We start from the raw sequence: 54,907 nt of genomic DNA on the forward strand, positions 1-54,907 counted from the left end.
ATCGAGGTCGACTACGACGGCCGTAAGCCGCTGCTGGTCGGCGTGCTCAAGGGCGCCGTTATGGTCATGGCGGATCTCGCCCGCGAGTTGAAGATCCACGCCGACATGGACTGGATGGCCGTCTCCTCCTACGGGGCCGGTACGAAATCGAGCGGCGTCGTGCGGATCCTCAAAGACCTCGACAGCGACCTGACGGGTCGCGACGTGCTCATCGTCGAGGACATCATCGACTCGGGTCTGACCCTCAGCTGGCTGCGCGAGAACCTCGAGTCGCGGGGGGCGGCATCCGTCGAGATCTGCGCGCTGCTGCGCAAGCCGGAAGCAGCCAAGGTGGACGTCGACGTGAAGTACGTGGGGTTCGAGATCCCGAACCAGTTCGTCGTGGGCTACGGGCTCGACTTCTCGGAGAAGTACCGCAACCTGCGCGGCGTGGGCATCCTCGCACCGCACGTGTACAGCTGACGCTTACCGCCGCCCGCGGGCTGCTCGAGCAGCGCGACGCGGCGTGACGCTCATGCCGCCGTCAGCGAACACGCAGCACGCACGCAGTTGACGGGCGATACCCTCATAGCACCATGAACGTGAAGAAGCTCCTGCGCGGCCCTTTCATCTACATCCTGCTTGCCATCGTTGCCGTGTGGATCGGGTCGAGCCTGATCACCATGTCCGGCTTCAAGGAGGTCTCGACCCAGCAGGGACTCGCGTTCCTCAAGGACGGCAAGGTCTCGTCGGCGAAGATCGTCGATGTCGAGCAGCGTGTGGACCTCACGCTCTCCAGCGCGGACCCGAAGTACGGCGAGCAGGTGCAGTTCTACTACGTCGCTCCTCGGGGCACCGAGGTCGTCACGGCGGTCACGGATGCCGCTCCGAAGGACGGCTACACCGATGAGGTGCCCCAGCCCAACTGGTTCCTCTCGGCGTTGAGCTTCCTGCTGCCGATCATCCTCATCGGACTGTTCTTCTGGCTGATGCTCTCGGGCATGCAGGGCGGGGGCAACAAGGTGATGCAGTTCGGCAAGTCGCGCGCCAAGCTCGTCACCAAGGAGAGTCCCAAGGTCACCTTCGACGACGTCGCCGGAGCGGACGAGGCGATCGAGGAACTGCAGGAGATCAAGGACTTCCTCAAGGAGCCCGCGAAGTTCCAGGCCGTCGGCGCCCGCATCCCCAAGGGCGTCCTGCTGTACGGCCCTCCCGGAACCGGTAAGACCCTGCTTGCCCGCGCCGTCGCGGGAGAGGCGGGCGTGCCGTTCTACTCGATCTCGGGATCGGACTTCGTCGAGATGTTCGTCGGCGTCGGCGCCAGCCGCGTCCGCGACCTGTTCGAGCAGGCCAAGCAGAACGCGCCCGCCATCATCTTCGTCGATGAGATCGACGCGGTCGGTCGTCACCGCGGAGCCGGACTAGGCGGCGGACACGACGAGCGCGAGCAGACGCTCAACCAGTTGCTCGTCGAGATGGACGGCTTCGACCCCAAGACCAACGTGATCCTGATCGCGGCGACCAACCGTCCCGACATCCTCGACCCTGCCCTGCTGCGTCCCGGCCGCTTCGACCGCCAGATCGGCGTCGACGCTCCCGACCTGCTCGGCCGAAAGAAGATCCTCGAGGTGCACGGACGCGGCAAGCCGCTCGCGAAGGGTGTCGACCTCGAGGTCGTCGCCCGCAAGACGCCGGGCTTCACCGGTGCCGACCTGGCCAACGTGCTCAACGAGGCCGCCCTTCTGACGGCTCGCTCGAACGCCCAGCTCATCGACAACCGTGCCCTGGACGAGGCGATCGACCGCGTCATCGCCGGCCCGCAGCGTCGCACCCGTGTGATGAAGGACAAGGAGAAGCTCATCACCGCGTACCACGAGGGTGGACACGCGCTAGCCGCCGCGGCGATGAACTACACCGACCCGGTGACGAAGATCACTATCCTTCCGCGTGGTCGCGCCCTCGGCTACACGATGGTGCTGCCGCTCGAGGACAAGTACTCGATCACCCGCAACGAGCTGCTCGACCAGTTGACGTATGCCATGGGCGGTCGCGTCGCGGAGGAGCTCATCTTCCACGACCCCACCACCGGCGCGTCCAACGACATCGAGAAGGCCACGGCGACCGCTCGCAAGATGGTGACCGAGTTCGGCATGAGTGCCACCGTAGGCTCCGTGAAGCTGGGCCAGTCGCAGGGCGAGGTCTTCCTCGGCCGCGACATGGGACACCAGCGCGACTACTCCGAGCGGCTCGCCGAGCGGGTCGACGCCGAGGTCCGCGCCCTCCTCGAGCAGGCGCACGATGAGGCCTGGCAGGTCATCAGCGACAACCGCGACATCCTCGACCGCCTCGCGGCCGAGCTGCTGGAGCACGAGACGCTGGACCACAACCAGATCGCGGAGATCTTCACGGACATCAACAAGCTCCCCGAGCGCCCGCAGTGGGTCTCGAGCGAGAAGCGTCCGCTGTCGGACCGCCCGCCCATCGCCTTCCCCAAGGCGAAGGCTCCGATCGACGAGGGAGCCGTCGACGGTGGCGTCGACTCGGGCGCAGCCGCCTCCGAGGAGGCCACCAAGCCCAGTCGAAAGCGCGCATCCAACCCCCGCCCGGCGACCGCCTAGCCCGGAGGCACCCATGACCGGTGTCGACCGGGCACGAATCGAAGCGGCCGTCACGGAGCTCCTCCTCGCCATCGGCGAGGATCCGGGTCGTCCCGGGCTCGTCAAGACCCCGCGACGCGTGGCCGAGTCGTACGACGAGTTCTTCGGCGGGCTCCACCGTGACCCGGTTGAGCACCTGAAGGATGCCGTTCCGCTGGGTTCCAGCGACGACGGCCTCCCGCAGACCGGCGACGCCGTGATGGTGCGCGGCATCGAGTTCCGCTCGATCTGCGAGCACCACCTGCTGCCCTTCGTCGGTGTCGTCCACGTCGCATACCAACCCGGAGAGCGAGTGGTCGGCCTCGGCAAGCTGTCGGACGTCGTGGAGACCCTGTCTGCCCGACCTCAGCTGCAGGAGCGGCTGACCGAGGAGATCGCCGACGCGCTGCAGGAGGGGCTGGAGGCGCGAGGGGTGCTCGTGGTGATGGATGCCGTCCACCGGTGCGTCGTGGCTCGTGGCTCGCGTCAGACCGGCAGCTCGACGGTCACCGTGGCGAGCCGAGGGCGCCTGACCGACCCGGTGCAACGCGCGGAGCTCATGACCCTGATCGGGTCCTCGACTCGTGGCTGAATCGGTCGCACTGGACCGCACCCTGGTCATGGGGGTGGTCAACGTGACTCCCGACTCGTTCAGTGATGGCGGACGGTGGCTCAACGCCGATGCGGCGATCGCTCATGGCCTCGAGCTCGCGGGGCAGGGTGCCGACCTCATCGATGTCGGCGGCGAGTCGACCAGGCCCGGGGCCGCGCGCGTCGATCCCGCAGCCGAGCAGCGCCGCGTCCTGCCCGTCATCGCGGCTCTTGCCGAGACGGGCGTGACGGTGAGCGTCGACACGATGAACGCGACGACGGCGGAGGCGGCCGTCGCCTCCGGCGCCCGCATCGTCAATGACGTCTCGGGCGGTCTCGCCGATCCCGAGATGGCCGCAGCGGTGGCCGACCTCGACATCGACTTCGTGGCCATGCACTGGCGGGGCCATTCGGAGCGCATGAACTCCCTCGCCGTCTACGCCGACGTGGTCGCCGAGGTCCGTGCCGAGCTGTCGGATCGGCTGAACGCGCTGACCGGCGCTGGCATCTCTGAGTCGCGCATCGTCCTCGATCCCGGGCTCGGCTTCGCGAAGGAGGCGCAGCACAACTGGGCGCTGCTCGCCGGGCTCGACGAGCTCGCGTCGCTCGGTCGCCCGCTGCTCGTCGGCGCATCCCGCAAGCGATTTCTCGGTGAGCTCCTGCCATCCGGTGCGCCTGTCGTCGAACGCGACCTGCCCACCGCGGTGATCAGCGCATTGGCTGCGCGTGCCGGCGTCTGGGCCGTGCGCGTGCACGACGTCATCGGTACGCGCCTCGCCCTGGATGTCGTGCAGGCATGGCAAGGTGGAGAGCGTGCATAGCGACGCCGACAGCATCAGCATCACGGGGCTGCGGGTGCAGGCGAACCACGGGGTGTTCGAGCACGAGCGCCGCGATGGCCAGGAGTTCGTCATCGACGTGACCGTCTGGCTCGACAGTGCGCGCGCGGCGAGGGCCGACGACCTGAACAGCACGGTCCACTACGGCGAGCTCGCGGTCGCGGTGGCCGATGCCGTGCGGCGCGACCCGGTCGACCTGATCGAGACCGTCGCCGATCGTATCGCCGGTGTCGCGCTCGGGTTCTCGGCGGTCCTGAGCACCCGCGTGACTGTCCACAAGCCGAACGCCCCCATTCCCGAGCGCTTCGACGACGTGAGCGTGACCATCACGAGGAGCCGCGCATGAGCGCTCTGCGCGCGGGCGAGAGGAAGGCGGTGCTTGCGTTGGGCAGCAACCTCGGCGACCGCGCCCGCGAGATCGACACGGCGGTCTCGGAGCTCTCGGGAACGGATGGCATCCGTCTGCTCGCCTTTTCGCCCATCGTCGAGACCCGGGCCGTGAAGGTGCACGGTGTCGACGAGTTCGCCCCCCGCTACCTCAACGCCGTGGCCGTCGTGGCGACCACATTGGCGCCCGAGCAGCTGCTGCACCAGGTCAACCGCATCGAGGCCGACCACGGACGCGTGCGCGACGAGCGCTGGGGTGATCGAACGCTCGACATCGACATCGTCTGTCACGGCGACATCGTCTCCGACGCACCGCAGCTGACGCTTCCCCACCCCCGCGCCGCCGGGCGCGACTTCGTGCTCGCCCCCTGGCTCGCGGCCGACCCCGACGCCGAGCTGCCCGGAATCGGGCGCGTTGACGAACTGCTCGCGGGCATCGAGGACACCACTCGGCCATGGACTCCCGGAGGGGCCCGATGAATCGAACGCACGCGTCCACTCTCATCGCACTCGGCCTGGTGGGAGCCGTCGCGACGTTCCTGCTCGAGCTGGCGACGGCGGCGTCGGGGCACGCGGTGTTCATCCCGCCACTCACCCTCGCGCTGACACTGGTGATCATCGCGGTCGCGGTCGTCGCGCTGGCGATCCCCATCCGGCGTGCGGTGCGCGGCAAGGCAACCGGACGCATCGACCCCTTCCGCGCGATGCGGACCGCGGCGCTCGCCAAGGCCTGTGCATTGGCGGCCGCGCTGCTGCTCGGCGGCGGAGTCGGCGTGCTGGTCTACCTGCTCAGCAGGACGGCGATCGCCTCGACCGGCCCCATCCTGTTGACCGTCGTGTCGAGCCTGGCGGCACTCGTGCTGCTGGTCGCCGGCCTGGTCGCCGAGTCCTTCTGCATCCTCCCTCCCGACGACGATGACGAGGGGCACGCGCATGCCTGATGACGAGACGATCCCCACCGTTGGGCCGGAGAGACGCCTGCAACTCGACGACGTCGAGTGGAGACGGGTGTCGCCGAAGTATCTCGTCGTGGCGATCGTCGGACGCATCGTCTCGGCGGTCGTGATCGGCGCCGCAGCCGTCTTCCTCTGGCTCGTGGCCGGATGGGGCTGGATCCCGTGGGTGCTGCCCGTCATCGGCGTCGGCTTCCTCATCGCGATCATCATCGAACCGCGGCGGGTGCGCTCGATCGGCTACGCCCTGCGAGCGGACGACCTGGTGTTCCGTCGCGGAATCATGTTCCAGCGGTTCGTCGCCGTCCCGTACGGGCGCATGCAGCTCGTCGACATCACACGCGGTCCGGTGTCGCGGGTGCTCGGGCTTGCCGACCTGCGACTCGTGACCGCCGCCGCGGCGTCGGGAGTCGCCATCCCCGGCCTGCCCGAAGCGGATGCCGAGGATCTGCGCGACCGACTGGTGTCGCTCGCGGAAACGCGACGGGCCGGGCTGTGAGGTTCGCGGACGGCGCCTGGCACCGGCTGCATCCGGCGACGCCTCTCCTGCGCGGCGGCCTCGCCTTCGTGGCGATAGCCGGATTCGTCATCGCGAACCTGCGCGAACGTCTGGTCGACTTCTTCTTCCGCGTTCCCCAGTTCGGCGACGACCCGATCGACGAGATCGTCAACCACGGCTTCGTCGGCTGGGCGCTGCTGGGCGTCCTCGGCGTGCTCCTGGCGATCATCGCCGTGTTCACCGTGTCGTGGCGGATGCACACCTTCCGCATCACGGACGACCTCGTCGAGGTGCGCTCCGGCATCCTGCTGCGAACCCACCGTCGTGCGCGGCTCGACCGCATCCAGGGCGTGAGCATCTCCCGCAACCTGCTCGCCCGCATCTTCGGTGCGGCCAAGCTGGACATCACCGTGGCGGGAAACGACGCCAACGTTCAGCTCGCCTACCTGGGTTCGGCCGCGACGGATGAGCTGCGCCGCGAGATCCTCACACTCGCCAGCGGGGCGCGCCGTGAGGCGACCGAGCCGGTCGCCCTCGATCAGGACGGCGCAGAGCATCCGGACGCATCGGCGTCGACAGGCGCGCGCCTCGGCGGCCTGGTGAACCGGCGGGTGGGGGAATTCCTGGCGCCGGAGCTGGATCCGGATGCGGCGCCGCCGGAGTCCGTCGTGCGCATCCCCCTCCTCCGCCTGATCGGCTCGGTCGTGCTGACCGGCTTCACCGTCGTGCTCGTCATGTTCATCATCGCGATCGCCATCGGACTCTCGCAGGGCGAGTTCTGGCCGGTCCTCGTCGTGCTGCCGGTCATCCTCGGTGGTGGCAGCTTCTACATCCGGCGGGTCAGCCGTCAGCTGCGCTACACGATCGCCGGCACACCGGACGGCGTGCGGGTCGGATACGGCCTCCTCTCCACCAACAACGACACCCTTCCGCCCGGTCGGATCCACGCGATCGGAGTCGACCAGCCGCTGCTGTGGCGTCCGTTCGGGTGGTGGCGGGTGCGTGTCAACACCGCCGGTCACGCGAGCCGTGACCGCCAGAACCGGGAGAACACGACCGTGCTGCCCGTCGGCAACGGCGCGGACGTGCGGGCCGTGCTCGGCCTCATCCTGCCCTCCTTCACCGATGCCGAGGCGCAGGGCATCATCGAGAGCGGAATGGTCTCGCGCGGAGGAGACGACGGGTTCACCAACGCTCCGCGGCGGGCGGCCTGGCTGCGTCCGTTCTCCTGGCGTCGCACGGGGTTCCGGGAGCACGGCAGCATCGTGCTGCTTCGCCGCGGCGTGCTCTCGCGCGACCTCGTCGTCGTGCCCCTCGCGCGCCTGCAGAGCGTGGCGCTCGAGCAGGGGCCGGTGCATCGGATGCTGCGGCTGGCGTCCGTGCGGATGCAGACGGTCTCCGGTCCCGTCGCCGCGGCACTCGAGGTCGTCCCCGCTGACACGGCGCTGGCGCTGTACCGGCGCACGGCGGCCGACGCCGTCGAGTGGGCGAGCGTGGACACCAGTCATCACTGGGGGGCCTCGTGAGTGATCCGGCGCAGCGCGCCGGACGGCTCGGGGTCGGCATCATCGGAGCGGGTCGGGTCGGCCCGGTCATCGGCGCCTCCCTCGGGGCAGCCGGACACGCCGTGGTGGGCATCGCCGCCGTGTCGGCGCCCAGCCGAGAGCGTGCGGAAGCGCTGCTGCCCGGTGTGCCGATCCTCACGGTTCCGGAGGTGGTCGAGCGCAGTGAACTCGTGGTGCTCGCCGTTCCGGATGCCGAACTGGAGCCGCTGATCGCCGGGCTCGCGGCCACCGGCACCTGGCAGGCGGGCCAACTCGTGCTGCACACCTCGGCGCGGTACGGCTGGTCGGTGCTGCAGCCCGCCCTCGGCGCAGGCGCCATCCCGCTCGCCGCGCATCCGGCCATGACGTTCACCGGGACGAGCATCGACATCGCCCGGCTCACGGGCACCTGGTTCGCGGTCTCGGCTCCGTCCCCCGTGCTGCCGATCGCCCAGGCGCTGGTGGTGGAGATGGGCGGTGAGCCACTCGTCGTCGCCGACGCCGACCGCCCGGCGTACGCCGAGGCGATCGAGACGGCGGTGTCGTTCTCGAGCGCCATCGTCGATCAGGCGACCGGGATCCTTCGCAGCATCGGCGTCGATGATGCGGGAGCCGTGCTCGCGCCACTCGTTCGCTCGTCGGTCGAGACAGCGCTGGCCCGCACCGGCTCGGCTAGCATCGACGTGGCCGACCTTCACACCGGCGACGACTTCGGCGCCCCTCCACCGGAAAGCCCATGACCCCCCAGATCATCTCCGATATCGCCACCCTGCGCGCCCTCGTCGGCTCCGCTCGATCGGCGGGAGAGCGGATCGCCCTCGTGCCGACCATGGGAGCGCTGCACGAGGGGCACCGGGCGCTCGTGGCCCACGCCGCGAGCGTGGCCGACGCCGTCATCGTGTCGATCTTCGTCAACCCGCTGCAGTTCTCCGAACAGGCCGACCTGACCCGCTACCCGCGCACCCTCGAGGCCGACGCCGTCTCGCTCGCCGACAGTGGTGTCCTGGCGATCTGGGCTCCGAGCGTCGAGACGATGTACCCCGACGGTGCCACCGAGACGCGGGTGAGTGCGGGACATGTCGGGACCCTGTACGAGGGCGCATCCCGACCCGGTCACTTCGACGGCATGCTCACCGTGGTCGCGAAGCTGTTCAATCTGGTGCAGCCCGATGTCGCCGTGTTCGGCCAGAAGGACGCTCAGCAAGCGCACATCGTGCGGCGCATGGTGGCCGACCTCAACCTGCCGATCGAGATCGACGTCGTGCCGACCGTGCGCGAGGCGGACGGACTGGCGCTCTCGAGCCGCAACCGGTTCCTCTCAGCCGACGAGCGTCGCGGAGCGTTGGCGCTGTCGGAGGCCCTCGGCGCGGTCGAGGCGTCCGCTGCGTCCGGGCTCGGCGAGGCGCTCGCGGAGGGTGCCGCCGCTTTCGGTGACCACGACGCCGTTAAGCTGGACTACCTCGTCGTGGTCGAACCGAAGACCTTCCTGCCCGTCTCCGACGGCTACCGCGGCGAGGCAGCCGTGCTCGTCGCCGCGCAAGTCGGCAGCACACGTCTCATCGACAACACCACCATCACGCTGTAGCAGCCCCGACCGGAAGACACCATGGCCGACGACCAGACGACGCCCGAGCCCACTGCCGAGGAGATCGCCGCGGATGTCTCCGAGCAGAAGGCCGTTCGACTGGCCAAGCGCGAGCGGCTGATAGCCACAGCCACGGATGCCGCCGGCGGCGCCTACCCCGTCTCCGTCCCCGTGACCGACACCATCCCCGGCGTGCGAGCGCGCTTCGGCGCGCTCGAGACGGATGTCGCGACCGGCGAGACCGTCGGCATCGCCGGCCGCGTCGTGCACCTGCGCAACACGGGCAAGCTGTGCTTCGCCGCCCTGCAGTCCGGAGACGGGTCGCGCATCCAGGCGATGGTCTCCCTCGGCGAGGTGGGGGAGGAGAGCCTCCTGCGGTGGAAGGAGCTCGTCGACCTCGGCGACCACGTGTTCGTAACGGGAGAGGTCATCACCAGTCGGCGCGGAGAGCTGTCGATTCTCGTGAATGACTGGACGATCGCGTCCAAGGCGATCCTGCCGCTGCCGAACCTGCACACCGAACTCTCCGAGGAGAACCGGGTCCGCAGCCGCTACCTCGACCTCATCGCCCGCGAGCAGGCCCGCACCAACGTGCGCGACCGGGCGAAGGCCGTGGCGAGCCTGCGCCGCACGTTCGACGACCTCGACTTCATCGAGGTGGAGACCCCGATGCTGCAGGTGATGCACGGCGGGGCATCCGCCCGTCCGTTCGTGACGCACTCCAACGCCTTCGATGCCGAGCTGTTCCTCCGCATAGCGCCGGAGCTCTACCTCAAGCGCGCCGTCGTCGGCGGGATGGAGCGCGTCTTCGAGATCAACCGGAACTTCCGCAACGAGGGCGCCGACTCGACGCATTCGCCCGAATTCGCCATGCTCGAGGCCTATCAGGCCTACGGCGACTACAGCACCATCGCCGACCTCACGCAGACCCTCATCCAGGACGCGGCGCAGGCCGTTTCAGGCAGTCACACCGTGACGTGGGCGGACGGCACCGAGTACGACCTCGGCGGCGACTGGAGCCGCATCTCCATGTTCGGCTCGCTCTCGGAGGCGCTGGGGCGCGAGATCACGCCCGAGACGCCGATCGCCGAGCTTCGGGCGATCGCGGACGGGGAGGGAATCGAGATCGACCACCCCCTGCATGGCAAGTACGTCGAGGAGCTCTGGGAGCACTTCGTCAAGAGCGGCCTCGAGCGTCCCACCTTCGTGATGGACTTCCCCCTCGACACCTCGCCGCTCGTGCGCGCGCACCGGTCGCTGGCGGGGGTCGTGGAGAAATGGGACCTGTACATCCGCGGGTTCGAGCTCGCCACCGGATACTCCGAGCTGGTGGACCCTGTCGTCCAGCGGGATCGTTTCGTCGAACAGGCACGCCTGGCCGCCGGCGGCGACCCCGAGGCGATGCGCCTCGATGAGGAGTTCCTGCGCGCACTCGAGTTCGGGATGCCGCCGACCGGCGGCATGGGCATGGGCATCGACCGTCTGCTCATGGCGCTGACGGGCCTCGGCATCCGCGAGACGATCCTCTTCCCGCTCGTCAAGTAGCGAGACGCTACGCAGCCCGACCGACCAGGTCGGGTTGATTCGTCGCGCCTAGGCGTCCACGTCGACATGTGGCTAATTCTGTGAATGTATTGCTTTGTGTTGGAATGTGTGGGAATCTGTCTGAACGTTCGAAGGTGAATGATCCTCGAACGGAGAGGATCGAGCATGTACGCAACGGAACGCCAGGATCGGATCAGCACCGCGATCGCCCGCGTCGGACGCGTCTCGGTGATGGAGCTCTCCCGTGAATTCGGCGTGGCGTCCGAGACCATCCGCCGCGACCTCGACCTGCTCGAGGAGCAGGGTCGTCTGCGCCGCGTGCACGGAGGCGCCGTCTCAGCACAGAGCACGACGATCGCCGAGACCAGCCTCGCCGATCGCAGCGATCAAGCCCGGGAGCAGAAGAGCGCGATAGCCCGGGCCGCGCTGCGTCAGGTGCCCGACACCTTCCGCGGTTCGCTCCTCATCGACGCTGGCAGCACGACCGCCCAGTTCGCCGAACTGCTCGCAGCTCGTCAGCCTGCCGCGCCCGATGCCCGCATCGACGTGTCGACCAACTCTCTGGCCATCGCCGCCACCCTCAACGCGAGCGCACACCTCGCTCTGCGCATCCTGGGCGGAAAGATCCGCGGCATCACCGGAGCCGCGGTGGGTCCGTCCACCATTGCGCAACTGACCGACCTGCGCCCCGACATCGCCTTCATCGGGGCCAACGGCGTCAGCGACGGGTTCGGTCTCAGCACGCCCGACGAGGCGGAGGCCGCGGTGAAGGCGGCTATGGTCCACGCCGCCCGCCGGGTGGTCGTCCTCGCTGACTCGTCCAAGCTCGAGGTCGAGACGCTCGTGCGGTTCGCGCGGCTCGATGAAGTCGACACCCTCATCACGGATGCGCCCCCGCCGGCGCTGCTCGCCTCGGCCCTGGCGGCCCACGGCGTCGAGGTGGTGCTCGCATGATCGTCACGCTCACCGTCAATCCGTCGCTCGACCGCACCGTACAACTCGACGGCGAACTCGCGCGCGGCGCGGTGCAACGCGCCCTCGAGACCCGCGAGGATCCGGGCGGCAAGGGCGTCAACGTTACCCGGGCGCTGCGTGCGTCAGGCGTCGACTCCCTCGCCGTACTGCCCGGCGCCACCTCGGATCCGTTCTTCTCCGCGCTCCGCGCCGAGGACGTTCCGTTCGGCGCTGTGCCGATCGAGGGTCGCATCCGGGCCAACCTGACCCTGACCGAACTGGACGGCACGACGACCAAGATCAACGAGCCCGGTCCGACTCTCGCCGAGAACGACCAGGATGCCCTCATCGCCCTCGTGGCCGAGGTGTCGGAGGGCGCCGACTGGCTGGTCCTCGCGGGGTCCCTTCCTCCCGGTGTGCCCGACGACTTCTACGCACGTGTCGTACGCGCCGTCCGGGAGGCGAACGCCCGCCCGCCTCGCATCGCGGTCGACAGCTCAGGCGCGCCGCTGCGCGCACTCGTCGCTGCGCGTGTGGCCGTCGACCTGATCAAGCCGAACGCCGAGGAGCTCGCTGAACTCGTGGGCGTGGAGGCGGGGGACGACCTCGAGGACGACCCGGAGGCAGCCCTCGCCCTCGCCCGATCGCTCGATCGCGATGGCGTGGTGGCGGCTCTCGTAACCCTCGGCGCCACGGGAGCGGTCCTCTCCACCGATGACGGCGCCTGGTTCGCCCCGGCTCCCCGCATCCTGCCCCGGAGCACGGTCGGCGCGGGTGACTGCTCGCTGGCCGGCTACCTCGTCGCCGCCGTCGAGGGTGAGCGCCCCGACCGGTGCCTCGCGCGAGCCGTCGCATCCGGTGCGGCAGCGGCATCCCTCCCCGGCAGCATCGTTCCCACCCGCGACCAGGTCGATGCGGCCGCCATCGAGCCGGTGGCGCTCGACCCGAACCCTCTCGAAGACCCCGAATCCATCCACCTCCGCGACGGCGCAGACGCCGCGCAGCACTGAAGGAGCAACCCCATGAGTGAACTCATCCAATCGAACCTCGTCGTGCTCGACGAGGACCTCGGTCCCGAACGATCGGACGTCATCCGCGCGCTCGCGCAGCGCATCGCGGATGCCGGACGCGCCGACGCGGCCGGCCTCGCCGCCGACGCCTGGGCGCGCGAGGAGAAGTCGGCTACCGGAATCCCCGGCGGCATCGCGATCCCGCACTGCCGGTCCACCTCCGTCTCCGTCGCGAGCCTGGCGATGGCTCGCCTCAAGCCGCCGGTCGACTTCGACGCCGGCGACGGCCCGGCCGACATCGTCTTCATGATCGCCGCGCCCGACGGCGCCGACCAGGCCCACCTCGTACTGCTCGCCCAACTGGCCCGCTCACTCATGAAGCCCGACTTCAACGACTCCCTCCGCAGCGCGGCCAGCGCCGACGAGGTCGTCGCGATAGTGCGGGGCGCGCTGGACGCTCCCGCCGAGGGCGCCCCGCAGAGCGCTGCTGCGGCAGCGACGGCGACGGCCGCGACGGATGGCGAATCCGCCGCACGCCCATCGCTCATCGCGATCACCGCGTGCCCCACGGGCATCGCACACACCTACATGGCGGCCGACGCCCTCGTGGCCGCCGCTGATCGTGCCGGTGTCGAGCTGCACGTCGAGACGCAGGGCTCCGCCGGCGCCACCCCCGTCGCTCCGGACGTGATCGCGCGCGCCGGCGCCGTCATCTTCGCGGTCGACGTCGACGTGCGCGACAAGGCGCGGTTCGCCGGGAAGCCCGTCATCCAGGCTCCCGTCAAGCGCGGCATCGACGAGCCGGACGAGATGATCGCCGAGGCCGTCGCCGCGGCGAACAACCCGTCCGCGCCTCGCGTCGCAGCCGGCGCCGGAGGTGCGGCCACCGCGGGAGCGACCACGGCGGCGAACGAATCCGTCGGTGCCCGCGTGAAGCGCTGGCTGCTCACCGGTGTCAGCTACATGATCCCGTTCGTCGCCGGTGGTGGTCTGCTGATCGCCCTCGGCTTCCTGCTCGGCGGTTACGACATCACCGACAACGCCAGCAAGATCGTGCTCAGCAACGCGCTGTGGAACCTGCCGTCCGGCGGCCTCGGCGAGTACCTCGGGGCGGTCGCCTTCGTCATCGGCGCGGCATCCATCGGGTTCCTCGTGCCGGCGCTCGCCGGTTACATCGCCTACGCGATCGCCGATCGTCCGGGCATCGCGCCCGGATTCACGGTCGGTGCCGTCGCGCTGATCATGAACGCCGGCTTCCTCGGCGGTCTCGTCGGAGGCCTCCTCGCCGGTGCGGCTGCGTACTGGATCGGACGCATCCCCGCCCCGCGCTGGCTGCGCGGCCTCATGCCCGTGGTCATCATCCCCCTGCTCGCGTCGATCTTCGCGTCGGGTCTCATGCTGGTGATCCTCGGCGGCCCGATCGCCGTGCTCATGACCGGCCTGACCGACTGGCTGAACTCCCTGTCGGGCGTCGGCATCGTACTGCTCGGACTCATCCTCGGGTTCATGATGGCCTTCGACCTCGGCGGCCCGGTCAACAAGGTGGCGTACTCGTTCGCTGTGGCGGGACTCGGAGCCGGCTCGATCAACGACCAGACTCCATGGATGATCATGGCCGCGGTCATGGGTGCCGGCATGGTGCCGCCCCTCGCTATGGCCCTGGCGTCGACCGTGCTCGGTCGCGGACTCTTCACCCAGGTGGAGCGCGAGAACGGCAACGCGGCCTGGCTGCTGGGCGCGTCCTTCATCAGCGAGGGAGCGATCCCGTTCGCGGCGGCCGACCCGCTGCGCGTGATCCCCGCGTCGATCCTCGGCGGAATGACGACGGGCGCGCTCTCGATGGCGACGGGCGCCACCTCGCAGGCGCCGCACGGTGGCATCTTCGTGTTCTTCGCGATCGGCAACCTCGGCATGTGGGTGCTCTCCATCCTCGCCGGAACCGTCGTGTCGGCACTCGCCGTGGTCGCGCTCAAGAAGTGGGCACGACGCCGACCGGTCGAGACGGTGTCGACGACGGATGCCGGAGCCGTCGCGCCGGCTGCCATGCCCGTGCCGGCCTGACCGTCTCACGCCGAGGGGGGTCGACCGAGCGATCGGTCGGCCCCTCGCTCGCTCCGTCCGGGCGGCTCCGCATCCGTCCCGTCCCCGTGGCAGCGGTTTCCAGCGCGATGGGTTAGCCTGATGCGGCCATGAACGACTATCTGCCCAAGAAAGAGCTCGAGCCGGAACCCGACAAGAGGCGCGTGTCGAACGGCCGACTCGCCATCTGGCTCATCGTCGGCGGCGTGGCGGTCTACATGATCGTCTCGGGCATCATCGGCATCGTGTCCAAGTAAGCTGATCCCACGATGGACGACTTCTGGCTCAACGCGCTCTGGTCGATCACCCCGACCGTGCTGGTCGGGCTGCTCTTCTGGTACATCATGCGCGCCCTCATCCGCTCCGATCGCACGGAGCGCAAGGTGTACAGCGAGATCGAAGCGGAGGAGCGAGCCAAGCTCGGCCACGAGCAGCCTGCCCGCGACAAGCCGGCGACCTAGGCAGCGGCCGTGGATCCGTCCGACGTCTCCCTCATCATCGTCGTCACGCTCTTCCTGATCGATCTCGGCGTGCGCATAGCGGCCATCATCATCATTCCGCGCAACCGTCGGCCCACCGCGGCGACGGCGTGGCTCCTGGCGATCTTCTTCCTGCCGTACGTCGGCGTGTTGCTGTTCCTCCTCATCGGCAACCCGAAACTGCCGCGCAAGCGCCGGCAGAAGCAGCTCGAGATGAACCAGTTCATCCGAGACAACTCCGACGTGCCGGAGGGGCGGCAGAGCAACGCGCAGTGGCCGCCGTGGTTCGCATCCGTCGTGGAGCTGACGACCAATCTGTCGGCGATGCCGATCATCGACGGCAACACCGCCAGTCTCATCCCGCACTACCAGGACTCGCTGGAAGCGATGGCCGCCGAGATCGGCAAGGCGACCAAGTACGTCCACGTCGAGTTCTACATCCTCAGTTGCGACCAGACCACGTACCCCTTCTTCGACGCACTCGAGGCCGCGGTCCGTCGCGGGGTGAAGGTGCGGGTGCTCCTCGACCACTGGGCGTCCTCGCGCACCCGCGAATACAAGGCCACGCTCAAGAGGCTCACGGCGATGGGAGCCGAGTGGCACCTCATGCTCCCGGTGCAGCCGCTGAAGGGAAACAACCAGCGCATCGACCTGCGCAACCACCGCAAGATCCTGGTGGTCGACGGACGTAGCGCCTTCATCGGATCGCAGAACGTCATCGACCGCAGCTACAACAAGCGCGTCAACATCAAGCGCGGCCTCAAGTGGCAGGAGCTCGTCACCCGCATCGAGGGCCCGGTGGTCGACGCCCTCAACCTCATCTTCATCACCGACTGGTTCATCGAGTCGGACGAGCTCCTCGAGAAGGAGGTGGAGACACTCGAGTCGGTGGAGGATCCGCGCCGGCTGGAATGCCAGGTGGTGCCGAGCGGGCCGGGCTACGTCAACGAGAACAACCTCAGGCTGTTCCTGGCGCTGCTCTACAACGCCCAGAAACGGGTCGTCATCACGAGCCCGTACTTCGTGCCGGACGAGGCGATGCTCTACGCCATCACCTCGACGGTGCAGCGCGGTGTGCCCGTCGACCTGTTCGTGTCGGAGATCGGCGACCAGGCGCTCGTCTGGCACGCCCAGCGCTCGTACTACGAGGCGTTGCTGCGTGCGGGCGTCCGCATCTGGATGTACAAGTCGCCGTACATCCTGCACGCAAAGCACTTCACCATCGACGACGACGTCGCGGTGATCGGGTCGAGCAACATGGACATGCGCTCGTTCGGCCTCAACATGGAGGTCTCCCTCCTGGTGCGCGGCAAGTCGTTCGTGCACGACATGCGACAGGTGGAGGACGGATACCGGGCCGTGAGCAAGGAGCTCACGCTCGATGCGTGGAAGAAGCAGCCGCTGCGGTCGACCGTTCTCGACAACCTCGCCCGGCTCACCAGCGCCCTGCAGTAGCCCTCGGAGGTTACCGACACTCGAATCGAGCCAGGCGGAGGAGCCCGAACTGGACATCGTCCCCGGTGACGGAGCATGTGTGCCCGTCGTCCGCGAGACGCGACTTCGCGATGTCACGGTCGCCGCGGGTGAAGACCATCCACATCGTCCCGTCTGCCGTTCTGCTGGCCCGCGTCGTCACGAAAGGGCGAACTGAGACGACCTCGCGGAGGTCAACCAGCGGCTGATTGCCCGTGAGCAATCGCTGTCGCGTCGTCCGCTGGAGGTCTCCATCTCCCGATTGGTTCGCGAAGCCCGCAGCCACCCCCGTTTCGCTCGGCGTCTGGACGATCGCAAGCAGATCTCCGGGCTCCACCCGCTCGGCCGCGAGGTGGGCGATTCCTGGAAAGTCATCTACCCACCAGTTGGCTCGAAGGAGATCGAACGTTGTCGCAGCGCCGATCGTGACGGGCACGATGAGCAGCAGCCATAGGGCGGCTCCAAATGCATATCTTATCCAGCTGTCGCGTCCGACCTTGAATCGACGGAAGGCATCGGCGCAGAAGCCGAATCCCAGGGCGAGACCTAAGACGGCCGGAAGAAGATAGGCCGTCCGCAAGTACGGTGTTGCGAGCAGCGAGTACACCAGCAGAAGTGCCCAAGGCACTACGAAAAGCCCGACCGCGAAACCATACCGAGCGATCGTGAGCGTTCGGGCCTGGCTCCGCGGCTGGCGCAAGAGCACGACGAGCCCGACGCCGAGTGCGACGACGCTTAGGCCCAGAGCGACAGCCTCTGGCAGCTTGAACAGCGAGTCTCCCCGGTTGACGATGGCACTGCCGAGAGCGCCGAGAGCACGACGGACGTCCGGGCGAGGAATCCACGACACCTGTCCTCGCTGGCCGTAGGCGACGACCGCTATCGGCGCGAGGGCAGCGACTGCGAGAACCGTTGACAGGAGCCAGGACAGGACTCTTCGACGCGACGCACCGAGCAGGAGGAACGCGAGGGGCACGATGCTCAGCAGAGAGAAGAGGTGCATGCCACCCGCCAGGCCGATCGAGACGGCATACGCGAGCCACCAGGCGAGCGACCGCTCGGCTCGGGTGGCGCGATCCATGGCGAATGCCGCGAGGGCGACGAAGAAGCATGCCAACGCATACGGTCGCGCGGTGGCTGCCATCTGCACCGCGAACGGATTCAGGGTGAGTACGAACCCCGTCACCAGTGACGCCAGCGTGCCCCACCACTTCCTCGCCAGGAGGCCTGCGATCACCACCGTCCCGACCGCTGCGATCACCGATGCCAAACGCAGGCCCAAGGGAGAGGGAATCCCGATGATGGCCAGATGTTCGAGCCAGTAATAGAGCCTGAACACAGCGTCGACGTGAGAGAGGGCTGCGGCTCGATCGCCGCCATCGAGTACCGCGAACGACTGAGTCGCAACCTCGTCGCGCCACAGTGGGATCCGGACAGCCGACCAGGTAGCCATGACCGCCATAACAGAGGCCGGAAGCGCGATGGCTGTGACCTCTGCCGCCCGCTGACGGGATCGCTCGTTGACAGCGGCCATGGCGCCCAACCTATCCCGCATGAGGCCGAACGCGGCGCCCGCGTTCGGGGGTCAGGAGCGCGGCTTGAGGCGCACCGTCGGCATCGGCGGGGCGGGCAGAGGGGAACCGTCGTAGTCGACCTCGCCGAAGGGGCCGTACGGGTCCGCGCCCGCGATAACGTCCCCCTGCCACTCGGATCGGAACGCCACGATCTCCTCGTGCGTGCGACCGATGAAGTTCCACCACATGATGAAGCGCTCCTCGAACGGCGCGCCCCCGAGCAGGAGTGCCCGCGCGCCCGACTCTCCGGCGGACAGGTGAACCGACACCCGACCGGGAGACAGGTAGGCGAGCTCGGTGACGGCCGCCTCGACGCCGTTGACGCGGAGCGGGCCGGCGTCCACGAGCAGTCCGTGCTCGAACGTCGGGTCGAGGCTCAGTTCGGTGGAACCGAACGGCGGCAGGTCGACCTGCGCGCCGACGAGGGGAGTGAAGACGGATGCGTCGGGCCCGACCCCGGCGAACGTGCCCGCGAAGACCTGAAGTGACGCGTCTCCGACCTGCACCGGAACGGCCCCCCGCCGCTCGAAGAACGGCTCGGAGTGGCGCGCGTCATCGGGAAGCACGATCCACAGCTGCACGCCGTGCGGGGTGCCGGAAGCGGCCTGCGACACCTCCGAGTGCGAGATGCCGCGGCCGGCGGTCATGAGGTTGAGCGCCCCGGGCTGCACCAGGCTGAGGCTTCCGACGCTGTCGCGGTGCTCGATCTCGCCGGAGAACAGCCAGCTCGCGGTCTGCAGACCGGTGTGCGGATGCGGGGGCACGACCATCGGCTGAGCGGCGCCGTCCCCGAGGCCGTAATGGTCGGCGAAGCACCACGCCCCGATGGTCGGTCGACCGCGCTGGGGGAGGGTGCGGTGGACGAGCATCGCGCGCGCCCCGCCGAGCGGAACCTCGCGCGCCGTGAGCACCTCGACCACGTCCGGCCGGTCGGACTCGGGCGTGGTTCCGAGCACGAGCTCCGCCGGATCCTTCTCGAGGTTGCTCATGAACCGCATCCTATTGCCGTCGGGAACGGGACGTTAGGGTGAGGTATGCCTCGCCGGAATGTTGTCGCCGCGTTCGCGCTGGCCGCATCCGTCGCCCTCGTCCTCTCCTCGTGCTCTTCGGGAAGCGGAGGCAACGCCCTCGAGGACTACGCCGGCCCACCCAAGGGCGTCACCGGGTTGCCGACAGCCGAGGAGCCCTTCGCCGCATGGCTCGGCGACGGCAAGCGCATCGCCATCACCCTCTTCGGCAGCAGCGGATGCCCGCCCATCGTCAGCCGAATGATCGTGGGTGCGTCCAACTCCCTGCAGGCGACCGTGGAGAAGATCCCCGACGACAAGGTGTGCACGGCCGACTACGTGCCGCACACCACGGTGTTCACGACGCCCGAGCAGGTGAGCACCACCTCGGACGTGAGCATCCGCTTCACCGGTAAGCCGACGATCACGCTGCCCGCCATCCGCCCCTGAGGGAGCGCTCACGGCGACGGTGCGCCGAGGGCGAACACGGGCGAAACGGTGGCGACCGCTCGTTACTCTCGATGTATCGGCGACGCATCCGCCCGCGGAGCCGAGAGGAGTAGAAGATGTTCGAAAGATTCACCGACCGAGCTCGTCGCGTCGTCGTCCTGGCCCAGGAAGAGGCCAAGATGCTCAACCACAACTACATCGGTACGGAGCACATCCTGCTCGGCCTCATCCACGAGGGCGAGGGAGTGGCAGCCAAGGCGCTCGAGTCGCTCGGCATCTCGCTCGACGCCGTGCGCGAGCAGGTGCAGGACATCATCGGTCAGGGCCAGCAGCAGCCGACCGGTCACATCCCCTTCACCCCGCGCGCCAAGAAGGTGCTCGAGCTCAGCCTCCGCGAGGCCCTGCAGCTCGGCCACAACTACATCGGCACCGAGCACATCCTGCTCGGCCTCATCCGCGAAGGCGAGGGCGTCGCCGCCCAGGTGCTCGTGAAGCTGGGCGCCGACCTCAACCGTGTGCGCCAGCAGGTCATCCAGCTGCTCTCGGGCTACCAGGGCAAGGAGCAGGTGCAGGTCGGCGGGGCCAACGAGCAGCAGCAGACCCAGGGTGGATCGCAGATCCTCGACCAGTTCGGCCGCAACCTCACGCAGGCCGCCCGCGAGGGCAAGCTCGACCCCGTGATCGGGCGCGAGAAGGAGATCGAGCGGGTCATGCAGATCCTCTCCCGTCGCTCCAAGAACAACCCGGTCCTCATCGGAGAGCCCGGCGTCGGTAAGACCGCTGTCGTCGAAGGTCTCGCGCAGGCCATCGTGAAGGGCGACGTTCCCGAGACGCTCAAGGACAAGCAGCTCTACTCGCTCGACCTCGGCTCGCTCATCGCCGGAAGCCGCTACCGCGGTGACTTCGAGGAGCGCCTGAAGAAGGTCACGAAGGAGATCCGCACCCGCGGCGACATCATCGTCTTCATCGACGAGATCCACACGCTCGTCGGCGCTGGAGCGGCCGAGGGCGCCATCGACGCCGCCAGCATCCTGAAGCCGCTGCTCGCCCGTGGTGAGCTGCAGACGATCGGTGCGACCACCATCGACGAGTACCGCAAGCACTTCGAGAAGGATGCCGCGCTCGAGCGCCGCTTCCAGCCCATCCAGGTGGCCGAGCCGAGCCTGCCCCACGCGATCAACATCCTCAAGGGGCTGCGCGACCGCTACGAGGCGCACCACAAGGTCTCCATCACGGATGGCGCCATCGTGGCCGCGGCCAACCTGGCCGACCGCTACGTGAGCGACCGTTTCCTGCCCGACAAGGCCATCGACCTGATCGACGAGGCCGGCGCACGCTTGCGCCTCTCGATCCTCTCGAGCCCGCCCGAGCTGCGCGAGTTCGACGACAAGATCTCCGTCGTGCGGGCCGCCAAGGAGACCGCCATCGAGGAGCAGGACTTCGAGAAGGCCGCCTCCCTCCGCGACGAGGAGAAGCAGCTGCTCGGCGAGCGACTGCGCCTCGAGAAGCAGTGGAAGTCGGGCGACGTCAAGACCACCGCCGTCGTCGACGAGGGTCTGATCGCCGAAGTGCTCGCCCAGGCCACCGGCATCCCGGTGTTCAAGCTCACCGAGGAGGAGTCCTCGCGACTCGTCTTCATGGAGAAGGCGCTGCACCAGCGGGTCATCGGTCAGGAGGAGGCCATCGCGGCTCTCTCCAAGACCATCCGCCGCACGCGCGCCGGCCTCAAGGACCCCAAGCGTCCCTCGGGATCGTTCATCTTCGCCGGCCCCACGGGCGTCGGCAAGACCGAGCTCGCCAAGGCGCTCGCCGAGTTCCTGTTCGATGACGAGGCGGCCATGATCGCCCTCGACATGAGCGAGTACGGCGAGAAGCACACCGTCTCACGGCTGTTCGGAGCCCCTCCCGGCTTCGTCGGCTTCGAGGAGGGCGGCCAGCTCACCGAGAAGGTGCGCCGCAAGCCGTTCAGCGTCGTGCTGTTCGACGAGATCGAGAAGGCTCACCCCGACATCTTCAACTCGCTCCTCCAGATCCTGGAGGAGGGACGACTGACGGATGGCCAGGGCCGCCTCATCGACTTCAAGAACACGGTCATCATCATGACCACCAACCTCGGCACGAAGGACATCTCGGGCGGCCCGGTCGGCTTCCAGATGGAGGGCGACACGCAGACCAGTTACGACCGCATGCGCGGAAAGGTCTACGAGGAGCTCAAGAAGAACTTCAAGCCCGAGTTCCTCAACCGTGTGGACGACATCATCGTGTTCCCGCAGCTGAGCAAGCCCGAGCTGCTGCAGATCGTCGACCTCTTCATCAAGCGACTCAGCGACCGCCTGCTCGACCGCGACATGACGATCGAGCTCACGGTCCCCGCGAAGGAGCGACTCATCGAGGTCGGCTTCGACCCGGCCCTCGGAGCCCGGCCACTGCGTCGTGCCGTCCAGCACGAGATCGAGGATCGCCTCAGCGAGAAGATCCTGCACGGCGAACTGGGTTCCGGTGACCACGTGCACGTCGACTTCGTCGACAGCGAGTTCGTGTTCACCACTTCTCGCCGCGAGCTGCCCGCCGGTGCGGGGGTCGCCGCCGGAGCCTCGGTCGGCGCGGGATCGGTGACGCCCGACCTGGCCATCACCAGCGACTGACGCGTGGAGACTGAGGGGCCGGATGCTGAGCGCATCCGGCCCCTTCTCCATGCACCTGCACGTTTCCGTTCGCTTTGCTCCCGTATGCTGCACATCATGCAGGAGCGCGAGAAGAAGACCGAAGAGCGGGCGATCAATGAGGTCGTCGACCGTCTCGCGGAGAAGTACCCCGGCGTCGAGCGCACCACGATCGAGAAGATCGTGACCGAGGAGCATCTCGAGTTCAACGGAAAGCCCGTGCGCGACTTCGTGCCGGTGCTGGTCGAGAAGAGCGCCAAGAAGCGCGTCAAGGCGCTCGCCAAGGCCTGAAGCACGCGCCCGGTGATGTTGCGGGCGCGATCAGCCCGTGAACGCGGGCGTCAGCCGCGTCCCAGTGCTTCGGCGAGAGCCGCCTTGTTCATGCGTGAATACCCCGGGACGCCTTCGGACTGCGCACGTCCGCGCAGCTCGCGGAAGCTAGGCTCCGGCGCTGCAGGCGCGTCGACAACAGACGGTCGGACCGCTCGCGGCTTCCGCGGGGCAACCTTCGGAGCGGGAGCGGGCGTGGTGGGCTCGGGCCGGCTGGCCGAATCGGCTCCACTGGGCTGCAGGGGCTCGATCGTGTCGGACTCTTGGCGGACCCGGGCGGCAGCGGCGCGCGCGGCGGACTGGGCCTCCGCGCGCTGGGCGGGGGCCTGCGCTTCAGCGCGACCACGCTTCTCCGAGCTGCGATGCGCCTTCGCCGCCCGCTCGGCCTCCTCGACCGCTGCGGCGCGGCGCTTCACGCGCTTCACGGTCTTGGCGGCGTCCTTCTTCAGCGTCGCGAGCTTGTTGTCGAGTGCATCAGCTTTCTTGCGGGCGGCCTTGTCGAGCTTGCGCACCGCCTTCTTGGCGTCGTTCACGGCATCCTTCGCCGCGGACAACGCCTTGTCGGCAGCCTTCTCCGCCTTCTTCGCAGCCATCGAAGCTCCTCTCATCGGCGCCCCGTGGACGTGACGCGCTGATTCAACGCTACCGCCGGGCTCGGTACCCTTGCCGGGTGTCTTCGTTTTCGATTCGGACTGCGCGCACCGCTGATGTGCCCGCCATCGCGGCGCTCATCGAGCCGCTCGTGCGTCGGCGCATCCTGCTCGGCAAGGAGCGCGTGGTGTTCTACGAGGCCGTACAGGAGTTCCGGGTGGCGGTCACCGAGGCGGGCGACCTCATCGGCGCCGGCGCGCTCCACGTGATGTGGGAGGACCTCGGCGAGGTCCGAACGCTCGCCGTCGCGGACGACTGGCTCGGGCGCGGGGTCGGTCACGCTCTGCTGGAGACCCTTGAGACGGATGCCCGTGCTCTGGGGCTGTCGCGGCTGTTCTGCCTGACCTTCGAGGTGCCCTTCTTCGAGCGTCACGGATTCGTCGACATGGGCGAGGAGACCGTCGATCCCGCCGTCTACGCCGAGCTCGTCCGCTCGCACGACGACGGCGTCGCCGAGTTCCTCGACCTGGCCAGGGTCAAGCAGAACACCCTCGGCAACACGCGGATGCTCAAGCGGTTCTGAGCGCGGTAGGCAGTCGCACGAACCGCCGGTGACTTCAGCGGCACCGTCGGCATCCGCACCTACCCTGTGGGTATGTCGACGCTCAAGCATCCCGTCGGCCCTCAGTCCGAAAAGGTCTACTGGCGCCGGCGCCTCATCGTCGGTCTCGGCATCGCGGCCGTGATCGTCGTCATCTTCCTCATCATCGTGCGACCCGGTTCCAGCTCCGGCGAGCCGAATCCGACTGCATCGTCCGTGACGAGTTCGTCGTCCACGGCTTCGCCGAAGGCGACCACGGCTGCGACAACCATCCCCACGGAGAAGACGGATGCCGCCGGTGCGGCGTGCAAACCGTCGAACGTGCAGGTGACCGCCATCACAGACCACGACCATTACGCCGCCGGGGAGAACCCGCAACTCTCCCTGAGCATCGTCAACAACGGGACGAAGGCGTGCGTCTTCAACGCGGGCACCTCGAAGCAGGTGTTCACCATCACGAGTGGAACCGAGAAGTACTGGGTGTCCACCGACTGCCAGACCGGCGCCGTCGACGCTGAGGTCACTCTCAAGCCGGGAGTGCCGATCAGCTCGGCAGCACCCATCGCGTGGGACCGCACCCGGTCGGCCGCCGACACCTGCGACACCGCTCGCGACGCGGTGACGGCCGCAGGGGCGTCCTACCACCTGACGGTCTCCGTCGACGGTGTGAAGAGCGCGTCCGCGCAGTTCATCCTCGACTGAGGTCTCTCCCGCGCATTCGGCCGGACGCGAACGGCGACGGATGCCCCATGCCCGCCGGATACGCTGGGGTCATGGCATCCGCGTCGGGTAGGAGATCGGGCTCGACCGGGCGAGGTGCGAGCGGTGGAGTGGCCGCGCGGTTCCGGTCGCAGGCGCTCGCGGAGGCGCTGGAGCACCAGGACATGGCGGCGGTCGCCCTCGCGCTCCGCAACGGCAACACGGTCGTCCCGTTGGTCAAGCCGGGCCCCCGCGACAACCCCCTCGACGCCGGTGAGGTGTGGACCTACCGCTCGCCCGAGACCGGCGAGCTCGCGCTGCTCCTGTTCAGCGACGCCCGCAATAAGCCCGCCAACCTCCCGCCATCCGTCGGGCTGCAGTCGCCGTCCTGGCTGCGCGCGTTCCTGGGAGCCAACGCCGAGATCATCACGACGGTGTTCCTCGACATCGCCGGCCCGCACCCAATGCAGGCGACACCTGCGGAGATCCTCCGAGCGCTCGACGCCTGACGGCGTCTCTCATGTGGCACGATCGACGCGTGCCCCATCCTGTGCAGTTGATCCACGCGACGAGTCCGTCGGCGTCGACCGAGTACGCGAGCGCGGCCGTCGTGGCAGCCGGAACGCGCCTGATCTTCTTGGCGGGAGCCTGTCCTCTGAACGTCGATGGAACGACCGCGGCGCCGGGGGACTACGCCGGTCAGGCAGCCGCCTGCCTGCGGACCATGGCGCAGGCTCTCTCCGACTCGGGCGCGGGCATCCGGGATGTCGTCAGCACGCGGATCCTGGTGGCCTCGGATGAGCGAGCGGACTTGTCGACCGTATGGCAGGTGGTGCGTGAGGCGTTCGGAGACCATGACGTCCCCAGCACACTGCTGGGCGTCACGGTCCTGGGCTACGACGGCCAGCTGGTCGAGATCGAGGCGATCGCCGCACTCGCCGACTGAGTCGGGGTGGCGTCACGCGTCCGCAGGGACAGGCTCGCGCCAACCTTCACCGGCGCGTCGGATCAGCGCTCGCCGATGCTCAGCCACCCGTCGGGCGAGCTGCCAGAGCGTGCTCGGCCGGGCGCCTCGCCGCTGTCCTTCATGGCCTGCAGCTGGCGGTCGACGTTCGCCGATGTCGCCAGGGCGGACAGCTGACGTTCGATGTCGGCATCCGGCGCTGCGGTGAGGTCCTTGAGCGCGCCGCTGGCCAGCAGTTCGTCGGTGGCCGCTGCCCGCGCCTGCATCTGGGTGACGCGGTCGCGTGCCCGGTCGAGACTGCCGCCGATGTCGTGCATCTGGTTGCCGATGCCTGCGACGGCCTCATTCGCCCGCACCTGCGCTGCGGAGGCCGAGTAGGTGGCCTTGATGGTCTCCTTCTCGATGCGGAAAGCTGCGACCTGTTCGGTGAGGCGCCGCTCACGCTCCTGCAACTGGGCGGTCTGGTTCTGCAGCGACGCGTACTGATCCTTGAGCTTCGCGACCTGGCCCTCGAGCAGTGAGCGACGTTCCAGCGCCGCCCGCGCGAGATCCTCGCGACCCTGGCGCATCGCCTCCTGGGCCTGATCGGCCAACCACTGGTAGCGCGAACCCATCTCCTGACCCTGCAGCTCTATCCGCTTCTTGGCGGTCGCGACCTCTGCGACGGCCTTGCGCACATGCTGCAGCAGCTTCACCTGCTGGTCGTAGCTGTCGTCGAGCGTGTCGCGCGGGTCCTCCATGCGGTCCAGCGCTTGGGTGGTCTTGCTGCGGAAGATGGTGCGCATTCGTGACGTGTTGGTGCTCATGAGATGGTCCCCCCTATCTGGACGGAGTGATGCTGTCGGTTGACGGCGGTCGGATCGGGTCTGCATACGTGTCGAAGCGGCGGAGCGTCCTCATCTCCTGCACCCCGGCGTGGAGTGCTGTGACCTCACGATCGACTTCGGTGCGCAGGGTGCTGAGGCTGTCATCCGCGAGGCCCGTGAGGCCTGCGGTCACGGCGCCGCGGAGACGCCCCACCAGCTCGGTGACATGCGCGACACGACGTGTGGCCTCAGGCAGTTGCTGCGCGAGCTCCGACGCGTCGGTCTCCGTCTCCATCAATCGCAGGTGGGCGTCCAGCACGTCGCTCTCGGCCTGGATGCGGCGGTAGAGCCGCGGAAGCTCACCGCTCAGGCCGTCTCGCCTGCCCGCGAGGTCGAGAGCGGCTCGCCCGCTATCGAGAGAGTCGGCGAGTCTCACCCGCAGCGCGAGGACCCTGCGCTGCGGACCCCAGCTGAGTCCGGCCCGCGTCCGGAGCGCGACACCATTCAGGGTGCGACTGCGACGGATGCGCCGGTAGATCGTCCTCACGACGAGCAGGACCGTGACGACCGAGATCGTGCAGATGGCGGCCAACGAGACGAGTATCCAGAGGAGGGTGGTCATCTCGACCACCCCGAGAGACCCGGCCGGCGGGGTGCAGCGCCCGCCCGTGTCGTGCCGGCGGCCGGGCCGAGAAGACCCGCGCGAAGCCTGATGGAGTCGACCATTGCCGCTTCCCCACTCTCTCGATGAAACGCGATATAACGCAATCTACGCCCACCGAGCGGTCGCCGTCATCCTTCCCGCCGAATTCGGAGATTCAGGCGCCGCGCCCCTCAGAATGATCGGTCGAAGTCCCGATCCCACTCCTCGCGTTGCGCAGCCCGGCGCTTCGCGGCCGCGGCAAGGTCGACGACGGGCGCGCCGGCGGCCATCCGCAGGCGATCGAGAGCCGCGCGCACGCTGCCGACCTCGGCATCGAGCACCTGCGCGAAACCGAGACGGCGGGCTTCGGATGCGCGCTGGCGGGCGGCCGACACCGGACGGATCTCGCCGGCCAGGCTGATTTCGCCGAAGGCGGTCAACTCATGCGACACGGGACGGTCGCTGATGGCGGATGCGATAGCCACCGCGATGGCGAGGTCGGCTCCCGGCTCGGTCAGGCGCACGCCGCCGACCGTGGAGATGTAGACGTCGTGCGCCGTGACGCCCTTCAGTCCGGCGCGCCGTTCGAGCACGGCGAGGATCATGGCGACCCGCGACGGGTCGACGCCGTTGACCACCCGGCGCGGCTGCGGACCCGTCGACTCGACGACCAGCGCCTGCACCTCGACGGGAATCGCACGGCGTCCTTCGAGGGCGACGGTCACACACGTTCCGGAGACTGGCGTGGCCGAGCGACTGAGGAACAGGCCGCTCGGGTCGGGCACCTCCACGATGCCGTCGCCGGTCATCTCGAAGCAACCCACCTCATCCGTCGGGCCGAACCGGTTCTTCAGCGCCCGCACGAAGCGTAGCGCCGTCTGCCGGTCGCCCTCGAAGTGGCAGACCACGTCGACGAGGTGCTCGAGCAGTCGCGGGCCGGCGATGGAGCCGTCCTTGGTGACGTGTCCGACGAGCAGCACGGGCAGTTCGCGGTCCTTCGCCAGTCGCACGAGCGCTGCGGCCACCTCGCGGACCTGCCCCGGCTGGCCGGCGAGGCCGTCGGAGAGCGCACTCGACACGGTCTGCACCGAGTCGACGATGAGCAACCGGGGCTCGATCGCCTCGACCTGTCCGAGGATGGTGCCGAGATCGGTCTCGGCCGCGATGAAGAGGTCGGGCACGAGAGCACCCGTGCGGCCCGCACGCATGCGCACCTGGCTGACGGACTCCTCGGCACTCACATAGAGCACGCGCTGGCCGGTGGATGCCGCACGCGCGGCGACCTCGAGCAGGAGCGTGGACTTGCCGACGCCCGGCTCACCGCTGAGCAGGATCGCGGCGCCCGGAACGACTCCGCCGCCGAGCACGCGATCGAACTCGCCGATGCCACTGGGCCAGCGGGTCACGCTCTCGGTCGTCACGTCGGTGATGGCACGTGCGGTGCGGCCGGCCGACACGAGCACCGGCTTCACCGCGCGGGCGTTGGCGCCGGGCTGCTCAGCGGCATCCGTCACCGTGCCCCACTGCTGGCACTCGCCGCAGCGACCCACCCATTTGGCGGTGGTCCACCCGCATTCGACGCAGCGATACGCGTTGACGGTTCGAGCCATGCTGCGAGCCTAACCGCGGCCGCCGACACCGCCGGGCGGCGCTCCGCCGCCATCCGGATGGGCCGCCGTCAGCCACGATGAGGAGGAGCCCGGGCTCAACCGAGTTTCGGATAGGGGTAGTCGTGAGAGCGGTTCTGGAACTGGAGGATCGCCTCGTTGCGCACACGCCCCTCCTCGATCTCGATCGCGCGGCGGATGGTCTCGGACCCGGCCCACGCCTCCGGACCCTCCATGACGGTACGGAGGAACGGCATGAGCGCTTCGCTGATCTCCCAGGTCGCCGAGTTCCACAGGTACGAGGGGCTGTGGTCGACGGCGTAGTAATTCGTCGATCGCCCGACCGTGAACATCGGGCCGGTGAACGTGGTCGCCCGCGCCCACTCGAAGCCCATGCCCTCGTCGATCGAGACATCGACGATGAGACTGCCGGGCCGGAAGGCGTCGAGGTCGGCGGTGCGGAGGTAGGTGAGCGGCGCATTCGGATCCTGCAGCGTGCAGTTGACGACGATGTCGTGACGGGCGAGAAACGGCGCGAGGGCCACCGGGCCCTCCTCGGTGTTCACGATGCTCTCGTCGGGGCTGTCGGGATCGGTCTCGATCTGGATGATGTCGATCGACGGGATGGGCGAGCCGACGGCCGCGGTGTCGCGGTTGGTCAGCACACGCACATCGTGGATGCCGTGGGCGTTCAGCACGGTCACCGCACCCCGGGCGGTCGCGCCGAACCCGATGACGGCCGCATTCAGCCGCCTCCCGTAGTCGCCGGTCGATCCGCACAGCTCCAGCGCCTGCAGAACGGAGCAGTATCCGGCCATCTCGTTGTTCTTGTGGAACACATGCAGCCCGAACCCGCCATCCGCCTGCCAGTGGTTCATCGCCTCCCACGCGATGAGCGTGAGCCGCTTGTCGATGGCCAGCTGGGTGATCTCCGGATCCTGCACGCAGTGCGGCCAGCCCCACAGCACCTGTCCGTCGCGCAGCTCCTCGAGGTCGGATGCGAGCGGCTTGGGCAACGCGATCACGTCGGCTTCCGCGATGATCGTCGCGCGGTCGGCCACAGCGCCGACGAGGGACGCGAGTTCGTCATCCGTCACGCTGTAGCGCTCGCCATAGCCCGTCTCGAGCATCATGCGGGCGCGGATGTCCTCATCGATCCGCTCGAGATGCGACGGATGCAGCGGAAGCCGCCTCTCATCGGGCTTGCGTGACGTGGCCAGCACGCCGAGGCGCAGTAGAGGATCGGTGCTCATGCTGCCGACGTTACGCCACCGCTGCTCGCCCGGGTCGGTCGGGACGATTCGCGAAGTCCTGCGCGCTCAACTAAACTCCCTCTCGGTACCGTGTCCGAGCGGCCGAAGGTGCAACTCTCGAAAAGTTGTGTGGGTGAAAGTCCACCGTGGGTTCAAATCCCACCGGTACCGCCACGAAAACGCCCCGCGATTCCTTGTAAACACTCGGGATGCGGGGCGTTTGTTAGTCAGGCAGATGCCCGTCTGACTACATTTTGACTACATTTGAGTTGCTCCGAGCCTCGTCAAGGGCGATGGCAACGGCGTCGAGGTCGTCGTCGAACAGGTCCGCGTAGGTGTCCAGCGTCATCGCCGCGGACGAGTGGCCGAGCATTCGATGCACGGCTTTGACGTTCGCGCCGGCGCTGATGGCGAGGCTGGCGGCCGTGTGTCGGAGGTCGTGAATCGTGACTCGGGGAAACTCCGTGTCGGACGTCTGCGATCGTGCGACGGCGGAGACGTACCAACCGCGTCGCCGGTCCGGCTGGTGAAGGTAGGTGGTCCCGTCTCCGAAGAGAAGGTCCGCGGGCGTCTTCGTCTCCGTGAGAGGTGTGAGCAGTGGGGTGAGAAACGGCGGGAACGGCACGCTACGTGACTCCCCGGTCTTGGGGGTTCCAACGTGGATGGTGCCGGCGACTTCCACCGCGTTCTCGTGCACGTACACGCGTCGCCGGTCCAGGTCGACGTCGCCGACGTGGAGGGCGACCGCCTCGCCCCAGCGCAGTCCGGTGTACGCGAGCAACAGGACCAGAGTGCTGTGCTTCTTGGCGTTCTGGGCCAGAACGCCGACCTGACTATGGCTGAGGTACTTGTGCTTGTTCCGGACTCGGCGAGGCAGGTTCACGCCGCGGGCGGGATTGGAGGGGATGCGGCGGTCCTTGACCGCGACGTCCAGGATGCTGGCGAGAACTCCGTAGGCGCGAAGCACAGTAGTTGCCGACCGGGTCTTGCCATCGCCGCGCGTGAACGCCGTGACCCAGCTCTGCACCTCCGAGTGTCGGATCTCGCCGACGCGACGATCGCCCCACTTCGGCTCAACATGTAGTCGCCATGCGACTTGGACAGGTCGCAATGATGAGGGCTTCAGGTGGTGTTGGTTGACAAGCCATTCAGCGCCGAGAGCTGTGATCGTCATGCGCGACGCGCGAGCATCCATGAACTCGCCTCTGGCCTGGGCCACGTCGACGGATGCCAGGAACAGTTCCGCGTCGCGCTTGGTGCGAAAGCCGCGCTTGCCGGTCTGGTCGCGCTCGGGCGTTCGGTACTGAACCCGGTATCGCTTCCCGGAAGCCGTCTCGTAAGCATGAATGCTTCCCATGACGTGACCCTAGTTCTGACCATCAACATTGCGGCGGCGCTTCAGGAGCGCCTGTCGACTGAGTCCACTGAGGTAAGCAAGCGAACTCCAGCTTTCTCCGGCGGCACGGAGCGAGTCGACGAGATCGTCTCGCTGGGACCGCAGCTCGTCCACTTCACGCTGGAGACGTCGGAGGGACCTTCCGGCCTCGCTCAGCGTCTTCAGGGCGCTGGCGCGGCTGCCCCAATCTTTTTCGAGAGCCGCGACCGCGTCGGCGGCGCGCCGCTCGGCGGCTCGAGCCTGGTTGCGTACTGCGAGGGCAATGGCGCCTCGTTCGCGTTGAAGACGCTGCCGTTCATAGGAAACTCGCTTATCGATGTTCGGTCTCATGCAACCAAGTTCCGGATCGGCGCTCGCTTTCGCGCGCGACTGGCCGATCGTCGATGCTGCCCGCGTGCGACGAGTCACTTTCTACTGGACACCACGCCCATACGACACTTCGAACAATGCCGGGCAAAATGCTGGACGGTATCAGCATGCGAGTCGCCACCCGGATGATTTGTCCAAGGACGGCGCGGTCGAGCGAGCCCACACTGTCGCCGCAGCGCTATCCCGGCCGACGACCGGTTGGACGGGTGCCGGCTGGCTTAGGCGATGCGTGCGATTTCGACGGTGATCGTGGCGTCGGGGTGACCGGTGTCGCGGGCGAGGGTGAGGAGGGTGTCGGCGACGTCGGTCGCGGTTTGGGATGCATGGCCGTCGCGGTCGATGGCGATCTGGGTGGTGATGGTGGGGTGGCCGCCAGCCGTGTTGATGGCGACGACGCTGGGCGGGGCGGTTTGGATGGTGTCGGTGATGATGTTGATCACGGCACCGGGTAGGGCGATGATCGGTTTCAGGACGGCGGGGAGGGCAGCAGGGGTGGCGGGCCGGTAGGCGTCCATGACGCCGGGGGTCGCTCTGATGCGGGCTGTGAGAGCGATCTCGTCCAGGACGTGGGATGGTTCATCGCCGGTGAGCATGCCGCTGGTGGGTGGAGTGGGGTTGGTCATGAGATCTCCTGTGCCCGCAGGGGGATGTCGTGGATGTTCTCGATGGTGATGTCGATGCCGGCGATGTTCAGGTCGGTGTGTTGCCGGAGCGCGGCGTACAACCGGGTGCGGACGAGGTCGGCCCGTTCGGGGCCGCTGTTGCCCCAGGCGATGCTCGCCGACACTGTTAGGTGGATGGGGGCGCCGGGGGTTTCCACGTCGCCATCGAGGATGCACCGTCCGATGAGGATCCCGTCGATGCTGTCACCGGTTGCGCGGACGAGGGAGCGGATGGCTCCCTCGGTGATACTCAACTGCACCTGCGGATCGGGGTGAGCTAGCGGCAGGGACCGGCCGGCGCGCATCTCTTGGCTGATGCTGGTCATGATGGTTTGAATCCACGCCTCGGATACGGGCGGGAGTTGTTCGGCTTCGTGTTCGAGCAGGTCGCGGGAGAGTTGCCCGAGACGCTCAAGCGCTTCGAGGGCGTTGAGGCACTCCGGGCAGGTTTCGATGGACGCGTCGAACGGGGTGCGGTCGGCGGCGAGGTAGTCGCTGAGTTCGTCGAGAGTTTTGCCGCAATCCAGGACGGTGGGTGTGATCTCGGTCATCGCCACTCCTCCATCTCGATCGCGACGCTAGCGCGGGCCCGGGCGAGTTTGCCGCGGACCGCTCCGGGGGTCAGGTGCAGTTCTTGCGCTATCTCGGTGTAGCTCAAGCTGACCAGTTCCCGCAACAGCCAGCACTGCTTCTGATCCTCGGGAAGTCTGTCAAGCGCGCCTGAGAGAGCATCCAGTTGCGCGTTCCGGATCGCCGCGGTTTCAGGATCCGGCGTGGTCGCGACCGCCAGGTGGAGCAGCGTGTCGGTCTCGGTGGCGGGCCGGCGGCGGAGGTGAGTGAACGCGGTGCGGCTGACGATCCGCATCAGCCAGGACCGTACCGCGGCCGGGTCGCGGATCTCGGAGAGCTGCCGCCACGCGGTGTAGAACGCGTCCTGAACAACGTCATCGGCATCCGCTTCCGACCGCAAGATGCGGTACGCGTAGGAGCGCATCAGGGGCCCGTGGCGGCGGATGATCACCTCGAACGCGGCGGTGTCGCCGTCGGTGGCACGTTCGACCAGGACGGCGTCGTCAACGGCGTTCAGATCGGCGTTCAGATCGACGCTCATCGGAGCCTGAGCGAATGGGGCACTGTCATCGGTTCACTTCGTCTGAATCTTTTTTGTGACGGATCCATGCTCGGAGGCGTCCTATCTGTAGAGCGACATCTTCGCTCCGATGCGAAACGGCCGGCTTGGCCCCTCGTATCACCATGAACATGTACGAGGAGTCAACATGGCTGACACAGAGTTCTCAACCCCTTCCACCCCCGCCCCGGTACCGACCGGTCTGAGCACCTCCCGGGTGGACCGGTCCTCCCGGCCAGCGCCCGCACCGAGTGAGGGCAGCAGCAGCGGCGGCAAGACCACCATCGCCGATGGTGTCGTTGCCAAGGTCGCCGGAATCGCGGCCCGCGAGGTCCGTGGGGTGTACGCCCTCGGCGGCGGCGGCGCCCGCGCTCTCGGCGCGATCCGCAACGTGATCAACGCCGACGACCTCTCCCAGGGCGTCAAGGTCGAGGTCGGCGACACGCAGGCCGCCGCGGACATCACCATCGTGGTCGAGTACCCGATGCCGATCCAGGAAGTAGCCTCCGGCGTGCGCTCCGCGGTCAGCTCCGCCATCAGCACCCTGGTGGGCTTGCAGGTCGTCGAGGTAAACGTGGCCGTCAACGACGTGCACCTGCCCAGCGACGATGACGACAAGGACACAGAATCGCGCGTGTCATGACCAGCACCGTCGTAGGCATCCTCGTCGGCGCCATCCTGGCCGTGAGCGCGTTGGTGTTCGGCTTCTGGGGATTCCTGCTCGTAGCCCTGTTCATGCTGATCGGGGCCTTGGTGGGACGATTCGCGGAAGGCCGGCTGGACATCCGCGGCGTCGCCAATGCGTTCAGCGGCAAGCGGACCTCCTAATGGACGCACCCACCGACGGCACGTCCGAGGCGGCGACGGGGGGCGGCAACACCGCCGCCCCCGGGCAGCCGCTGCACCCCGGCCGGATCACCGTCGCCGAACGGGCGCTGGGCCGGGTCGCGGAAGTCGTCACCGCCGAAACCCTGGGCGTGTCCCGTGACAAGCTCAGCGTCACCGTCGCCGCCGGCGGCGGTGGGCTTGCCCTCCAGGTCCGCTCCCCGCTTCCGGTGCCGGACCTGGACGATGACGCCGCCATCCACGCCGGCGGGTCCGTCATCGACCGCCTCACCGCCGCACAGGCCACCATCCGCGACCGCGCCACCCAGATCATGGGACGGCCGGTGGTGCGGGTCAACATCCGCATCGATGGCGCCGAGATCAGCGAAAGGAAGCGTGTGCTGTGAGCAGCGCCCCCTACCGGCGGATCATCCGCCGCGAAACCCACTCCCCCCGCACCACCGCCGTGATCATCGTGGTCATCCTGCTGATCCTCGGCCTGGCCTACGCCGGCACCGAAATCATCCTGGCGATGCTCACCCGTCCCGCGTTGCTGCTCGCCCCCACTGACGCGGGAACTTCCCTAGCCAAACTGCCCACCCTGCAACCGGTGGCAGGCGTCATCGCCGCCGGCGTGGTGCTGGCCATTCTCGGCCTGATCCTGATCGTGCTCGCCCTGACGCCGGGCCGGCTGGCCAAACACGAAATGGTCTGGGACGACCGGGCCGTCGTCGTCGATAACGGTGTCATCGCCGCCGCAATCGCCAACCGCATCTGCGAACAGACGGGTCTGTCCCGCGACCAGGTCACTGTCAGCGTCACCCACCGCACCGTCCAAGCCGATCTCCGCCCCGGCGGCAGGCTCACCCTGGATGAGGCCGCCATCCGCTCCGTCATGGACACCGAACTGGCTGGCTACCAGCTCACCCCGAAGGTGAGCACCCGAGTGCGGGTCGACAAACGCGAACGGGTCAGCTGATGAGCGCCCCCGCGACCCACCGCAAGGAGAACCCGGCATGAATGCCACCAACCGTTTCGCCAACAGGACCGGCCTGTTCATCCTCGGTCTGATCCTGCTCGCCCTCGGCGCCGCCGTCATCGCCGCCACCACCGTCCCGCAATGGGGCACCTGGTGGACCGATGGCGGTCAGGCTACCCGACGGTGGTTGGATCAGGCCATCGCCGACACCCGCATCGCCGACACCACCGTCAGCTGGGTGGCCGTGATCAGCCTGGCGATCTTCCTGATTGTCATCATCATCCTGATCGCCGCGCTGACCCGGCTCGGCGGCGGACGGACCTCTACCGTCCTGCGAACTTCCCGCGGTGTCGGTGATGATAACGGTGCCATCATCGTGGACTCCGCATTCACCTCCGATGCCCTCGGACACACCCTCGGGAAACGACCCGATGTGCTGTTCTCCTCCGTCAGCGCCCACCGCATCCGAAAGACGCCGGTAATGCACCTCAGCGTCACACCCCGGCAGAACACCTCCCCGAGGGAGCTCGCCGACGACGTCGACCACCTGCTGAACAACCTCACCGTCCTGACCGGGGAGTCCATCCCGACCTACCTCTCCATCCACTCCGGCCTGCGCGCCCGCCTCGCCCACGACAAGGGCCTCGGCTAAGCCCGCGGACCCAGCCACCGCCACCTAGGCCCTGCCAAACGAAACGGATCACCTCATGGGCTTCTTCGGATTCCTCCTCCTCGGCCTGATCGCCGGTGCGATCGCCAAACTCATCCTCCCCGGCAAGCAAGGGGGCGGCTGGCTCATCACCCTCCTGCTCGGCGTCGTCGGCGCCCTCCTCGGCGGCCTGATCGGCAGCGCCCTGTTCAACGTCGGGCTGCAGAACTTCTGGAACCTCGGCACCTGGCTCCTCGCCATCGGCGGCTCCATCCTGGTCCTGCTCATCTACGGCGCGATCGTCAACCGCAGACGAGCCTGACCTCGCCTCTCATCCGAAGCCCTGACTGAACCGGCCGCCATGGCACGTTCCTACGCCAACCGGCCACCGCGCCCCCGGGGCGTTTGGTACGCCCTCGCGGCCGGTATCCTGGCCGGCACAGCCATCGTCGCTGGAGTGTTCGCGCCGATCATCGGACTCATCGCCGCCAGCGCAGGAGCGGCCTGGTTCATCCCCGTCCCCACCGCGCGGATCACGCTGGTCGCCCTGCTCGGCTTCACGATCACGCTGATTCTGCTCATCCTCATCATCCGCACCCGAACACCCGCGGTGGCGTGGACGCTCGCCGCCCTCGCCGCCGTGGCCGCCCTGACCACCTCGCTCTACCCCGCGATCACGGTCGCCACCGACGCCTCCGGAAGTATCAGCAACGCCATCCCGTGGATCACCTCCTGGATCGACAAAGCGCGAAACCTGCTGCCCTGAAGTAGTCACCCCCACCACCTGCCGACTCGGCACCCCGGAGAGGGCACCGCACGATCGGCACCCCTAAAACTGTTCGCGCTTCACCGAGGAGAACCCGTGCCCGGCCCGGCCCTGAACGCCCCGCTGCTGAACGGCCGCTACCGTCCCGAGCGGCTTCTTGCCCGTGGCGGATCCTCCGCTGTGTACGCCGGAACCGATACCGCCCTGGGTCGGACGGTCGCCATCAAACTCCTCACCGCCGAAGCGGCACAGGACACTGCGCAGTACGAACGTGAGATCCGGATGCTGGCCGGCCTCAGCCACCATGGCATCGTCTCCATCGTCGACGCCGGCATCGACGAATCCGCCCCCGCCGACATCCGCCCATTCATCGTCATGGAAATGGTCCAAGGCACCAGCCTCGGCACCGCCATGCAGCAACGCGTCCTCAGCTCCCGGCAGGTCGGCGAGATCGCCTACGACATCGCCGAAGCGCTCGAGTACGTTCACCTGCGCGGCATCGTCCACCGCGACATCACCCCCGCCAACGTGATCCTCGTCGACTACGGCACCCGCACCTCCCGGGAACGCGCCCAACTGACCGACTTCGGCATCGCCCAGGAGACCGACCACATCCAAGCCGCCGGAACCCCCACCATTGGTACCGTCGCGTACCTCTCGCCCTAACAAGTCCGCAACCAGCCGGTGCAGACACCCTCCGATATCTACTCCCTCGGGCCTCGTGCTGCTGGAGTGCTTCACCAACCAGATTGCCTACCCCGGCGGGACCTCCGAAGCCGCGCTCGCTCGGCTGCATCAGCAACCCTCCCCATCGCCTGGCGGAACCTGATCCGCAGCATGATCGACTCCGATCCTGTCGAACGACCCAGCGCCGAGACCGTGGCCGCGACAGCACTCACGGTCATCATTAACAACCAACCACCCCGATAATGGGGACCGCCTCACGGGTACTAAGGCACTGTTGACGTTGCTGGGCCACGGGGACAACCGAGGGCATGGGCGAAAACTCGGGTAAGTCACAGCCCACGGTGGCTCAATTCGAGGACGCCCATCCTGACCACGCGACGCACCCGGTCCAATCGCCGGCATCCGCCGTGACCTGTAACCCGGTTCACATGAGAAGCCCGGTATAGCGGGGATCTAAGGAGTCCCTCGCAAGAGTGCCTGCGTGCATTAGCTTTTCGCCTTGCCTATCGATCCCGCGATTGTGAACTTCGTCGTTAGGTCGCACACCGTGTGAGAGCTATACATTCGTCGTTGCCATGCATCGTCGATGTTGTTCGAGTCTCCGGCCCCGCTTGCAACGTGAGCCGCCGACAGTTGCTCGATTAGGGCGGCCGGTCCGGTAGCGCGTGTTGCAGTTGAGCTACGCGGGATTCTATTGATCGACGCAACGCCCCTTCTGGAGCTGTTTGCTCGTGGTGGTTTCGTTCTCTTCTCCTACTGCTGATCGGTTCTTGGCTGCGATCGGTCAGGGCCACGGTCTGAAAGGCTCCGCCCGTATGGCCGGGATCGATAAGGAGGTCGGCTACCGTCTTCTTCGCGATCGTTATCTCGAGCTGCGCCGCAGCGGGGTGACCGCGGCGGACACGCTTCAGGCCATCGGTTTCTCCTCCAGCCGGGTACCGGCCTGGGAAGCCGCTGTCGAACTGGATCATGGTCGACATCACCTTCGAGTGGATGCGTCGCGGGAAGCTGCCTTCTGGGTGGCTTTCGACGCCGGCACCGATCTCGCCTCATCGGCGGTGGTTGCGAGGGTGTCAGGTTCAACCGGGTATCGATGGGTGCACCGTCGCTTCCACGAGCTGCGCTCGGAGGGTCTCTCGGTTGCACGCGCGGCTCGCAAACTCCGGCTCGCAGTCGGCCGCGCTGCTGTGCTGGAACGAGAGCGTCAGCAGCGGGTCATACGCGACTCCCTCGTGCTTGCTGCCGCTCGAAGAGACTCCGCGGCGCTCGTCGATGTTGGACTTCACGAGACCGACGCTGTCCGCAAGCGCCGGGAACGGGCCGATTCCTATTGGCAGCTCATGCGCGAGGGGGTCAGCAATGTGGATGCTTGCAGACTTCTCGGTATGTCTCGTCGCTCCGGAACGCTGATCCGTAAACAGAACAACTTCCTGATCCCACCGCTCGTTCCGCCGCGCTCCACAGGCCGGTATCTCACCATGCGGGAGCGAATGCAGATCGCCGACCTGTTGCGGATGGGCTGCACGATCCGTCAGATCGGGGTGCAGCTGGGCCGTCACGCGTCGACAATCAGCCGGGAACTGCATCGGCACCGCGACGGGGCTGGCAATTACCTTCCCCGCACTGCCGATCATGACGCGCACCGACAGCGGGCACGGCCCAAGGTGTCGAGGCTGGCAGCGAACACGTCACTGCGCCGTCTCGTGCAACGCAAGCTCAACCGGTGTTGGTCACCGGAAGAGATCAGTGGCTGGTTGCGGAAGACCTACCCGGAGGACGACGGGATGCGGGTCTGCCACGAGACCATCTACCGGGCGCTGCCGCTGCGTGAGGACACGGGATTGCATAAGCGCTATGCGCTCAAGCTGCGCACCGGGCGACGGATCCGCAAGACCCGCTGGCGCACGCGCAGTGGGCAGGGATCTCGGATCCGGAACATGGTGATGATCGACCAGCGACCTGCGGAGATCGAGACGAAGGAGATCGCCGGCCACTGGGAAGGGGACCTGATCGTCGGCGTCGGCTCAGTCTCAGCAATGGTCACCCTGCGTGAACGGACGACGCAATACGGGATGGTCATCAACCTGCCTCACGACCACACAGCCGCGTCCGTGAACACCGCCGTGATCGGAGCGTTCGCCACCTTGCCTGCCCATCTCAAGCGATCCCTGACCTGGGACCAGGGCGTCGAGATGGCCAGCCATGAAGCCCTCACCAAGGCGACAGGGATCCCGATCTACTTCGCCGAACGAGCCAGCCCTTGGCAACGCGGCGCGAACGAGAACTACAACGGCCTCCTGCGCCAGTACTTCCCCAAGGGCACCGATCTCGCCCAGCACACCGCCAGCCACGTTGCTCACGTCATGAACGAGATCAACACCCGGCCGCGAAAAGGACTCGGCTACGACACCCCAGCTCAACGCTTGTCAGCCGCACACCGCACGTCAAAACGGCCCTGAGATAACCTGTAAACACGTGATCTGTTGCGTCGATCACCAGAATCCGCCCTACCTCTGCGGGCACCTTCATCGGGCGGGGTAAACGGGCACCGTGGGCGTCAACGGGACCGGTGACGCGGTCCCTAGGAGCTCGCGTCCTTGGAAGACCGGCTTGCGGGGCCCACTCGTTTCCGGACGATGAGCTCGCATCCGATTCGAGTAGAAGTTTGATGCGGTGGATCCATCTTCTTGTGGCGCCGTCCGCTGCCCGTGGGGAAGGGATGCCGGGCTTGCGAACGTCTGTCCGACGTGTCCTAGGATTTTTGTCCTTGAACGAACGGGGTGATTTCGGACGAGAACATGGTCATCCAGTCGTTTGGCGCGACGGCGCTCGGGTGTTCGACGATCGGGAACTGGCCAGCGATCCAACGGAGATCAACGCTGGTCCGGTCCACTGAGTACAGCGGCCATTCGTCGGCGGACGCCCAATGGTCCACAGCCAGACCTGCATAGTCGGGTGTGAGGACCCACGCGAGCGGAGGGAAGAACACCTCACCGAATGTGAAGTGGGTTTCCCTCGCTCCTAGTACGCGTTGCATGAGCACGCCTCCGGAGAGTTTGAAGTCGGACCCGAAGTAGGCACCAGCGCGCAGTCGCAGCCCTGACGGCAAGCGAACCTGACGGGTGTCATTTAGCAGCTGCTTGGCGAGCTCAGGAAAGATGACACGAAGTCGGGGATTGATTGCATGGAATCCGTAGAGAATCGCACGGGAAACGAGCCCTGGGTCGAGTGACACAGCGGGAACATCTATTCGGCCGAACGCGAGCCTTTTACCTGTGCGGAACCATCCGCGCAACTGATCGGTGAACAAGCCGTATGCCGTGTCATAGCGGTTGCCTGCGGTGTTGTTGCAGTCGAAACATAGTCCGCGAACCCACATGCCGCCGGCGTACTGACGTCCCGGTTGCACCCCGCTTTTCGTCACGAGCGGAGACTCCTGCATGACGGACGCAGTATTCCCGGCAACTTGCGGAGGCACGTGGGCCTTTGTCATGAGACCGTACCTACCGCAAAGCCCGCAGAAGCGGCCCCGATTCGATCTGAGGTCGAGCCCAAGCGTTCCGCCCGCATTCATCGATCCATTGTGTCGGGTGAAGCAAATGTCGGCGACTGCAGATCGGGTCCAAAGTCGTGAGACGCACGCATCTACATCAATCCATTGCCGTGACCGGGTAGTTGCTGACCGATATAGTCGCGCTGTGCTCACCGACGATGAAGTGTCCGGACTGATCAGCACCGGTTACGAACAACGAAATACCGAATTCAAGAGTTCGGGCTCCCTCGGCGAGGGCTCCTTCCGCGCGAAGGTGGCTCGCGCCGCGATTGCCCTCGCTAATCAGCGCGACGGCGGCCGAGTGATCATCGGCGTTTCTGAGACTGACGGGATCCAGAACGGTCTGAGCATGGAGCTGGCAAGGGAGTATGAGGACTTCGACACGGTCGTTGATCGGATTAACACGTATGCCGACCCGCCCCTTCGGCTAGATGTGACCCTCCGGACACCATTCGAGGGGGTCGTCGTCGCTGTGATCGAGGTCGCCGAGTTCGACGAGATCCCCGTCCTCTGCAAGAGGCAATTCGGGGGTGTACTCGTGCAGGGTCAGCTGTATACGCGGTCGATGGCGAAGCCGGAGAGCTCGGCAAGCCACACTCAGAACGAGCTGCGAGCGTTACTGGCGGTGGCTGTCGAGAAGGGACTGAGCAGGTTCATCGAGACCGCCCGGCGCGGCGGCGTTGACCTGATCGGTCCTGTGACTTCTCGTGCAGAGGCGCAGTTGGCTGAGGCTCTCGAGTCGCAGCTCTTCGCAAGAGTCGTTGTTGGGCCGCACCTATTGGTGCGCTTCGCGCCAGTTGGCGAAGAGTCGGACGTGATTGAGTACGACCAACTCGCGCCGATCGTGGCTGGAAATCAGGTGAGCGCGGCGGGGTGGCGGTTCCCCATCATGTCGACTCCCTCAGGTGTTCAGCGGGGCCAGGACTGGTTCGGAGACCTCGACACGTCGAGCCGATCGGCCGAAGCGTGGCAGTTCTTTCAAAGCGGCGTGTTTGTGCTCGGAGTCACTTTCCCCGAAGGCTTCAGTGCCGACTGGGAATCTGTGGCCGCTCGCACCGCCGACGAACCTCACGTACCCATCTGGTTCCTCATCGCGTACGTCACCATGACGGTTGAGTTCGCCGCGCGCCTGCAACGGGCAGCATTCAATTCGCTGAGCCTCGACGTGCAGCTGAGCATCGCGAACGCGGAAGGGTGGGTATTGTCCGTCTCCAACCCATCCAGAGCCGGTTTTCACAGCCGCTACTCGCTCACGGACGGCACCTGGACGCGGACCATCACCATAACGCCCGAGAATGCACTCACGAGCAGCAGAGAAATCGCTGCTTCTGTTCTCCGTCACATGCTGGTTCGTTTTGGTTGGGACGGTGTGACCGACGAGATAATCCTTGGGGTCCAAGATGAGACACTCGGTGCCGAGGTCTAGCACCTTAGGATCTAGCTGATCGTGCCCCCACGCGCATAGCCGCCACATGTTTGCATAGTGACCGATACCGATCGTGTTACGCGCAGGTCGGTCGATTGGGGCTGGTGTGGTCAGGCGGGAGTGTCTCTCGGGGTGTTGGTGGGTTCGACGAGACCGTCTGTGGGTGGGCGTCGGAGCATTGCTGCGACCATGGCGTTGGCGACGGCGATGAGGGGTACGGCGAAGAGGGCACCAGGGATACCAGCGATGCCGGTTCCGGCGGCGACGCCGAGTACGACGGCGAGCGGGTGCACCTTGACGGCCCCACCGACGAGGAGTGGTTGCATCACGTGGGCTTCGAGCAGGTGGACGAGGAGGACTCCGCCGAGCATGAGTACTGCTTGCAGGGGGCCAGCGAAGATCAGGGCGATGAGGACGGCGATGATTCCGCTGACGATCGCTCCGATCACAGGGATGAAGGAGGCGAGGAGGACGATGACGGCGATGGGGATGGCGAGCGGGAGTCCGAGGAAGAATGCGACGAGGCCGATTCCAATGCCGTTGACGAGGGCGACGAGGATCTGCACGCGCACGAACGAGGTCAGTGTGCGCCAGCCGGCGGCTCCGGCCCGAGTGATGCCCGACTGGCCGTTCCGGGGGAAGATCCGAACCACCCACCCCCAAATGCCCCGGCCGTCGATGAGGATGAAGATGGTGGCGAAGATCGCTATCAGAGCGCCGGCGAAGAGGTGCCCGGTGGTTGAACCGACTTTCAGCACGCCGCCGAGCAGTTGGCTGCTGTCTTTCTGGACGACGGCGCCGATGTTGGCGAGGTATTCGTTGAGCTGAGTGTCGGTGATATTGAACGGCGGACCTCGCAGCGCGTCACGGGCCCGGTCGTACGCTGCACCGGATTCCTTCTGGAGCTGGGGCAGCCCGTCGTGAACCTGCCAGACGACCAGGTAGACCAGCCCGGCAATCACCGCGGCGAATACCAGAAGAACGATGAGGATCGATATCCATCGGGGCCATCCCGCCCGGTGCAGGCGACCTACGAGGGGCGCCAGGAGTGCCGCCACTAGAAGCGCCACCAGAAGTGGGACGACGATCTCGTGGAAGGTGATGATCAGGTAGACCGCCACACCGCCCAAGGCGATGATCGTCAGCAGCCGCCATGACCACTCCGAGGCGGCCACGACACCGACAGGCAGCCTTCGGTCGCGGGGGCTTTGCTCATGTGGTGTCTCCGACATCGTGATCTCCTTTGTTGGTGTCTCGGATTCGTTTCTTGAATGCGTCGAGGGCGGCGAGGACCACCGTCTGCAAAGCGAGCCCGCCGAAGCCATCGCCGCCCGCGACGTCTAGGTTCTTGCTGAGGGCGGCGCGGCAGCGAACACCAGCATCGGAAGCCACAACGGCCACAAATCCATCACGGCTCCTTTTCGCTCATGTCGACGGCAGTCCTGCCACAACTAGGTGACGGCGAATATCGCGGTCCGGAGCATGAACGCGACGGGGTCCACGACAAACCGGCTCCGTCAGCTCTGCACGTGCTAGGGCTGCTGCCACGTTAGGCAGGGGACATCACATGTCATGCGTCCTTGACACAGCAGTCAGCTGTCGATAAGAGCCGGCGTCTTGCCATCTCAACGCGGGGATTTCAAGCTTGTTCGCGCCGCGATCCCTCGCGGGGCGATCGCCCTTCTGGGTGAGGACCCGCGGCCACCTGAAGCCAGGGTGCTCCGAGGGCGTCCCGGCCTCGAGTTGCGCATCGGGACTACCGCGGCACCTGCACCATGGACGATGACATCCTCATCGTCGCCTTCATCACACTCGGCCACCGCCGCGACGTCTACGACCGGTGAGACCCGCTGGGGCGATCTGCTTGCGGACGGCACCTCACGACCACCGGGAGGGAGCGATCGCTCGATGCAGATCTATCTACTTGCACCAACTCGCGTGGTGAGTCCGGGATCGGGCGGGTCGGCGTGACTACATTTTGACTACATCTGGGCGAGATCCAACCTCGTCCACGGTGATCATCCAGCACTCAACTCCCTTGATATTCCGCGGATATTGGCCCCAAACGCCGCTATCACATGGGTCGAATTAGACTTCAAATCCCACCGGTACCGCCACTAAACGCCCCGCGATCCCTTGTAAACACTGGGATGCGGGGCGTTTCTTCGTGGGTGCGAGGCCCGCCTGACTGGTCCGAGAGTTCCGTGTCACGGGAGAAGGCGCCCGCCGAGAGATAGGTCTTCGTCGTCGATGACGTTCCTCGCGAGCCATTCGGCGTAGGTCACCCCGTCGGCTTCGGCCTTATGGAAGAGCTCGTTGGTCGTGATCGTGTGCGCTGTGGTGTGTCGTCTGACGTTGTGGCCCCAGTCGGTCAGGAAGTGCTGGTAAGCGAGATCGGGGTCGCCGGCGAGCCGCTTCATCGTCTCCACGGTGTGCGCGGACCAGTCGTCGATGAATCGATCCGTATCCGTGGGCACGTTGTTCAGAGCAGCACTGAATCGGGTGAGCGTGTCGTCATAGAGCGTGTTGCTGTGCAGGTACCTGATGTCACCGCCGACGCGATCGATGCGGTGCGAGAGGGCGTCTTCGTAGACGTCTGTACCGATCTGAAAGCCGAGGTACGTCGCGCTGTCCGCTCGCCACGTCCGATCGAAGACGTCTGACCATCGTGGCGAGAGGATGCCGGCGCCATCCGAGAGGCAGTAGACGCGCTTTCCCGTGTAATGGTCCGCGACCAGCGGGGCGTAGAAGGCGGAGGCCCAGGCTTCCGAACTCTCGCCGGAGACCATGACCTTTTCCGGCTCGAGAAAATTGGCGAAGATCCATGCCAACGCTGCGGTCGTGTTGTTGCGGCCGTTGTGGTGCACCTGAAAGGGACCCTTCTTGCCCGCATAGGTGTTGACGACGTCACCAACGTGCAGGTCTCCGGTCGTGTAGGGAATGAACACGAAGTTCCAGTCGCGGAAGCGATTGTCCTTGTCGCGCTGGTTCGCCATTCCGGTCAGGGCCGTCGGAAACAGCTTGGTGAGCGCGGTGAAGTAGAACGCTCGCAGGTCTCGCGTATAGCCCCGGAGGACTCTCCGGAGCGTGATGGGCTGGGAGGCAGTGATGTCGTCCCAGCAGGCGCCGCCACCCGAGAAGTGAATGATCAGGTTGGAGGAGGCGCCGCGTCTCACGTAGATCTCGTACCTCGTCCCATCGCCGCTGATTGTGGTCTTCCCCAGGTCGACGCTGTGCCATCGTCGATCGGACACCTCGTTCAGTGACATCACCCCGGACGGATGCCTGAAGTGGATGAAGTACACGAAGGCCACGCCGAGGAGCAGGGCTCCGCCGATGGTCCCGAGAGTGGCAAGGGGATTCAGGACGAGGAAGACGACCACCGCTATGCATCCAGCCAGCGCGATCCACGTGGATTTTCTATTCATCCCGTAACTATACCGGGTTACTTACTATACCCGACTACATTATCTTACCCCTCGATATACTTTCGGCGTGATGAGCGAGGAGGTCGGCAGGCGGGAGCGAAAGAAGGCCGCGACTCGGGCGTCGATTCTCGACGCCGCTCTCACTCTGTTCTTCGAGCGTGGCTTCGACGGGGCGAGCGTGCGTGAAATCGCTGACCTCGCCGACGTCACCCCGAAAACGGTCTTCGCTCACTTTCCGCGGAAGGAGGCACTGGTCTTCAGCGACGAAGACGACCGACACGAGACGCTCCTACGCGCCGTCACGGCGCGGGCGTCCGGCACCTCGATCTCCGACGCCCTCGCTGCCCACTACCTGGCCGAGCTCGCGGCGATGCAGACGGATCCTCAGCGTCGAGTGCTTGCCCTCATGCACGACACCCCCTCTCTCGTCGAGTACGCAGAGAAGATGTGGCTGCTGCACGAGGGCGCGCTGGCGGACGCCATCGCTCAGGAACTGGGGCTTTCCGAGCCCACGATCCAGGTCCGCTTCTTCGCGCACTTCGCGCTGCAGATCCAGCTGCACGCGAGTCGTGCCCAGAGACCCGAAGTCACCATTCGAGCGGGATTCGAACTCCTCGAGCCGGGTTGGGACAGCTATTGCTCGACTCTCCGGGATCCGGCGAAATAGCAGCACCGACAAAGCCGCTTCCCCCGTCTCTGCCAGCCTCTGAGCGGGTACCCGCTCAGGGCGGGTACCCGCATCCAGATTCGCTAGACGGCGACCCCCGCGGCGAGGGCCCGCACGTCGGCGGTCGTCAGCGGATTGCCGCCGATGCCCCAGTCGCCGCTGGCGACTTCCTCGACGATGACCCACGTGACGGGCCGCATGTTCTCGCCCTCGATGGTGACCATCGCGTCGGTGAGGCGCTCGACGACGTCCCGTTTCTGCTCGGCTGTGAAGACGTTCTCGATGACCTTGACGTTGATGAGTGGCATGGTATTTTCCGTTCCGGTTGGTGTTCAGTACCGTCACTCTCATCTTTGGCGGAATTAGTTGCAATACTCACCACTTCGGGTCTATAAGTGACTCTTATGTACGACGTTCGACGGCTCCGGGTGTTCTCCGAGCTGACGGAGCAGGGGAACTTCTCCGCGGCCGCCGCTGCGCTGGGCATGACGCAGTCCGCCGTCAGCCAGCAGATCGCCGCTCTGGAGCGCCAGGTCGGGCAGGCGGTCGTACGACGCGGGACTCGCCCGCTCGAGCTGACCGAGGTGGGGGCTGCCCTCGCGAGGCACGCGAAAGGCATCCTGGCTCGGCTCGATGCCGCCGAGCAGGAGGTCGACGAGATAGCGGGACGGCGCAGCGGGCGGCTGCGATTCGGCTGCTTCCCCACCGTGCTGAGCACGCTGATGCCCGCGGCGTTCGCGCGGTTCCGGCTGCTGCACCCCGGCGTCCGACTGACGGTCGTCGACGACCACCTGCATCGGCTGGTCCCACGGCTGGAGACCGGCGAGTTGGACCTGGCCGTGATCTACGAACACGAGGTGCTGCCCGGCATCGACGAGGGAATGTTCCATCGCGTTCCGATCTTCGAGGACCGGTTCCAAGTGGTGCTGCCGGCCGATCATCCGCTCGCGCGTTACGAGGCTGTCAACCTGCCGGACCTCCGCGACGAGCCCTGGATCGGCGGCGCGCTCAGTAGCGCCTGGTACCGGATCGTTCGGCACGCCTGCCAGCAGGTCGGCTTCACACCCCGATCCGAGGTCGCATCCGACGACTACATCGCCGTCCAGGCGCTGGTGGCGGCCGGGCTGGGCGTCTCCCTCATCCCCGGCCTGGCGGTGCGGCATCCGCTGCCCGGTGTCGCCGTTCGTCCGCTCGCCGACGATGCTCCGGTCCGGCGCATCAGTGCGGCCTGGCCCGTGGACGGCTATCAGGGGCCGACGCTCACCGCCATGGTCGAGAGCCTGCAACGGGCGGCACGGAGAGTACCGTGACCGTTCGATTCGGCGTGCATCTTCCCCTCATCGACTTCGGCGGTGAACCGTGGACGGCGGCGCGCCTTTCGGACTACGTCCGTGAGGCCGCGGCCCTCGGCTTCGACTACGTCTGCGCCAACGACCACCTGCTGTTCCGACGGGCCTGGCTGGACGGACCCACGTCGTTGGCGGCGGTCCTGGATGCCAGCGCCGACATGACGATCGCCACCACGGTCGCGCTGCCGGTCGTCCGCGGGCCGGTTCACACCGCCACGATGCTCGCCGCTCTGCACGCGCTCTCGGGCGGTCGCCTCATCGCCGGCGTCGGGCCCGGCTCGTCAGCCGCCGACTTCGCCGCAGCAGGCATCCCGTTCGCCGAACGGTGGAAGCGCTTCGACGAAGCGGTCCGCGTGCTCCGCGTCCTTCTCGGCCATGACGCGTCGCCCTTTCGCGGGAGGTTCTACTCGACGGACGGCGTCGACGGCCCCATCGTCGGCAGCTCGCCGCCCCCACCCCTGTGGATCTCCAGCTGGGGCTCACCCGCCGGCATCCGTCGGGTGGCCGAGCTCGGCGACGGCTGGCTCGCCTCTGCCTACAACACCTCGCCGCAGGCCTTCCGCGACGGCGTCACCCGACTCGAGGCATCCGGACGTCCGGCGACCTTCCCTACCGCCGTCGCGACCACCTGGCTGCACGTCACCGACCGAGCGGATGCCGCCGATCACGTCATCGACGACTTGCTGGCTCCGACTCTCGGTCGACCCGCCGACGACCTGCGTGCGGCAGGACTGCCCATCGGCTCGCCCGAGCAGTGCGCCGAACGGATCGACGCCTACATCCGAGCCGGCGCTGAGCGGATCCTCCTGTGGCCGATCGGCGACGAGATCCGTCAGCTCACGGCCTTCCGCACCGAGGTCGTGCCGCTGCTGACGGCGTGATCCTCAGCCCTCGATCGTCGCGACGACCATCGCGTGGTCGGACACGGGGGAGTCTTTGCGCGCCGCCGCGTCCACGGTGATCGAGGGGAGCTGGGTCGCGCCCGTCACGGTGTCGGCCGACGTTATGCGGTGACGGAGCGCCGTGGACACGAGGATGTGGTCGATGAGCTCCTTGCGGCCCTCGAAGATACGCGAGAATCGCCGTTCCTCGGGAATGAGCGGCGCGAGGTTGAGCAGGCGCCACGCGTCGCCGCGATCGGGGTGATTCTCTCCCGCCGTGCCGATCTCCGACCCGGGCGGCCCCTGCAGGATCTGCGTCGTGGCTGCCCGCACCTCGTCGTTGAGGTCGCCCATCACGGCGACGAGGCGGGTGGATCCGTCGCCGGCGAGCAGGTCGTCCGCGTATCCACGAACGGCCGCGGCCTCGGCCGCACGACGGTTGAGGGCGTAGGCGCCGTAGCGTGCCCGCTGCGCCTCGTCCCTCGGCACGAACGACGTCGCGTTCGGCGTGCGGCCGGGAAAGGAGAGCAGCTTCGACTTGAGGTGCGCGGCGACGAGGTCGAGCGGATCGGCGCCCAGACGCACGCGGATGCGGAGAGCGCCCCGACCCATCGTCGCGAGCGGAGCGCCGTCGTCGCCGGTCGGCGCGGCCTGGAGCAGGGGCGGGATGTCGAAGAACTCGGACGACTCCTCGATGGGCAGTCGTGAGAGGAATCCGACCCGGATGGGGTGGTCGACCTCGAAGTGCGTCGAGAGCACGCCGGACCAGCCGTCACCGAGACGAGCCCGCAGCTCCTCGAACGCGGTCGGGTCGCCGACCTCCTCGACGGCCAGCACGTCGACATCCGCCGATCGGATCGTCTCGGCCAGCAGCGCCACCTTGCGGTCGAACGTCGCCCGATCCGACGGCCCGAATGGCCCGCCGGGTTCGAAGAAGTTCTCGATGTTCCATGCTCCGATGACGGTCATCGCGCCTCACCCCACAGGAGAATTCCGCTGTCCACAGGAGAATTCTGCGCCTCTCGTCGGACGTGGGAAAGAGGCGGGCTCGGAATTCGACCGATGTTCACGGGCGCGCCGCGCCGCCTCATCCTCAGAGCTGGCTGCCCAGCTTGAAACCCTTCTCGGCGTCGCCCTCGCGCGTGTACGAGAAGCCGTCGGCGCCGATGGTCACCGCCAGCTCGCTCGGCTCGTCACGATGCGCCACCGGCTGCGGGTTGCCGTCGAGGTCGAGCACGGGCGACGCCTCGGTGTACCAGCTCGGCACCACCGGGTTGCCCCACCAGTCGCGGCGCTGGTTGTCGTGCACGTCCCACGTGACGACCGGGTTGTCGGGGTCGCCGGTGTAGTAGTCCTGCGTGTAGATCTCGACGCGGTGGCCGTCGGGGTCGCGGATGTAGAGGTAGAACGCGTTCGACACCCCGTGGCGGCCGGGGCCGCGCTCGATGACGTCGCTCATCCGCAGGGCGCCGAGCATGTCGCAGATGGCGATGATGTTGTGCTTCTCGTGCGTCGAGAACGCGATGTGGTGCAGCCTCGGCCCGTCTCCGCCCGTGAGGGCGGTGTCGTGCACGGTGTCCTTGCGGTGCAGCCAGGCGGCGTAGGTGACTCCGTCGGCGTCGCGGATGTCCTCGGTCACACGGAAGCCGAGGCCCTCCAGGTAGTCACGCCCGCGCGGTACGTCGGGAGTGACCTGGTTGAAGTGGTCGAGGCGCACGAGCGCGCCGGGGGTGTAGAGGTCGTAGCGCCAGGCGAGCCGGTCGACGTGCTCGACGTGGTGGAAGAACTCGTACGGGAAGCCGAGGGGGTCCACGACCCGCACCGCGTCGCCGATGCCGCGTACGAAGCCCTCCTGCCGACGCTCGGTGCGGCATCCAAGTGCCGTGAAGTACTCCTCGGCACGGTCGACGTCCTCCGGAGTCCGCACCCGGAAGGCCAGCGCCGCAGCCGCCGCCACCGGACCCTGCCGCAGCACGAGGTTGTGGTGGATGAACTCCTCGAGGGTGCGGAGGTAGACGTGCGTGTCGTCCTCCGCCGTCACCGTCAGGCCGAGCACGTCGACGTAGAAGCGGCGCGAGGCGGCGAGGTCGGTGACGACGAGTTCGAGGTACGCGCAGCGCACGATGTCAGGGGGAGTGGGGTTCGTCATTGAAGGTCCTCGGTGAACATGGCGGGATCGGAGGCGGTCAGGATGCACCGAAGCGCGGGGTGTGAACGGGTCCGACCGTGATGTGAACGGCCTGCTGGTCGGTGTAGAAGTCGATCGAGCGGTAGCCGCCCTCCTGCCCGAGTCCCGACGCCTTCACGCCCCCGAACGGCGTGCGCAGGTCGCGGACGTTGTGCGAGTTGAGCCAGACCATGCCGGCTTCCACGGCGTGCGCGAAGGTGTGGGCGCGCTCGAGGTCACGGGTCCAGAGATAGGCCGCCAGTCCGTAGCGGGTGTCGTTGGCCAGCTCGAGCGCCTCGGCGTCGCTGCCGAATGGAGTGATGGCGACGACCGGTCCGAAGATCTCCTCCTGGAAGATGCGCGCGTCCGGCTTCACGTCGGCGAACACCGTCGGCGCGACGTAGTTGCCGCTCTCGAAGCCGTCGGGTCGTCCACCGCCGGCCACCAACCGGCCCTCGCTCCTGCCGATCTCGACGTAGCCCATCACCTTGTCGTAATGCTCGGGATGCACGAGTGCGCCCACCTCAGTGGCCGGGTCGTGCGGGTCGCCCACGACGATGCGCCGCGCGCGCTCCGCGAAGCGCTCGACGAACTCGTCGTAGATCTCGCGCTGCACGAGAATGCGGCTGCCCGCCGTGCAGCGCTCGCCGTTGAGCGAGAACACGCCGAACAGGGTGGAGTCGATGGCCGCATCGAGGTCGGCGTCGGCGAACACGACGGCGGGGGACTTGCCGCCCAGCTCCATCGAGAGGCCCTTGAGCGATTCGGCGGCGTTGGCGAAGATGATGCGGCCGGTCGTGCTCTCGCCGGTGAACGAGATGAGCGGCACGTCGGGGTGCTTCACGAGCGCGTCGCCGGCCTCCTCACCGAGTCCGTTGACGAGGTTGAATACGCCGGGCGGCAGGCCGGCCTCCTCGAAGATCGTCGCCCAGAGTCCCGCCGAGAGCGGGGTGAACTCGGCCGGCTTGAGCACGACCGTGCAGCCGGACGCCAGCGCGGGCGCGAGCTTCCAGCTCTCGAGCATGAACGGCGTGTTCCACGGCGTGATGAGGCCCGCAACGCCGATGGGCTTGCGGTGGACGTAGTTGAGTTGGCGCCCGGGAACCGTGAACGCGTCGTCGGCCTGCGCGACGATGAGGTCGGCGAAGAAGCGGAAGTTCTCGGCCGCCCGCTGCGCTTGGCCGAGCGCCTGCGTGATGGGCAGGCCGGTGTCGAACGTCTCCAGCTCGGCGAGGCGCGCGTCTTGTGCCTCGACGGCATCCGCGATGCGGCCGAGGATGCGCGCGCGGGCACGGGGGAGCATGCGCGGCCATGGCCCATCGACGAAGGCGCGGGTGGCGGCGGCGACGGCGAGGTCGATGTCCGCCTTCTTGCCTGCGGCGGCCGTCGCATAGGTCTCGTTCGACACGGGGTCGAGCACGTCGAAGGTGTCCCCGTCCACGCTGTCCACGAAGCGCCCGTCGATGTAGTGCCGGATGCTCGAGGGCAGTCCGTCGGGAATGTGATGAGTGGCCACGTGGCTACCTCGTTCCGATCTCGAAGCCGTCCACCGGCGTCAGCTGGCGCTCACCCGCGGCGAGCAGGTCGCGGATGCGCGCGAGGCCCGCATCCGTCGGCGGAATCAGCGGCGGCCGCACGTGGCCCGACGTGATGAGGCGGCGCTGCTCGAGCACCCACTTGCCGGGGGAGGGGTTGGTCTCCACGAACAGCAGGTCGACGAGCGGATGCAGCGCGTAGTGGAGCTCGCGGGCGCCCTCGAGGTCGCCCTCCTCCCAGAGCTCGAACATGCGGGCATGCGCGGCCGGGGCGATGTTGGCGGTGGCGGAGAGGAAGCCCTGCCCGCCGAGAGCGATCAGCGGTAGGCACAGCAGCTCGATGCCCGACCAGACGATCACGTCGCGCCCGCAGAGCTGAATCACGCGTGAGAAGTGCTCGAAGTCCTTCGTGGTCTCCTTGACGCCGACGAAGTTGGGCACGTCGCGGTAGAGCCGGGCGATGGTGCCGGGTTCGATGTCCACGGCCGTGCGCACGGGCACGTTGTAGGCGAGGATCGGCAGGTCGGGGAACTCGGCCGCGATGGTGCGGTACCAGACGTAGAGCGCCTCCTGGGTCGGGCGGGCGTAGTACGGCGTGATGATGAGCGAGGCATCGATGCCGGCGTCGACCGCGCGCCCGGTGAGCTCGATGGTCTCGTGCAGCTGGGCCGTGCCCGTTCCGGCCACGACGGGCAGGCGATCGGCGTTGGTCTCGATGACCGTGGTGATGGCGGCGAGGCGCTCGTCGACGCTCTGGGCGCCCGGCTCACCGGTCGAACCGCCGATCGAGAGGCCGTGCGTGCCGCTCGCGATCTGCCACTCGACGAGGTTGGCGAGGGAGGCGTGATCGATCTCACCCTCCTCGGTGAACGGTGTCATGAGCGGGACGATGGAGCCGCGGATGCGGTCCGGCGTGGTTCTGAAGTGCATGGCTCGTCTCTCGGTTCGAACGGATGCGGTCAGCCGGCCGCGACATCGTGTCGGCCGCGCTCGCCGTGCGCGGCCTGATGGGCGAGGAAGGCATCGAGGGTGGCGGTGCGGTGGCGCCGGGCGGCCAGTTCGATCTCGAGACCGTCCGCATCCGTCTCGATGAGTCGGAGCAGGTGCTCGTGTTCGTCCACCGACTCCTGCGCCCGCCCGGGGACGAAGCTGAACGTCGATCCGCGGAGCACCCGGAGGCGGTCCCAGCCCCGGTGGACGAGGCCGAGCAGGTGCGGATTGGGACAGTTCTCGAACAGCACCGAATGGAAGTCGCGGTTGAGCGCCGTGAAGCGGATGGGGTCGAAGTGGCGCAGCGACTCCGTCATCTCCTGGTTGACGTCGCGTGCCCGGGCGATGCCGTCCGCGTCGATGAGCGGGGCGGAGAGGGCCGTCGCCGCGCCCTCCACGACGCTGAGCGTCTGCATCGTGAAGACGTACTCGGTCTCGTGCACCATCGCCACCTGGGCGCCGACGTTCACCTCGTAGGTGACGAGGCCCTCCGCCTCGAGCATCCTGATCGCCTCGCGCACGGGAACGACGCTGACGTCGAGTTCGGCGGCGATCTGGCCGAGTACGAGCCGGTAACCGGGCGTGTACCGTCCGTCGGTGATGCGCTCCCGCACGTGGAGGTAGGCGCGCTGGGCCTTGCTCGGAGCCCGCGACGGCGCCGCGCCAGCTGCCGCCCCCCTCAGCGCCGCGCTACTCATCGCCCCGCCACTCCCGATAACGCTCCCGCCAGGCGAGGTCCATCGGATAGAGAGACTCGATGGGGTTGCCCGCTGCGACCATCTCGGCGATGAAGACCTCCTCGCGCTCCTGTGTGATCGCGGCCGTCACCGCCTCCTCGACGAGGAAGGGCGGGATGACGAGCAGCCCGTCGGCGTCGCCCACGATCACGTCGCCGGGCTGCACCGCGCATCCGCCGCAGGTGATGGTCTGGTCGATGTCCCACGGCACGTGCCGACGGCCGAGGACGGCGGGATGCGCGCCGGCGGAGTAGGTCGGGATGTCCAAGGCGGCCACCGCGACGGTGTCGCGCACCGCCCCGTCCGTGACGATGCCGACCGCCCCGCGGACCTGCGCGCGCAGCGCCAGGATGTCGCCGACCGTGCCCGCGTGCGCCTCGCCGCGGGCCTCGATGACGAGCACATCACCGGGCGCGAGGGACTCGATCGCCTTCTTCTGCGCGTTGAACCCGCCACCGGCGCTCGCGAACAGGTCTTCGCGGGCGGCCACGTAGCGCAGCGTCCTCGCCCGCCCGACGAGTCGTGCCTGCGGTCGGTTGCTGCGCAGTCCGTCGATCGAGACCTGGTCGTAGCCGCGCTTGCGGAGCACCGCGGACAGGGTGGCGGTCGAGACGCTGGTGATGCGCTCCACCAGCTCGGGCGTCAGTTCGAACCGCGGATCGAGGCCCGCCTTCGCGCGGCTGCCCCACGCGTCCGCGCGCTGCGCGTCGTCGACCCGGGGGCGGGCGCCGGCGTCGCTGAACGGGATGTCGCCCTGCGTCACCGTCGTGACGAGACGTCCCGACGATGGAGCGCCGGGGGCGCCGGGCGCATCCACCTCGACCTCGAGGCGGTCACCCGGGACGGCGACGGATGCTCCGGCCGGCGTGCCCGTGAGGATCACGTCGCCCGGCTCGAGCGTGAGCAGCTGGGAGAGGTCGGCCACGAGCCGTGCGAAGGGGAAGAGAAGCTCCGACGTCGCGTCCTCCTGG

60 protein-coding genes and 1 tRNA gene (1 of these 61 cut by a window edge) are annotated in these 54,907 nt (G+C 67.4%); 40 read left to right on the forward strand and 21 right to left on the reverse strand.

Annotated elements, in window-relative coordinates; all coding sequences use genetic code 11:
* The 18 genes from hpt to cls form a co-directional block, all read left to right on the forward strand.
* Positions 1-462, forward strand: a 462-nt coding sequence (gene hpt, locus E6C70_RS14790; RefSeq protein WP_136425328.1) for a hypoxanthine phosphoribosyltransferase, incomplete at its 5' end; no start/stop codon positions are given.
* 113 nt (positions 463-575) lie between these two features.
* A complete protein-coding gene (gene ftsH / locus E6C70_RS14795; protein WP_136425276.1) occupies positions 576-2,597 on the forward strand; it encodes an ATP-dependent zinc metalloprotease FtsH in 2,022 nt (673 codons plus the stop codon).
* 13 nt (positions 2,598-2,610) lie between these two features.
* On the forward strand, positions 2,611-3,207 hold the full coding sequence (gene folE, locus E6C70_RS14800) for a GTP cyclohydrolase I (protein WP_136425277.1): 597 nt from the start codon (positions 2,611-2,613) through the stop codon (positions 3,205-3,207).
* A 28-nt stretch (positions 3,208-3,235) separates the two neighbouring features.
* The gene (folP, locus tag E6C70_RS14805; RefSeq protein ID WP_136425325.1) at positions 3,236-4,027 is read left to right on the forward strand and encodes a dihydropteroate synthase; all 792 of its coding nucleotides are present in this window, start codon (positions 3,236-3,238) and stop codon (positions 4,025-4,027) included.
* On the forward strand, positions 4,020-4,391 hold the full coding sequence (folB, locus tag E6C70_RS14810; protein ID WP_235833552.1) for a dihydroneopterin aldolase: 372 nt from the start codon (positions 4,020-4,022) through the stop codon (positions 4,389-4,391). Before folP ends, folB begins: the two co-directional genes overlap by 8 nt.
* A complete protein-coding gene (gene folK, locus E6C70_RS14815) occupies positions 4,388-4,912 on the forward strand; it encodes a 2-amino-4-hydroxy-6-hydroxymethyldihydropteridine diphosphokinase (protein WP_136425279.1) in 525 nt (174 codons plus the stop codon). Before folB ends, folK begins: the two co-directional genes overlap by 4 nt.
* On the forward strand, positions 4,909-5,373 hold the full coding sequence (locus E6C70_RS14820) for a DUF3180 family protein (protein WP_136425280.1): 465 nt from the start codon (positions 4,909-4,911) through the stop codon (positions 5,371-5,373). The genes folK and E6C70_RS14820 overlap by 4 nt, the downstream gene beginning before the upstream one ends.
* The gene (locus E6C70_RS14825; RefSeq protein ID WP_136425281.1) at positions 5,366-5,884 is read left to right on the forward strand and encodes a PH domain-containing protein; all 519 of its coding nucleotides are present in this window, start codon (positions 5,366-5,368) and stop codon (positions 5,882-5,884) included. Before E6C70_RS14820 ends, E6C70_RS14825 begins: the two co-directional genes overlap by 8 nt.
* Positions 5,881-7,410, forward strand: a complete 1,530-nt coding sequence (locus E6C70_RS14830; RefSeq protein WP_136425282.1) for a PH domain-containing protein — start codon at positions 5,881-5,883, stop codon at positions 7,408-7,410. The genes E6C70_RS14825 and E6C70_RS14830 overlap by 4 nt, the downstream gene beginning before the upstream one ends.
* Positions 7,407-8,168 (forward strand): Rossmann-like and DUF2520 domain-containing protein, encoded by a 762-nt coding sequence (locus E6C70_RS14835; protein ID WP_136425283.1) that lies wholly within the window; start codon positions 7,407-7,409, stop codon positions 8,166-8,168. Before E6C70_RS14830 ends, E6C70_RS14835 begins: the two co-directional genes overlap by 4 nt.
* Positions 8,165-9,013, forward strand: coding sequence for a pantoate--beta-alanine ligase (gene panC / locus E6C70_RS14840; protein ID WP_136425284.1), 849 nt, complete (start codon positions 8,165-8,167; stop codon positions 9,011-9,013). The genes E6C70_RS14835 and panC overlap by 4 nt, the downstream gene beginning before the upstream one ends.
* Before the next feature lie 21 nt (positions 9,014-9,034).
* A complete protein-coding gene (gene lysS / locus E6C70_RS14845; RefSeq protein WP_136425285.1) occupies positions 9,035-10,558 on the forward strand; it encodes a lysine--tRNA ligase in 1,524 nt (507 codons plus the stop codon).
* A 165-nt stretch (positions 10,559-10,723) separates the two neighbouring features.
* Positions 10,724-11,512 (forward strand): DeoR/GlpR family DNA-binding transcription regulator, encoded by a 789-nt coding sequence (locus E6C70_RS14850; protein WP_136425286.1) that lies wholly within the window; start codon positions 10,724-10,726, stop codon positions 11,510-11,512.
* On the forward strand, positions 11,509-12,522 hold the full coding sequence (locus E6C70_RS14855; protein ID WP_136425287.1) for a 1-phosphofructokinase family hexose kinase: 1,014 nt from the start codon (positions 11,509-11,511) through the stop codon (positions 12,520-12,522). Before E6C70_RS14850 ends, E6C70_RS14855 begins: the two co-directional genes overlap by 4 nt.
* A gap of 12 nt (positions 12,523-12,534) precedes the next feature.
* Positions 12,535-14,583, forward strand: a complete 2,049-nt coding sequence (locus E6C70_RS14860; RefSeq protein WP_136425288.1) for a PTS fructose transporter subunit IIABC — start codon at positions 12,535-12,537, stop codon at positions 14,581-14,583.
* A 128-nt stretch (positions 14,584-14,711) separates the two neighbouring features.
* A complete protein-coding gene (locus E6C70_RS16770) occupies positions 14,712-14,858 on the forward strand; it encodes a hypothetical protein (protein WP_168770976.1) in 147 nt (48 codons plus the stop codon).
* A 12-nt stretch (positions 14,859-14,870) separates the two neighbouring features.
* Positions 14,871-15,062 (forward strand): hypothetical protein, encoded by a 192-nt coding sequence (locus E6C70_RS14865; protein WP_136425289.1) that lies wholly within the window; start codon positions 14,871-14,873, stop codon positions 15,060-15,062.
* A gap of 9 nt (positions 15,063-15,071) precedes the next feature.
* A complete protein-coding gene (cls, locus tag E6C70_RS14870) occupies positions 15,072-16,535 on the forward strand; it encodes a cardiolipin synthase (protein ID WP_136425290.1) in 1,464 nt (487 codons plus the stop codon).
* Between the two features lie 10 nt (positions 16,536-16,545).
* Here cls and E6C70_RS14875 read toward each other — a convergent pair whose 3' ends face one another.
* Together E6C70_RS14875 and E6C70_RS14880 are read right to left on the reverse strand one after the other, a co-directional pair.
* Positions 16,546-18,087 (reverse strand): glycosyltransferase family 39 protein, encoded by a 1,542-nt coding sequence (locus E6C70_RS14875; protein ID WP_168770977.1) that lies wholly within the window; start codon positions 18,085-18,087, stop codon positions 16,546-16,548.
* Between the two features lie 51 nt (positions 18,088-18,138).
* Complete coding sequence (locus E6C70_RS14880; RefSeq protein WP_136425292.1) at positions 18,139-19,116, reverse strand: pirin family protein; 978 nt, start codon at positions 19,114-19,116, stop codon at positions 18,139-18,141.
* Positions 19,117-19,161: 45 nt separating this feature from the next.
* Here E6C70_RS14880 and E6C70_RS14885 point away from each other — a divergent pair, with 45 nt between their 5' ends.
* The 3 genes from E6C70_RS14885 (at position 19,162) to E6C70_RS14895 (ending at position 22,538) form a co-directional block, all read left to right on the forward strand.
* Positions 19,162-19,584, forward strand: a complete 423-nt coding sequence (locus tag E6C70_RS14885; protein WP_136425293.1) for a hypothetical protein — start codon at positions 19,162-19,164, stop codon at positions 19,582-19,584.
* 116 nt (positions 19,585-19,700) lie between these two features.
* Positions 19,701-22,229, forward strand: a complete 2,529-nt coding sequence (locus tag E6C70_RS14890; RefSeq protein WP_136425294.1) for an ATP-dependent Clp protease ATP-binding subunit — start codon at positions 19,701-19,703, stop codon at positions 22,227-22,229.
* Between the two features lie 96 nt (positions 22,230-22,325).
* Positions 22,326-22,538 (forward strand): three-helix bundle dimerization domain-containing protein, encoded by a 213-nt coding sequence (locus E6C70_RS14895; protein ID WP_136425295.1) that lies wholly within the window; start codon positions 22,326-22,328, stop codon positions 22,536-22,538.
* A 50-nt stretch (positions 22,539-22,588) separates the two neighbouring features.
* Here the strand turns inward: E6C70_RS14895 and E6C70_RS14900 are convergent, their stop codons facing one another.
* Positions 22,589-23,170, reverse strand: a complete 582-nt coding sequence (locus tag E6C70_RS14900; protein WP_136425296.1) for a hypothetical protein — start codon at positions 23,168-23,170, stop codon at positions 22,589-22,591.
* Positions 23,171-23,247: 77 nt separating this feature from the next.
* Between E6C70_RS14900 and E6C70_RS14905 the strand changes: the two genes are divergently transcribed.
* The 4 genes from E6C70_RS14905 (at position 23,248) to E6C70_RS14920 (ending at position 25,414) form a co-directional block, all read left to right on the forward strand.
* The gene (locus E6C70_RS14905) at positions 23,248-23,751 is read left to right on the forward strand and encodes an amino-acid N-acetyltransferase (RefSeq protein WP_136425297.1); all 504 of its coding nucleotides are present in this window, start codon (positions 23,248-23,250) and stop codon (positions 23,749-23,751) included.
* 72 nt (positions 23,752-23,823) lie between these two features.
* A complete protein-coding gene (locus E6C70_RS14910) occupies positions 23,824-24,471 on the forward strand; it encodes a hypothetical protein (RefSeq protein WP_136425298.1) in 648 nt (215 codons plus the stop codon).
* A 47-nt stretch (positions 24,472-24,518) separates the two neighbouring features.
* A complete protein-coding gene (locus E6C70_RS14915; RefSeq protein WP_235833553.1) occupies positions 24,519-24,977 on the forward strand; it encodes a dehydrogenase in 459 nt (152 codons plus the stop codon).
* Positions 24,978-25,006: 29 nt separating this feature from the next.
* The gene (locus E6C70_RS14920; RefSeq protein ID WP_136425299.1) at positions 25,007-25,414 is read left to right on the forward strand and encodes a RidA family protein; all 408 of its coding nucleotides are present in this window, start codon (positions 25,007-25,009) and stop codon (positions 25,412-25,414) included.
* A gap of 62 nt (positions 25,415-25,476) precedes the next feature.
* Here the strand turns inward: E6C70_RS14920 and E6C70_RS14925 are convergent, their stop codons facing one another.
* The 4 genes from E6C70_RS14925 to E6C70_RS14940 all read right to left on the reverse strand — a co-directional run bounded on the left by E6C70_RS14925 (position 25,477) and on the right by E6C70_RS14940 (position 29,741).
* Positions 25,477-26,238, reverse strand: a complete 762-nt coding sequence (locus E6C70_RS14925; protein ID WP_136425300.1) for a PspA/IM30 family protein — start codon at positions 26,236-26,238, stop codon at positions 25,477-25,479.
* A 13-nt stretch (positions 26,239-26,251) separates the two neighbouring features.
* A complete protein-coding gene (locus E6C70_RS14930; protein ID WP_136425301.1) occupies positions 26,252-26,860 on the reverse strand; it encodes a hypothetical protein in 609 nt (202 codons plus the stop codon).
* 212 nt (positions 26,861-27,072) lie between these two features.
* Positions 27,073-28,491: a DNA repair protein RadA gene (gene radA, locus E6C70_RS14935; protein ID WP_136425302.1), complete on the reverse strand. Its 1,419-nt coding sequence runs from the start codon at positions 28,489-28,491 to the stop codon at positions 27,073-27,075.
* 95 nt (positions 28,492-28,586) lie between these two features.
* Positions 28,587-29,741 (reverse strand): N(5)-(carboxyethyl)ornithine synthase, encoded by a 1,155-nt coding sequence (locus E6C70_RS14940; RefSeq protein WP_136425303.1) that lies wholly within the window; start codon positions 29,739-29,741, stop codon positions 28,587-28,589.
* An 84-nt stretch (positions 29,742-29,825) separates the two neighbouring features.
* Here E6C70_RS14940 and E6C70_RS14945 point away from each other — a divergent pair.
* A tRNA-Ser gene (locus E6C70_RS14945) sits at positions 29,826-29,915 on the forward strand.
* Between the two features lie 73 nt (positions 29,916-29,988).
* Here E6C70_RS14945 and E6C70_RS14950 read toward each other — a convergent pair.
* The gene (locus E6C70_RS14950) at positions 29,989-30,768 is read right to left on the reverse strand and encodes a tyrosine-type recombinase/integrase (RefSeq protein WP_328590861.1); all 780 of its coding nucleotides are present in this window, start codon (positions 30,766-30,768) and stop codon (positions 29,989-29,991) included.
* A gap of 99 nt (positions 30,769-30,867) precedes the next feature.
* On the opposite strand from E6C70_RS14950, the gene E6C70_RS17255 reads away from it, so the two are divergent.
* Positions 30,868-31,635, forward strand: a complete 768-nt coding sequence (locus E6C70_RS17255; protein WP_328590862.1) for a hypothetical protein — start codon at positions 30,868-30,870, stop codon at positions 31,633-31,635.
* A gap of 89 nt (positions 31,636-31,724) precedes the next feature.
* On the opposite strand, the gene E6C70_RS14960 is transcribed toward E6C70_RS17255, so the two are convergent.
* Genes E6C70_RS14960 through E6C70_RS14970 form a run of 3 tightly spaced genes read right to left on the reverse strand, consistent with a single transcriptional unit; the run spans position 31,725 to position 33,279 of the window.
* Positions 31,725-32,129: a hypothetical protein gene (locus tag E6C70_RS14960; protein ID WP_136425306.1), complete on the reverse strand. Its 405-nt coding sequence runs from the start codon at positions 32,127-32,129 to the stop codon at positions 31,725-31,727.
* Positions 32,126-32,719, reverse strand: a complete 594-nt coding sequence (locus tag E6C70_RS14965; protein ID WP_136425307.1) for an anti-sigma factor — start codon at positions 32,717-32,719, stop codon at positions 32,126-32,128. Before E6C70_RS14965 ends, E6C70_RS14960 begins: the two co-directional genes overlap by 4 nt.
* A complete protein-coding gene (locus E6C70_RS14970; protein ID WP_136425308.1) occupies positions 32,716-33,279 on the reverse strand; it encodes an RNA polymerase sigma factor in 564 nt (187 codons plus the stop codon). Before E6C70_RS14970 ends, E6C70_RS14965 begins: the two co-directional genes overlap by 4 nt.
* Before the next feature lie 166 nt (positions 33,280-33,445).
* Between E6C70_RS14970 and E6C70_RS14975 the strand changes: the two genes are divergently transcribed.
* The 9 genes from E6C70_RS14975 (at position 33,446) to E6C70_RS15015 (ending at position 39,662) form a co-directional block, all read left to right on the forward strand.
* The gene (locus E6C70_RS14975) at positions 33,446-33,940 is read left to right on the forward strand and encodes an Asp23/Gls24 family envelope stress response protein (protein WP_136425309.1); all 495 of its coding nucleotides are present in this window, start codon (positions 33,446-33,448) and stop codon (positions 33,938-33,940) included.
* Positions 33,937-34,125 (forward strand): DUF2273 domain-containing protein, encoded by a 189-nt coding sequence (locus E6C70_RS14980; protein WP_136425310.1) that lies wholly within the window; start codon positions 33,937-33,939, stop codon positions 34,123-34,125. The genes E6C70_RS14975 and E6C70_RS14980 overlap by 4 nt, the downstream gene beginning before the upstream one ends.
* Positions 34,125-34,529: a hypothetical protein gene (locus E6C70_RS14985; RefSeq protein WP_136425311.1), complete on the forward strand. Its 405-nt coding sequence runs from the start codon at positions 34,125-34,127 to the stop codon at positions 34,527-34,529. Before E6C70_RS14980 ends, E6C70_RS14985 begins: the two co-directional genes overlap by 1 nt.
* Positions 34,526-35,101 (forward strand): Asp23/Gls24 family envelope stress response protein, encoded by a 576-nt coding sequence (locus tag E6C70_RS14990; RefSeq protein WP_136425312.1) that lies wholly within the window; start codon positions 34,526-34,528, stop codon positions 35,099-35,101. Before E6C70_RS14985 ends, E6C70_RS14990 begins: the two co-directional genes overlap by 4 nt.
* 37 nt (positions 35,102-35,138) lie before the next feature.
* Positions 35,139-35,753, forward strand: a complete 615-nt coding sequence (locus E6C70_RS14995) for a hypothetical protein (protein WP_136425313.1) — start codon at positions 35,139-35,141, stop codon at positions 35,751-35,753.
* 55 nt (positions 35,754-35,808) lie between these two features.
* The gene (locus E6C70_RS15000) at positions 35,809-36,072 is read left to right on the forward strand and encodes a GlsB/YeaQ/YmgE family stress response membrane protein (protein ID WP_136425314.1); all 264 of its coding nucleotides are present in this window, start codon (positions 35,809-35,811) and stop codon (positions 36,070-36,072) included.
* A gap of 39 nt (positions 36,073-36,111) precedes the next feature.
* Positions 36,112-36,516 (forward strand): hypothetical protein, encoded by a 405-nt coding sequence (locus tag E6C70_RS15005; RefSeq protein WP_136425315.1) that lies wholly within the window; start codon positions 36,112-36,114, stop codon positions 36,514-36,516.
* 96 nt (positions 36,517-36,612) lie between these two features.
* Positions 36,613-37,182, forward strand: coding sequence for a serine/threonine-protein kinase (locus E6C70_RS15010; protein ID WP_235833556.1), 570 nt, complete (start codon positions 36,613-36,615; stop codon positions 37,180-37,182).
* Positions 37,183-38,018: 836 nt separating this feature from the next.
* On the forward strand, positions 38,019-39,662 hold the full coding sequence (locus E6C70_RS15015; RefSeq protein WP_235833557.1) for an IS30 family transposase: 1,644 nt from the start codon (positions 38,019-38,021) through the stop codon (positions 39,660-39,662).
* A gap of 293 nt (positions 39,663-39,955) precedes the next feature.
* On the opposite strand, the gene E6C70_RS15020 is transcribed toward E6C70_RS15015, so the two are convergent.
* Positions 39,956-40,627 (reverse strand): hypothetical protein, encoded by a 672-nt coding sequence (locus E6C70_RS15020; protein WP_168770978.1) that lies wholly within the window; start codon positions 40,625-40,627, stop codon positions 39,956-39,958.
* Positions 40,628-40,901: 274 nt separating this feature from the next.
* On the opposite strand from E6C70_RS15020, the gene E6C70_RS15025 reads away from it, so the two are divergent.
* Positions 40,902-42,182, forward strand: a complete 1,281-nt coding sequence (locus tag E6C70_RS15025; protein WP_168770979.1) for an ATP-binding protein — start codon at positions 40,902-40,904, stop codon at positions 42,180-42,182.
* Between the two features lie 110 nt (positions 42,183-42,292).
* On the opposite strand, the gene E6C70_RS15030 is transcribed toward E6C70_RS15025, so the two are convergent.
* Positions 42,293-43,414 carry an AI-2E family transporter gene (locus E6C70_RS15030; RefSeq protein ID WP_168770980.1) on the reverse strand — a complete coding sequence of 374 codons (1,122 nt, stop codon included), beginning with the start codon at positions 43,412-43,414 and terminating at the stop codon, positions 42,293-42,295.
* Between the two features lie 975 nt (positions 43,415-44,389).
* Positions 44,390-45,610 (reverse strand): pectin acetylesterase-family hydrolase, encoded by a 1,221-nt coding sequence (locus E6C70_RS15035; RefSeq protein WP_136425320.1) that lies wholly within the window; start codon positions 45,608-45,610, stop codon positions 44,390-44,392.
* 70 nt (positions 45,611-45,680) lie between these two features.
* Between E6C70_RS15035 and E6C70_RS15040 the strand changes: the two genes are divergently transcribed.
* Positions 45,681-46,277 (forward strand): TetR/AcrR family transcriptional regulator, encoded by a 597-nt coding sequence (locus E6C70_RS15040; protein ID WP_136425327.1) that lies wholly within the window; start codon positions 45,681-45,683, stop codon positions 46,275-46,277.
* Between the two features lie 83 nt (positions 46,278-46,360).
* Here E6C70_RS15040 and E6C70_RS15045 read toward each other — a convergent pair whose 3' ends face one another.
* Complete coding sequence (locus tag E6C70_RS15045) at positions 46,361-46,585, reverse strand: tautomerase family protein (RefSeq protein WP_136425321.1); 225 nt, start codon at positions 46,583-46,585, stop codon at positions 46,361-46,363.
* A gap of 96 nt (positions 46,586-46,681) precedes the next feature.
* Between E6C70_RS15045 and E6C70_RS15050 the strand changes: the two genes are divergently transcribed.
* Together E6C70_RS15050 and E6C70_RS15055 are read left to right on the forward strand one after the other, a co-directional pair.
* Positions 46,682-47,587, forward strand: a complete 906-nt coding sequence (locus E6C70_RS15050; protein WP_136425322.1) for a LysR family transcriptional regulator — start codon at positions 46,682-46,684, stop codon at positions 47,585-47,587.
* Positions 47,584-48,507, forward strand: coding sequence for an LLM class flavin-dependent oxidoreductase (locus E6C70_RS15055; protein WP_136425323.1), 924 nt, complete (start codon positions 47,584-47,586; stop codon positions 48,505-48,507). Before E6C70_RS15050 ends, E6C70_RS15055 begins: the two co-directional genes overlap by 4 nt.
* A gap of 3 nt (positions 48,508-48,510) precedes the next feature.
* Here E6C70_RS15055 and E6C70_RS15060 read toward each other — a convergent pair whose 3' ends face one another.
* The 6 genes from E6C70_RS15060 to E6C70_RS15085 form a co-directional block, all read right to left on the reverse strand.
* Positions 48,511-49,476: an endonuclease/exonuclease/phosphatase family protein gene (locus E6C70_RS15060; RefSeq protein WP_136425324.1), complete on the reverse strand. Its 966-nt coding sequence runs from the start codon at positions 49,474-49,476 to the stop codon at positions 48,511-48,513.
* 124 nt (positions 49,477-49,600) lie between these two features.
* Positions 49,601-50,656, reverse strand: a complete 1,056-nt coding sequence (hpaD, locus tag E6C70_RS15065; protein ID WP_136425329.1) for a 3,4-dihydroxyphenylacetate 2,3-dioxygenase — start codon at positions 50,654-50,656, stop codon at positions 49,601-49,603.
* A 37-nt stretch (positions 50,657-50,693) separates the two neighbouring features.
* On the reverse strand, positions 50,694-52,190 hold the full coding sequence (gene hpaE, locus E6C70_RS15070; RefSeq protein ID WP_136425330.1) for a 5-carboxymethyl-2-hydroxymuconate semialdehyde dehydrogenase: 1,497 nt from the start codon (positions 52,188-52,190) through the stop codon (positions 50,694-50,696).
* Positions 52,191-52,194: 4 nt separating this feature from the next.
* The gene (gene dapA, locus E6C70_RS15075) at positions 52,195-53,139 is read right to left on the reverse strand and encodes a 4-hydroxy-tetrahydrodipicolinate synthase (RefSeq protein ID WP_136425331.1); all 945 of its coding nucleotides are present in this window, start codon (positions 53,137-53,139) and stop codon (positions 52,195-52,197) included.
* 29 nt (positions 53,140-53,168) lie between these two features.
* Positions 53,169-53,897, reverse strand: coding sequence for a GntR family transcriptional regulator (locus tag E6C70_RS15080; protein ID WP_136425332.1), 729 nt, complete (start codon positions 53,895-53,897; stop codon positions 53,169-53,171).
* Positions 53,890-54,907, reverse strand: the 3' portion of a protein-coding gene (locus tag E6C70_RS15085; protein ID WP_136425411.1) for a fumarylacetoacetate hydrolase family protein. The gene runs 458 nt beyond the window's last position; 1,018 of the gene's 1,476 nt are visible here — the last part of the coding sequence; its start codon lies off the right edge, out of view — the gene reads right to left on this strand; the stop codon is at positions 53,890-53,892. The genes E6C70_RS15080 and E6C70_RS15085 overlap by 8 nt, the downstream gene beginning before the upstream one ends.

This window comes from Orlajensenia flava, from assembly GCF_004801905.1.
Taxonomy (GTDB): Bacteria; Actinomycetota; Actinomycetes; order Actinomycetales; family Microbacteriaceae; genus Orlajensenia; species Orlajensenia flava.

What these genes read in the sequence shown, in the direction of transcription:
- ftsH (WP_136425276.1), top strand. Translation starts at nt 576, where the DNA reads ATGAACGTGAAGAAGCTCCTGCGCGGCCCTTTCATCTACATCCTGCTT.
- folE (WP_136425277.1), top strand. Translation starts at nt 2,611, where the DNA reads ATGACCGGTGTCGACCGGGCACGAATCGAAGCGGCCGTCACGGAGCTC.
- folP (WP_136425325.1), top strand. Translation starts at nt 3,236, where the DNA reads ATGGGGGTGGTCAACGTGACTCCCGACTCGTTCAGTGATGGCGGACGG.
- folK (WP_136425279.1), top strand. Translation starts at nt 4,388, where the DNA reads ATGAGCGCTCTGCGCGCGGGCGAGAGGAAGGCGGTGCTTGCGTTGGGC.
- E6C70_RS14820 (WP_136425280.1), top strand. Translation starts at nt 4,909, where the DNA reads ATGAATCGAACGCACGCGTCCACTCTCATCGCACTCGGCCTGGTGGGA.
- E6C70_RS14825 (WP_136425281.1), top strand. Translation starts at nt 5,366, where the DNA reads ATGCCTGATGACGAGACGATCCCCACCGTTGGGCCGGAGAGACGCCTG.
- panC (WP_136425284.1), top strand. Translation starts at nt 8,165, where the DNA reads ATGACCCCCCAGATCATCTCCGATATCGCCACCCTGCGCGCCCTCGTC.
- lysS (WP_136425285.1), top strand. Translation starts at nt 9,035, where the DNA reads ATGGCCGACGACCAGACGACGCCCGAGCCCACTGCCGAGGAGATCGCC.
- E6C70_RS14850 (WP_136425286.1), top strand. Translation starts at nt 10,724, where the DNA reads ATGTACGCAACGGAACGCCAGGATCGGATCAGCACCGCGATCGCCCGC.
- E6C70_RS14855 (WP_136425287.1), top strand. Translation starts at nt 11,509, where the DNA reads ATGATCGTCACGCTCACCGTCAATCCGTCGCTCGACCGCACCGTACAA.
- E6C70_RS14860 (WP_136425288.1), top strand. Translation starts at nt 12,535, where the DNA reads ATGAGTGAACTCATCCAATCGAACCTCGTCGTGCTCGACGAGGACCTC.
- E6C70_RS16770 (WP_168770976.1), top strand. Translation starts at nt 14,712, where the DNA reads ATGAACGACTATCTGCCCAAGAAAGAGCTCGAGCCGGAACCCGACAAG.
- E6C70_RS14865 (WP_136425289.1), top strand. Translation starts at nt 14,871, where the DNA reads ATGGACGACTTCTGGCTCAACGCGCTCTGGTCGATCACCCCGACCGTG.
- E6C70_RS14875 (WP_168770977.1), bottom strand. Translation starts at nt 18,087, where the DNA reads ATGGCCGCTGTCAACGAGCGATCCCGTCAGCGGGCGGCAGAGGTCACA.
- E6C70_RS14880 (WP_136425292.1), bottom strand. Translation starts at nt 19,116, where the DNA reads ATGAGCAACCTCGAGAAGGATCCGGCGGAGCTCGTGCTCGGAACCACG.
- E6C70_RS14885 (WP_136425293.1), top strand. Translation starts at nt 19,162, where the DNA reads ATGCCTCGCCGGAATGTTGTCGCCGCGTTCGCGCTGGCCGCATCCGTC.
- E6C70_RS14890 (WP_136425294.1), top strand. Translation starts at nt 19,701, where the DNA reads ATGTTCGAAAGATTCACCGACCGAGCTCGTCGCGTCGTCGTCCTGGCC.
- E6C70_RS14895 (WP_136425295.1), top strand. Translation starts at nt 22,326, where the DNA reads ATGCAGGAGCGCGAGAAGAAGACCGAAGAGCGGGCGATCAATGAGGTC.
- E6C70_RS14900 (WP_136425296.1), bottom strand. Translation starts at nt 23,170, where the DNA reads ATGGCTGCGAAGAAGGCGGAGAAGGCTGCCGACAAGGCGTTGTCCGCG.
- E6C70_RS14910 (WP_136425298.1), top strand. Translation starts at nt 23,824, where the DNA reads ATGTCGACGCTCAAGCATCCCGTCGGCCCTCAGTCCGAAAAGGTCTAC.
- E6C70_RS14915 (WP_235833553.1), top strand. Translation starts at nt 24,519, where the DNA reads ATGCCCGCCGGATACGCTGGGGTCATGGCATCCGCGTCGGGTAGGAGA.
- E6C70_RS14925 (WP_136425300.1), bottom strand. Translation starts at nt 26,238, where the DNA reads ATGAGCACCAACACGTCACGAATGCGCACCATCTTCCGCAGCAAGACC.
- E6C70_RS14930 (WP_136425301.1), bottom strand. Translation starts at nt 26,860, where the DNA reads ATGACCACCCTCCTCTGGATACTCGTCTCGTTGGCCGCCATCTGCACG.
- radA (WP_136425302.1), bottom strand. Translation starts at nt 28,491, where the DNA reads ATGGCTCGAACCGTCAACGCGTATCGCTGCGTCGAATGCGGGTGGACC.
- E6C70_RS14940 (WP_136425303.1), bottom strand. Translation starts at nt 29,741, where the DNA reads ATGAGCACCGATCCTCTACTGCGCCTCGGCGTGCTGGCCACGTCACGC.
- E6C70_RS14960 (WP_136425306.1), bottom strand. Translation starts at nt 32,129, where the DNA reads ATGACCAACCCCACTCCACCCACCAGCGGCATGCTCACCGGCGATGAA.
- E6C70_RS14965 (WP_136425307.1), bottom strand. Translation starts at nt 32,719, where the DNA reads ATGACCGAGATCACACCCACCGTCCTGGATTGCGGCAAAACTCTCGAC.
- E6C70_RS14970 (WP_136425308.1), bottom strand. Translation starts at nt 33,279, where the DNA reads ATGAGCGTCGATCTGAACGCCGATCTGAACGCCGTTGACGACGCCGTC.
- E6C70_RS14975 (WP_136425309.1), top strand. Translation starts at nt 33,446, where the DNA reads ATGGCTGACACAGAGTTCTCAACCCCTTCCACCCCCGCCCCGGTACCG.
- E6C70_RS14980 (WP_136425310.1), top strand. Translation starts at nt 33,937, where the DNA reads ATGACCAGCACCGTCGTAGGCATCCTCGTCGGCGCCATCCTGGCCGTG.
- E6C70_RS14985 (WP_136425311.1), top strand. Translation starts at nt 34,125, where the DNA reads ATGGACGCACCCACCGACGGCACGTCCGAGGCGGCGACGGGGGGCGGC.
- E6C70_RS14995 (WP_136425313.1), top strand. Translation starts at nt 35,139, where the DNA reads ATGAATGCCACCAACCGTTTCGCCAACAGGACCGGCCTGTTCATCCTC.
- E6C70_RS15000 (WP_136425314.1), top strand. Translation starts at nt 35,809, where the DNA reads ATGGGCTTCTTCGGATTCCTCCTCCTCGGCCTGATCGCCGGTGCGATC.
- E6C70_RS15005 (WP_136425315.1), top strand. Translation starts at nt 36,112, where the DNA reads ATGGCACGTTCCTACGCCAACCGGCCACCGCGCCCCCGGGGCGTTTGG.
- E6C70_RS15015 (WP_235833557.1), top strand. Translation starts at nt 38,019, where the DNA reads ATGGCCGGGATCGATAAGGAGGTCGGCTACCGTCTTCTTCGCGATCGT.
- E6C70_RS15030 (WP_168770980.1), bottom strand. Translation starts at nt 43,414, where the DNA reads ATGTCGGAGACACCACATGAGCAAAGCCCCCGCGACCGAAGGCTGCCT.
- E6C70_RS15035 (WP_136425320.1), bottom strand. Translation starts at nt 45,610, where the DNA reads ATGAATAGAAAATCCACGTGGATCGCGCTGGCTGGATGCATAGCGGTG.
- E6C70_RS15040 (WP_136425327.1), top strand. Translation starts at nt 45,681, where the DNA reads ATGAGCGAGGAGGTCGGCAGGCGGGAGCGAAAGAAGGCCGCGACTCGG.
- E6C70_RS15045 (WP_136425321.1), bottom strand. Translation starts at nt 46,585, where the DNA reads ATGCCACTCATCAACGTCAAGGTCATCGAGAACGTCTTCACAGCCGAG.
- E6C70_RS15050 (WP_136425322.1), top strand. Translation starts at nt 46,682, where the DNA reads ATGTACGACGTTCGACGGCTCCGGGTGTTCTCCGAGCTGACGGAGCAG.
- E6C70_RS15060 (WP_136425324.1), bottom strand. Translation starts at nt 49,476, where the DNA reads ATGACCGTCATCGGAGCATGGAACATCGAGAACTTCTTCGAACCCGGC.
- hpaD (WP_136425329.1), bottom strand. Translation starts at nt 50,656, where the DNA reads ATGACGAACCCCACTCCCCCTGACATCGTGCGCTGCGCGTACCTCGAA.
- dapA (WP_136425331.1), bottom strand. Translation starts at nt 53,139, where the DNA reads ATGCACTTCAGAACCACGCCGGACCGCATCCGCGGCTCCATCGTCCCG.
- E6C70_RS15080 (WP_136425332.1), bottom strand. Translation starts at nt 53,897, where the DNA reads ATGAGTAGCGCGGCGCTGAGGGGGGCGGCAGCTGGCGCGGCGCCGTCG.